Origin of the sequence: Mycobacterium kyorinense (genome assembly GCF_002101735.1) — a bacterium.
Classification (GTDB): domain Bacteria; phylum Actinomycetota; class Actinomycetes; order Mycobacteriales; family Mycobacteriaceae; genus Mycobacterium; species Mycobacterium kyorinense.
Genome location: NZ_LQPE01000178.1, coordinates 1 through 48,276 on the forward strand (window position 1 = coordinate 1; position 48,276 = coordinate 48,276).

General features: G+C 67.5%; 52 protein-coding genes and 2 pseudogenes. 41 read left to right on the forward strand and 13 right to left on the reverse strand.

Translation table 11 applies throughout. The annotated features are described in order from the left end of the window. A pseudogene (locus AWC14_RS28485) lies at positions 1-111 on the forward strand (IS982 family transposase); the annotation flags it as partial. A 74-nt stretch (positions 112-185) separates the two neighbouring features. Here the strand turns inward: AWC14_RS28485 and AWC14_RS27485 are convergent. Next, on the reverse strand, positions 186-620 hold the full coding sequence (locus AWC14_RS27485; RefSeq protein ID WP_045375751.1) for a ferritin-like domain-containing protein: 435 nt from the start codon (positions 618-620) through the stop codon (positions 186-188). After that, positions 617-1,165, reverse strand: a complete 549-nt coding sequence (locus AWC14_RS27490; protein WP_081968033.1) for a hypothetical protein — start codon at positions 1,163-1,165, stop codon at positions 617-619. Before AWC14_RS27490 ends, AWC14_RS27485 begins: the two co-directional genes overlap by 4 nt. 113 nt (positions 1,166-1,278) lie before the next feature. Between AWC14_RS27490 and rimP the strand changes: the two genes are divergently transcribed. From rimP to AWC14_RS27530, 8 genes are all read left to right on the forward strand, one after another. Further along, complete coding sequence (rimP, locus tag AWC14_RS27495; RefSeq protein WP_045375749.1) at positions 1,279-1,815, forward strand: ribosome maturation factor RimP; 537 nt, start codon at positions 1,279-1,281, stop codon at positions 1,813-1,815. Beyond that, a complete protein-coding gene (nusA, locus tag AWC14_RS27500; RefSeq protein WP_045375747.1) occupies positions 1,815-2,858 on the forward strand; it encodes a transcription termination factor NusA in 1,044 nt (347 codons plus the stop codon). Before rimP ends, nusA begins: the two co-directional genes overlap by 1 nt. Positions 2,859-2,923: 65 nt before the next feature. Further along, positions 2,924-3,286 (forward strand): YlxR family protein, encoded by a 363-nt coding sequence (locus AWC14_RS27505; RefSeq protein ID WP_193393859.1) that lies wholly within the window; start codon positions 2,924-2,926, stop codon positions 3,284-3,286. Between the two features lie 66 nt (positions 3,287-3,352). Next, a complete protein-coding gene (gene infB, locus AWC14_RS27510) occupies positions 3,353-6,010 on the forward strand; it encodes a translation initiation factor IF-2 (RefSeq protein WP_057003446.1) in 2,658 nt (885 codons plus the stop codon). Positions 6,011-6,012: 2 nt separating this feature from the next. Then, on the forward strand, positions 6,013-6,495 hold the full coding sequence (gene rbfA / locus AWC14_RS27515) for a 30S ribosome-binding factor RbfA (RefSeq protein ID WP_057003445.1): 483 nt from the start codon (positions 6,013-6,015) through the stop codon (positions 6,493-6,495). Then, positions 6,470-7,465, forward strand: a complete 996-nt coding sequence (locus AWC14_RS27520) for a DHH family phosphoesterase (protein ID WP_045385469.1) — start codon at positions 6,470-6,472, stop codon at positions 7,463-7,465. The genes rbfA and AWC14_RS27520 overlap by 26 nt, the downstream gene beginning before the upstream one ends. Then, entirely contained in the window at positions 7,462-8,781 is a 1,320-nt protein-coding gene (locus AWC14_RS27525; RefSeq protein WP_057003444.1) for an MATE family efflux transporter, read from the forward strand. Before AWC14_RS27520 ends, AWC14_RS27525 begins: the two co-directional genes overlap by 4 nt. 6 nt (positions 8,782-8,787) lie before the next feature. Continuing rightward, entirely contained in the window at positions 8,788-9,357 is a 570-nt protein-coding gene (locus tag AWC14_RS27530) for a sugar O-acetyltransferase (RefSeq protein WP_045385466.1), read from the forward strand. 13 nt (positions 9,358-9,370) lie between these two features. Here the strand turns inward: AWC14_RS27530 and AWC14_RS27535 are convergent, their stop codons facing one another. After that, positions 9,371-9,697 carry a hypothetical protein gene (locus AWC14_RS27535; RefSeq protein WP_045385463.1) on the reverse strand — a complete coding sequence of 109 codons (327 nt, stop codon included), beginning with the start codon at positions 9,695-9,697 and terminating at the stop codon, positions 9,371-9,373. Positions 9,698-10,122: 425 nt separating this feature from the next. Between AWC14_RS27535 and AWC14_RS29310 the strand changes: the two genes are divergently transcribed. The 3 genes from AWC14_RS29310 to AWC14_RS27550 all read left to right on the forward strand — a co-directional run bounded on the left by AWC14_RS29310 (position 10,123) and on the right by AWC14_RS27550 (position 11,675). Further along, complete coding sequence (locus AWC14_RS29310) at positions 10,123-10,386, forward strand: hypothetical protein (protein ID WP_057003443.1); 264 nt, start codon at positions 10,123-10,125, stop codon at positions 10,384-10,386. A gap of 113 nt (positions 10,387-10,499) precedes the next feature. Next, entirely contained in the window at positions 10,500-11,228 is a 729-nt protein-coding gene (locus tag AWC14_RS27545; RefSeq protein WP_158089933.1) for a DUF5642 family protein, read from the forward strand. A gap of 87 nt (positions 11,229-11,315) precedes the next feature. Continuing rightward, positions 11,316-11,675 carry a hypothetical protein gene (locus AWC14_RS27550; protein ID WP_428839012.1) on the forward strand — a complete coding sequence of 120 codons (360 nt, stop codon included), beginning with the start codon at positions 11,316-11,318 and terminating at the stop codon, positions 11,673-11,675. Here the strand turns inward: AWC14_RS27550 and AWC14_RS27555 are convergent. Further along, on the reverse strand, positions 11,577-12,323 hold the full coding sequence (locus AWC14_RS27555) for an enoyl-CoA hydratase (protein ID WP_045383128.1): 747 nt from the start codon (positions 12,321-12,323) through the stop codon (positions 11,577-11,579). The two genes, AWC14_RS27550 and AWC14_RS27555, sit on opposite strands and share 99 nt — an antisense overlap. Before the next feature lie 36 nt (positions 12,324-12,359). Between AWC14_RS27555 and AWC14_RS27560 the strand changes: the two genes are divergently transcribed. Then, positions 12,360-12,608 carry a DUF2277 domain-containing protein gene (locus AWC14_RS27560; RefSeq protein WP_045383126.1) on the forward strand — a complete coding sequence of 83 codons (249 nt, stop codon included), beginning with the start codon at positions 12,360-12,362 and terminating at the stop codon, positions 12,606-12,608. Next, positions 12,605-13,165, forward strand: a complete 561-nt coding sequence (locus AWC14_RS27565) for a DUF1802 family protein (RefSeq protein WP_045383124.1) — start codon at positions 12,605-12,607, stop codon at positions 13,163-13,165. The genes AWC14_RS27560 and AWC14_RS27565 overlap by 4 nt, the downstream gene beginning before the upstream one ends. A 23-nt stretch (positions 13,166-13,188) precedes the next feature. Here the strand turns inward: AWC14_RS27565 and AWC14_RS27570 are convergent, their stop codons facing one another. Then, positions 13,189-14,835 (reverse strand): CocE/NonD family hydrolase, encoded by a 1,647-nt coding sequence (locus tag AWC14_RS27570; protein ID WP_045383122.1) that lies wholly within the window; start codon positions 14,833-14,835, stop codon positions 13,189-13,191. A 4-nt stretch (positions 14,836-14,839) separates the two neighbouring features. Continuing rightward, positions 14,840-15,433: a DUF3558 domain-containing protein gene (locus AWC14_RS27575; protein ID WP_045383120.1), complete on the reverse strand. Its 594-nt coding sequence runs from the start codon at positions 15,431-15,433 to the stop codon at positions 14,840-14,842. Positions 15,434-15,551: 118 nt separating this feature from the next. Between AWC14_RS27575 and AWC14_RS27580 the strand changes: the two genes are divergently transcribed. Genes AWC14_RS27580 through truB form a run of 3 tightly spaced genes read left to right on the forward strand, consistent with a single transcriptional unit; the run spans position 15,552 to position 18,060 of the window. Then, entirely contained in the window at positions 15,552-16,511 is a 960-nt protein-coding gene (locus AWC14_RS27580; protein ID WP_045383118.1) for a metallophosphoesterase family protein, read from the forward strand. Beyond that, the gene (gene pptT, locus AWC14_RS27585; protein WP_045383116.1) at positions 16,508-17,185 is read left to right on the forward strand and encodes a 4'-phosphopantetheinyl transferase PptT; all 678 of its coding nucleotides are present in this window, start codon (positions 16,508-16,510) and stop codon (positions 17,183-17,185) included. The genes AWC14_RS27580 and pptT overlap by 4 nt, the downstream gene beginning before the upstream one ends. Beyond that, positions 17,182-18,060: a tRNA pseudouridine(55) synthase TruB gene (gene truB, locus AWC14_RS27590; protein WP_081968271.1), complete on the forward strand. Its 879-nt coding sequence runs from the start codon at positions 17,182-17,184 to the stop codon at positions 18,058-18,060. The genes pptT and truB overlap by 4 nt, the downstream gene beginning before the upstream one ends. Here truB and AWC14_RS27595 read toward each other — a convergent pair. Next, complete coding sequence (locus tag AWC14_RS27595; RefSeq protein WP_045383114.1) at positions 18,038-19,573, reverse strand: flavin-containing monooxygenase; 1,536 nt, start codon at positions 19,571-19,573, stop codon at positions 18,038-18,040. The two genes, truB and AWC14_RS27595, sit on opposite strands and share 23 nt — an antisense overlap. Before the next feature lie 124 nt (positions 19,574-19,697). On the opposite strand from AWC14_RS27595, the gene AWC14_RS27600 reads away from it, so the two are divergent. From AWC14_RS27600 to AWC14_RS27615, 4 genes are all read left to right on the forward strand, one after another. Then, positions 19,698-20,357 (forward strand): TetR/AcrR family transcriptional regulator, encoded by a 660-nt coding sequence (locus AWC14_RS27600; RefSeq protein WP_045383112.1) that lies wholly within the window; start codon positions 19,698-19,700, stop codon positions 20,355-20,357. Beyond that, positions 20,354-21,544: a lipid-transfer protein gene (locus AWC14_RS27605; RefSeq protein WP_045383110.1), complete on the forward strand. Its 1,191-nt coding sequence runs from the start codon at positions 20,354-20,356 to the stop codon at positions 21,542-21,544. Before AWC14_RS27600 ends, AWC14_RS27605 begins: the two co-directional genes overlap by 4 nt. A gap of 120 nt (positions 21,545-21,664) precedes the next feature. Further along, positions 21,665-22,513: a short-chain dehydrogenase/reductase gene (locus tag AWC14_RS27610; protein ID WP_045383108.1), complete on the forward strand. Its 849-nt coding sequence runs from the start codon at positions 21,665-21,667 to the stop codon at positions 22,511-22,513. After that, complete coding sequence (locus AWC14_RS27615; protein ID WP_045383106.1) at positions 22,510-23,988, forward strand: flavin-containing monooxygenase; 1,479 nt, start codon at positions 22,510-22,512, stop codon at positions 23,986-23,988. The genes AWC14_RS27610 and AWC14_RS27615 overlap by 4 nt, the downstream gene beginning before the upstream one ends. On the opposite strand, the gene AWC14_RS27620 is transcribed toward AWC14_RS27615, so the two are convergent. After that, the gene (locus tag AWC14_RS27620; RefSeq protein ID WP_045383104.1) at positions 23,960-24,391 is read right to left on the reverse strand and encodes a type II toxin-antitoxin system Rv0910 family toxin; all 432 of its coding nucleotides are present in this window, start codon (positions 24,389-24,391) and stop codon (positions 23,960-23,962) included. The two genes, AWC14_RS27615 and AWC14_RS27620, sit on opposite strands and share 29 nt — an antisense overlap. A 74-nt stretch (positions 24,392-24,465) precedes the next feature. Here AWC14_RS27620 and AWC14_RS27625 point away from each other — a divergent pair, with 74 nt between their 5' ends. Next, positions 24,466-25,500: an AraC family transcriptional regulator gene (locus AWC14_RS27625; protein WP_069601539.1), complete on the forward strand. Its 1,035-nt coding sequence runs from the start codon at positions 24,466-24,468 to the stop codon at positions 25,498-25,500. On the opposite strand, the gene AWC14_RS27630 is transcribed toward AWC14_RS27625, so the two are convergent. Continuing rightward, positions 25,501-25,935, reverse strand: a complete 435-nt coding sequence (locus tag AWC14_RS27630) for a type II toxin-antitoxin system VapC family toxin (protein ID WP_045383102.1) — start codon at positions 25,933-25,935, stop codon at positions 25,501-25,503. It abuts the gene before it with no gap. Further along, positions 25,932-26,174, reverse strand: coding sequence for a ribbon-helix-helix protein, CopG family (locus AWC14_RS27635; protein WP_045383100.1), 243 nt, complete (start codon positions 26,172-26,174; stop codon positions 25,932-25,934). The genes AWC14_RS27630 and AWC14_RS27635 overlap by 4 nt, the downstream gene beginning before the upstream one ends. 169 nt (positions 26,175-26,343) lie before the next feature. Here AWC14_RS27635 and AWC14_RS27640 point away from each other — a divergent pair, with 169 nt between their 5' ends. The 9 genes from AWC14_RS27640 (at position 26,344) to AWC14_RS27680 (ending at position 35,061) form a co-directional block, all read left to right on the forward strand. Then, on the forward strand, positions 26,344-26,919 hold the full coding sequence (locus AWC14_RS27640) for a TetR/AcrR family transcriptional regulator (protein WP_081968273.1): 576 nt from the start codon (positions 26,344-26,346) through the stop codon (positions 26,917-26,919). A gap of 137 nt (positions 26,920-27,056) precedes the next feature. Further along, a complete protein-coding gene (locus AWC14_RS27645) occupies positions 27,057-28,262 on the forward strand; it encodes a lipid-transfer protein (protein ID WP_045383098.1) in 1,206 nt (401 codons plus the stop codon). A 27-nt stretch (positions 28,263-28,289) separates the two neighbouring features. Beyond that, positions 28,290-28,730: a type II toxin-antitoxin system Rv0910 family toxin gene (locus AWC14_RS27650; protein ID WP_045383096.1), complete on the forward strand. Its 441-nt coding sequence runs from the start codon at positions 28,290-28,292 to the stop codon at positions 28,728-28,730. A gap of 1 nt (position 28,731) precedes the next feature. Then, a complete protein-coding gene (locus AWC14_RS27655; protein WP_045383093.1) occupies positions 28,732-29,607 on the forward strand; it encodes a MaoC/PaaZ C-terminal domain-containing protein in 876 nt (291 codons plus the stop codon). Between the two features lie 19 nt (positions 29,608-29,626). Then, complete coding sequence (locus AWC14_RS27660) at positions 29,627-30,493, forward strand: SDR family oxidoreductase (protein ID WP_045383091.1); 867 nt, start codon at positions 29,627-29,629, stop codon at positions 30,491-30,493. Next, the gene (locus tag AWC14_RS27665; RefSeq protein ID WP_045383089.1) at positions 30,490-31,752 is read left to right on the forward strand and encodes an acyl-CoA dehydrogenase family protein; all 1,263 of its coding nucleotides are present in this window, start codon (positions 30,490-30,492) and stop codon (positions 31,750-31,752) included. The genes AWC14_RS27660 and AWC14_RS27665 overlap by 4 nt, the downstream gene beginning before the upstream one ends. Next, a complete protein-coding gene (locus tag AWC14_RS27670) occupies positions 31,749-32,603 on the forward strand; it encodes an alpha/beta fold hydrolase (RefSeq protein WP_045383087.1) in 855 nt (284 codons plus the stop codon). The genes AWC14_RS27665 and AWC14_RS27670 overlap by 4 nt, the downstream gene beginning before the upstream one ends. Beyond that, positions 32,600-34,216 carry an acyl-CoA synthetase gene (locus tag AWC14_RS27675; RefSeq protein WP_045383085.1) on the forward strand — a complete coding sequence of 539 codons (1,617 nt, stop codon included), beginning with the start codon at positions 32,600-32,602 and terminating at the stop codon, positions 34,214-34,216. The genes AWC14_RS27670 and AWC14_RS27675 overlap by 4 nt, the downstream gene beginning before the upstream one ends. Positions 34,217-34,221: 5 nt before the next feature. Beyond that, on the forward strand, positions 34,222-35,061 hold the full coding sequence (locus AWC14_RS27680) for an SDR family oxidoreductase (protein WP_045383083.1): 840 nt from the start codon (positions 34,222-34,224) through the stop codon (positions 35,059-35,061). Positions 35,062-35,311: 250 nt separating this feature from the next. Here the strand turns inward: AWC14_RS27680 and mntR are convergent, their stop codons facing one another. Continuing rightward, the gene (gene mntR / locus AWC14_RS27685) at positions 35,312-36,010 is read right to left on the reverse strand and encodes a manganese-binding transcriptional regulator MntR (RefSeq protein ID WP_045383081.1); all 699 of its coding nucleotides are present in this window, start codon (positions 36,008-36,010) and stop codon (positions 35,312-35,314) included. 39 nt (positions 36,011-36,049) lie between these two features. On the opposite strand from mntR, the gene AWC14_RS27690 reads away from it, so the two are divergent. The 6 genes from AWC14_RS27690 (at position 36,050) to AWC14_RS27715 (ending at position 42,788) form a co-directional block, all read left to right on the forward strand. Continuing rightward, positions 36,050-37,024, forward strand: a complete 975-nt coding sequence (locus AWC14_RS27690) for a bifunctional riboflavin kinase/FAD synthetase (protein WP_045383079.1) — start codon at positions 36,050-36,052, stop codon at positions 37,022-37,024. A gap of 94 nt (positions 37,025-37,118) precedes the next feature. Then, positions 37,119-37,388 carry a 30S ribosomal protein S15 gene (rpsO, locus tag AWC14_RS27695; protein ID WP_045383077.1) on the forward strand — a complete coding sequence of 90 codons (270 nt, stop codon included), beginning with the start codon at positions 37,119-37,121 and terminating at the stop codon, positions 37,386-37,388. Positions 37,389-37,401: 13 nt separating this feature from the next. Continuing rightward, a complete protein-coding gene (gene lppU / locus AWC14_RS27700; protein ID WP_045383075.1) occupies positions 37,402-37,908 on the forward strand; it encodes an LppU family putative lipoprotein in 507 nt (168 codons plus the stop codon). A gap of 273 nt (positions 37,909-38,181) precedes the next feature. Continuing rightward, positions 38,182-40,446, forward strand: a complete 2,265-nt coding sequence (locus tag AWC14_RS27705) for a polyribonucleotide nucleotidyltransferase (RefSeq protein ID WP_045383073.1) — start codon at positions 38,182-38,184, stop codon at positions 40,444-40,446. After that, positions 40,424-41,770 (forward strand): M16 family metallopeptidase, encoded by a 1,347-nt coding sequence (locus AWC14_RS27710; RefSeq protein ID WP_045383071.1) that lies wholly within the window; start codon positions 40,424-40,426, stop codon positions 41,768-41,770. The genes AWC14_RS27705 and AWC14_RS27710 overlap by 23 nt, the downstream gene beginning before the upstream one ends. A 4-nt stretch (positions 41,771-41,774) precedes the next feature. Beyond that, positions 41,775-42,788: a nitronate monooxygenase gene (locus AWC14_RS27715; protein ID WP_045383069.1), complete on the forward strand. Its 1,014-nt coding sequence runs from the start codon at positions 41,775-41,777 to the stop codon at positions 42,786-42,788. Here the strand turns inward: AWC14_RS27715 and ald are convergent. Continuing rightward, positions 42,777-43,895 carry an alanine dehydrogenase gene (ald, locus tag AWC14_RS27720; RefSeq protein WP_045383067.1) on the reverse strand — a complete coding sequence of 373 codons (1,119 nt, stop codon included), beginning with the start codon at positions 43,893-43,895 and terminating at the stop codon, positions 42,777-42,779. The two genes, AWC14_RS27715 and ald, sit on opposite strands and share 12 nt — an antisense overlap. Positions 43,896-43,975: 80 nt before the next feature. On the opposite strand from ald, the gene aldR reads away from it, so the two are divergent. The 4 genes from aldR to AWC14_RS27740 are packed head-to-tail and all read left to right on the forward strand — an operon-like array spanning position 43,976 to position 46,856. After that, positions 43,976-44,491 carry an HTH-type transcriptional regulator AldR gene (aldR, locus tag AWC14_RS27725; RefSeq protein ID WP_045383065.1) on the forward strand — a complete coding sequence of 172 codons (516 nt, stop codon included), beginning with the start codon at positions 43,976-43,978 and terminating at the stop codon, positions 44,489-44,491. Positions 44,492-44,496: 5 nt separating this feature from the next. Continuing rightward, positions 44,497-46,125: an AMP-binding protein gene (locus tag AWC14_RS27730; RefSeq protein ID WP_045383063.1), complete on the forward strand. Its 1,629-nt coding sequence runs from the start codon at positions 44,497-44,499 to the stop codon at positions 46,123-46,125. Beyond that, positions 46,118-46,597 (forward strand): SRPBCC family protein, encoded by a 480-nt coding sequence (locus tag AWC14_RS27735; RefSeq protein ID WP_045383061.1) that lies wholly within the window; start codon positions 46,118-46,120, stop codon positions 46,595-46,597. Before AWC14_RS27730 ends, AWC14_RS27735 begins: the two co-directional genes overlap by 8 nt. Before the next feature lie 40 nt (positions 46,598-46,637). Beyond that, entirely contained in the window at positions 46,638-46,856 is a 219-nt protein-coding gene (locus tag AWC14_RS27740) for a hypothetical protein (RefSeq protein ID WP_045383059.1), read from the forward strand. 249 nt (positions 46,857-47,105) lie between these two features. Here AWC14_RS27740 and AWC14_RS27750 read toward each other — a convergent pair. Then, a pseudogene (locus AWC14_RS27750) lies at positions 47,106-48,276 on the reverse strand (HNH endonuclease signature motif containing protein); the annotation flags it as partial.

The following is a 48,276-nucleotide window of genomic DNA, read 5'->3' on the forward strand; positions in this document are numbered from 1 at the left end:
GGTGTCTTCGCCCGCATCGCTCAACGCTTACTCGCACTGGCCGCCGTGATCTGGCACAACTGGAAAATCAACACCCCCACCAAACGATCACTGATCGCCTACGACCACTGACCGGGATAGGAATCACTCATCTAGCCGGCGTCGACCCGCTGCACTCGGCTTCGCCGAGCTTGCGATCGCCGCGCCTAGTCGGCGCCGCCCGGGAACGCCGTGGTGATCGGCCAGGCGCCCACCACCCGATTCCACCGCGCAGCCGTGACGGCGCTCTGGATCAGCGCGGTCACACCGAATTCGCGGTCCTGCGGGGCTTCGGCCTGCTCGACCACCGCACGCCAGGCCACCTCGGTGTCCGTCTCCATCCGCGCCGCGAGCCGGGCCGCGTCGACCTCGTTGTCCACCCGCATGGGCAGCTGATAGCCGGCGGCGGCAACGGGCGCGGTGACTTTGCGTGCGTCCAGCATCGCGATGACCTGGTCCCGACGTTCGCGGTGCTGGGTCATGGCGGCAGACACCAGGTCGTTCACGTCCGGGGCGCAACGGGCAGACACGATGCCGTAGCCGTAGATGACGGCGTGTTCGGTGGACAGCGCCGCGCACAGGGCGTCGTCGTAAGCGGTCACGGCGCGGTGTCTTTCAACACCAGCCCGACGGTGTACGCGGCGGTGCACGCGGCCGCGATCGAGCCCATCAGGCCGGCCCGGTATCCCGACTCGCTCATGGCCAGCTGACTTGCGCTGGCGGCCGACGCGCGCAGCGAGCCGACGACGTCGGACAGTGCCGGCGGCGGTCCGGGCGGGGCGCTGGTCGTGGTTGTCGTCGTCGAGCTGGACGTGCTGGAAGTGATCCCGGCGACCCGGTCGATCTCGGCCGACAGCGCGGTCGCGTGCTGCTCACGCTCGGAGGCGACCTGCTTCAGCGCGGCAGCCACCCGCGGCGACTCGGCGGTGGCAGCCGCCGTGGCCAGTTCGCTGTCGTGGCGGGCCAGCGCCAATTGCGCTTTCAGTGGGTCGACGGCGGGGGGCCGCTCCTGCCGCGAGCCGCACGCCGTCGCGGTGATCCCCAACGCGGCCAATGCGGCACCGCCGGCTAGCACGCGTCGCCTGGTCACGACCGGCACTGTCGGTGGCACAGCAACATCCTGCCATTGCGCGCCGGAGGCAAGCATGACGCGGTGAGCGGACGCTCGCGGTCCCCGGCTGACGGCGGATTCCTGGCGTATCGTTGGTTGCTGTTCCCAGGAACTTCGATGACCGGACAACTCAAGATGAGGAGCTCGCCGTGGCCACCGGGCTACCTTCGCAAACGCAGGTGATCGAGCTACTCGATGGCGAGTTCGCGCGCGCAGGCTACGAGATCGAAGACGTCGTCATCGACACCCGGACCCGTCCGCCGCGGATCACGGTGATCGCCGACGGCGACACCGCACTGGACCTGGACACCATCGCCGCGTTGTCGCGATCGGCATCGAGAGTGCTCGACGGCGTCAAAAGCATTCACGGCCACTACGTGCTCGAGGTCAGCTCGCCCGGTGTGGAGCGCCCGCTGACCAGCGAAAAGCATTTCCGCCGCGCCCGCGGCCGCAAGGTCGAAATGGCCTTGACCGACGGGTCCCAACTGACCGGCAGACTCGGCGAGGCCCGCGACAACACGGTGACGCTGGTCGTCCGCGACGGCCGCGACTTTGCGCTGCGTTCCATCCCGCTCGACGAGATCGACAAAGCCGTTGTGCAAGTTGAGTTTTCGTTGCCGGCCCAACGGGAGCTGGAGCTGGCCACGCAATCGGGTCGAGGTGCGGAAACGGAGGAGCGGCGCTGATGAACATCGACATGGCCGCGCTGCACGCGATCGAAGCGGACAAAGGCATTTCGGTGGATGTGGTGGTGGAAACCATCAAATCGGCATTGCTCACCGCTTACCGGCACACCGAAGGGCACCAACCGGACGCCCGTATCGACATCGACCGCAAGACCGGCGTCGTGCGGGTGATTGCCCGGGAGGTCGACGAACACGGCAACGTGCTCTCCGAATGGGACGACACCCCAGAAGGTTTCGGCCGGATTGCCGCCACCACCGCGCGGCAGGTGATCCTGCAGCGCCTTCGCGACGCCGAAAACGAGCGCAATTACGGCGAGTTCTCCACTCGCGAGGGCGAAATCGTCGCGGGGGTGATCCAACGCGACAGCCGCGCCAATGCACGCGGTCTCGTGGTCGTGCGGATGGGAAGTGAGACCAAGGGGTCCGAAGGGGTGATCCCGGCCGCCGAGCAGGTTCCCGGGGAAACCTACGAACACGGCGACCGGCTGCGCTGCTATGTGGTCGGCGTGACCCGCGGCGCCCGCGAGCCACTGATCACGCTGTCGCGCACCCACCCCAACTTGGTGCGCAAGCTGTTCTCGCTGGAGGTGCCGGAGATCGCCGACGGGTCGGTGGAGATCGTCGCCGTCGCGCGCGAAGCCGGGCACCGCTCCAAGATCGCGGTCAGGTCGAACGTTCCCGGATTGAACGCCAAGGGCGCCTGCATCGGCCCGATGGGTCAGCGAGTGCGAAACGTGATGAGCGAGCTGTCCGGGGAGAAGATCGACATCATCGACTACGACGAGGACCCGGCCCGCTTCGTCGCCAACGCGCTCTCGCCGGCCAAGGTGGTTTCGGTCACCGTCATCGACCAGTCGGCACGGGCCGCGCGGGTGGTCGTGCCCGACTTCCAGTTGTCGCTGGCCATCGGCAAGGAAGGCCAGAACGCACGTCTGGCGGCCCGGCTGACGGGTTGGCGCATCGACATCCGTGGCGATTCGCCTGAACACCCCGCCGGCCAACCGGACCACGGCGCCAGCCACGGCATGGCCCACGAGCGGTAGCAACGGGTCGCCACCGAACGGGCCAGCCGGTGCTGAGCGCCGGCCCGGTGCAGGTAAACTGAGCCGTGATCCAGCGCGAGACTTCGGCCTCGGCGCATCGACGCACCGAAGGACCGGTGCGGACATGCGTCGGCTGCCGGAAGCGAGAGTTGGCCGTCGAACTGCTTCGAGTGGTGGCGGTGTCGAGCGGGAACGGCAAATACGCCGTAATCGTCGACACAGCAGGTAACCTGCCGGGGCGGGGTGCGTGGCTGCATCCCTCACCGCAGTGCACGCGCGAGGCGATCCGGCGGCGAGCTTTCACCCGAGCGCTGCGCATCACCGGTTCACCGGACACATCCGCGGTGGTCGAGCATGTCGATTCGCTCGGCGCACCCGGCAACAGGACAGGTAGCAAAGAACATGAGCACACCGTGAAGTCCCGATGACCATGCGTCATAGCTAAACCCGAGGCGCGGCCCACCACCGCTGTCGCCTCATGGACAGGAGAAGTAGTGGCAGGCAAGGCCCGCGTACACGAGTTGGCCAAGGAACTCGGTGTTACCAGCAAGGAAGTTCTCGCCCGGCTGAGCGAACAGGGCGAATTCGTCAAATCGGCATCCTCGACGGTCGAGGCGCCCGTGGCGCGCCGGCTGCGCGAGTCGTTCGGCGGTGGCAAGCCCGCCGCGGAGAAGACCGCCGGCAACGGCGCACCCGCGAAGGCGGCCAAGGCCGGCGCCGCCCCGGCGCCGGAGAAACCGGAGAAAAAGGCACCGGCACCGGCCGCTGAGTCGCCCGCGCCGCCGGCCCCGCCCGTCGCGCAGCCTCAAGCCGCGCCGCCCCCCGCGCGCCCGGGCCCCACGCCCGGCCCGCGGCCCAGCGCGGCGCCCAAGCCGGCCGCCCGCACTCCGCGCGTCGGCAACAACCCGTTCTCGTCGGCGCAGCCCGTCGAGCGGCCCATTCCTCGTCCTCCCGCGCCGCGTCCCGGCGCCCCCAGGCCCGGCGCCCCGCGTCCCGGCATGTCGCCGGGCAGCATGCCGCCGCGGCCGGGCGGAGCCGCAGGTCAGGGCCGTCCGCCGCGCCCCGGCGCCCCGCGGCCCGGGCCCGGCGGCCGTCCTGGCGCGCCGGCTGGCGGGCGTCCCGGCGGCGGTGGCGGCGGCTACCGAGGCGGCGGAGGCGGAGTCGGTGCCCCGCCCGCGGGCGGTTTCCGCGGCCGCCCGGGTGGCGGCGGTGGTCGTCCCGGCCAGCGCGGCGGCGCGGCCGGCGCGTTCGGCCGTCCCGGCGGCGCCCCGAAACGCGGCCGCAAGTCCAAGCGGCAGAAGCGCCAGGAATACGACTCGATGCAGGCCCCGGTCGTCGGCGGCGTGCGGCTGCCGCACGGCAACGGCGAGACCATCCGGCTGGCCCGCGGCGCGTCGCTGTCCGACTTCGCCGAGAAGATCGACGCCAACCCCGCCGCGCTGGTGCAGGCGCTGTTCAACCTCGGCGAGATGGTGACCGCCACCCAGTCGGTCGGCGACGAGACCCTCGAGCTGCTCGGCAGCGAGATGAACTACAACGTGCAGGTCGTGTCGCCCGAGGACGAGGACCGCGAGCTGCTGGAGTCGTTTGACCTCTCCTACGGAGAAGACACAGGAGACGAAGGCGATTTACAGACCCGCCCGCCGGTGGTGACCGTGATGGGTCACGTCGACCACGGGAAGACCCGGCTGCTGGACACCATCCGCCAGGCCAACGTCCGCGAGGCCGAGGCCGGCGGCATCACCCAGCACATCGGCGCCTACCAGGTGCCGGTGGACCTCGACGGCGACCAACGGCTGATCACCTTCATCGACACCCCGGGGCACGAGGCGTTCACCGCGATGCGTGCCCGCGGTGCCAAGGCCACCGACATCGCGATCCTGGTGGTGGCCGCCGACGACGGTGTCATGCCGCAGACGGTGGAGGCCATCAACCACGCTCAGGCCGCCGACGTGCCGATCGTGGTGGCGGTCAACAAGATCGACAAGGAGGGCGCCGACCCGCAGAAGATCCGCGGGCAGCTCACCGAATACGGTTTGGTGCCAGAGGAATTCGGCGGCGACACGATGTTCGTCGACATCTCCGCCAAGCAGGGCACCAACATCGAGGCGCTGCTGGAGGCGGTGCTGCTGACCGCCGACGCCGCACTGGACCTGCGGGCCAACCCCGACATGGAAGCCCAGGGTGTGGCGATCGAGGCGCACCTGGACCGCGGTCGCGGCCCGGTGGCCACCGTGCTGGTGCAGCGCGGCACGCTGCACGTCGGCGACTCGGTGGTCGCGGGCGACGCCTACGGCCGGGTGCGGCGGATGGTCGACGAGTACGGCGAGGACGTCGAGGCGGCGCTGCCGTCGCGGCCGGTGCAGGTCATCGGCTTCACCTCGGTGCCCGGCGCCGGCGACAACTTCCTCGTCGTCGACGAGGACCGCATCGCCCGCCAGATCGCCGACCGGCGCAGCGCGCGCAAGCGCAACGCACTGGCGGCGCGGTCGCGCAAGCGGATCAGCCTGGAGGACCTGGACTCGGCGCTGAAGGAAACCAGCCAGCTCAACCTGATCCTCAAGGGCGACAACGCCGGTACCGTCGAGGCGCTGGAGGAAGCCCTGATGGGAATCCAGGTCGACGACGAGGTGGCGCTGCGCGTGATCGACCGCGGCGTCGGTGGCATCACCGAGACCAACGTCAACCTGGCCTCGGCGTCCGACGCGGTGATCATCGGGTTCAACGTGCGCGCCGAGGGCAAGGCCACCGAGCTGGCCAACCGCGAGGGCGTCGACATTCGCTACTACTCGGTGATCTACCAGGCGATCGACGAGATCGAGAAGGCCCTGCGCGGCATGCTCAAGCCGGTCTACGAGGAAAACCAGTTGGGCCGCGCCGAGATCCGCGCGCTGTTCCGCAGCAGCAAGGTCGGTGTCATCGCCGGATGTCTGGTCACCTCGGGTGTGATGCGCCGCAACGCCAAAGCGCGGCTGCTGCGCGACAACATCGTGGTCGCCGAGAACCTCACCGTGCAGTCTTTGCGACGGGAGAAGGACGACGTCACCGAGGTCCGCGACGGCTACGAGTGCGGTTTGACGCTGGGCTACAACGACATCAAGGAAGGCGACGTCATCGAGACCTATGAACTGGTCGAAAAGGAGCGTCACTAGGCATGGCTGATCCGGCCCGCGCACGCCGGCTCGCCAAGCGGATCTCGACGATCGTCGCGTCGGCGATCGAGTACGAGATCAAGGACCCGCGACTGGCCGGTGTCACGATCACCGACGCCAAGGTGACCGCCGACCTGCACGACGCGACCCTGTATTACACGGTGATCGGTCGCACCCTCGACGACGAGCCGGATTACGCCGGAGCGGCCGCGGCGCTGGAAAGTGCCAAGGGCGTATTGCGGAGCAAGGTCGGCGCGGGCACCGGGGTGCGGTTCACCCCCACGCTGACGTTCAGCAGGGACACGGTGCCCGACGCCGCGCACCGGATGGAGGAGCTGCTGGCGCGTGCCCGCGCCGCCGACGCCGACCTGGCCCGGGTCCGCGCGGGTGCCAAACCGGCCGGCGAAGCCGACCCCTACCGCGTGAGCCCGGCGGACGCCGGCGCAGAGGGAGACGCCGGTGACGACGATCGATCCGACGACTGAGCCGGCCGTGCAACGCGTCGACGCCGTCGGCGCCGCCGAGCTGCTGTCCGCGGCCGGGACCGTGGGCGTGGTCTGCCACGTGTATCCCGACGCCGACACGATCGGCGCCGGGCTGGCGCTGGGCTTGGTGCTCGACCAGTGTGGCAAGGACGTGCAAGTCAGCTTCGCCGCGCCTGCGACGCTTCCGGAGTCGCTGCAGTCACTGCCCGGCGGCCGGCTGCTGGTCGATCCGGATACTTTCCGTCGCGACGTCGACCTCGTTGTGACCGTGGATATTCCGAGTGTGAACCGGCTCGGCGGGCTGCAGGGTCTGGCGGCCGAAGGGCAGGAGTTGTTGGTCATCGACCACCACGCCTCCAACCAATTGTTCGGCACCGCCAACTTCGTCGACCCGTCGGCGGATTCCACCACGATGCTCGTCGCCGAATTGCTCGACGCGTGGGGGAAGCCGATCGATATCGAAGTCGCGCACTGCCTCTACGCCGGGCTGACCACCGATACCGGCTCGTTCCGGTGGGCCAGCGCACGCGCGCATCGGTTGGCGGCGCGGCTGGTCGAGCTCGGTGTGGACAACGCCGCGGTCAGCCGGGCCCTGCTGGACACCCATCCGTTTGCGTGGCTGATGATGCTGTCCCGGGTGCTGGGCTCGGCGCAGCTGGTGCCCGACGCGGTGGGCGGCCGCGGCCTGGTGTACGCGGTCGTGGACAACGGGGAGTGGATCGACTCGCGGCCGGAGGAAGTCGAAAGCATCGTCGACATTGTGCGCACCACCGCGCAGGCCGAGGTGGCCGCGGTGTTCAAAGAGGTTGCGCCGCAACAGTGGACGGTATCGATGCGGGCGAAGTCGGTGGTGGATCTGGCCGCGGTCGCCTCGACGTTCGGCGGCGGGGGTCATCGGCTGGCCGCCGGCTATTCGATCGCCGGTTCGGTCGACGACGTGGTGGCCAGACTGCGCGCCGCCCTCGGGTGACCGAGACGGGTCGACCCGCTGCCGGCGGCCGCCAGATCGCCGGTTTGGCGTTACCCGCGCTGGGCGTGCTCGCGGCCGAACCTCTCTATCTGCTGTTCGACACCGCGGTGGTCGGCCGGCTGGGCGCGCTGAGCCTGGCGGGGTTGGCCGTCGGCGCGCTGATCCTCGGGCTGGTTGGCTCCGATTCGACGTTCCTGTCATATGGCACGACGGCCCGCTCGGCCCGCTATTTCGGTGCGGGGGACCGGGTTTCGGCGGTTGGTGAAGGCGTGCAGGCGACCTGGCTGGCGCTGGGTCTGGGTGCGCTGGTCGTCGTCGTGGTGCAGGCCGCGGCGGTGCCGTTGGCGTCGGTAATCGCGTCCGGCGGCGACATCTCCACGGCGGCGTTGTCGTGGCTGCGGATCGCAATCCTGGGCGCGCCTGCCATTTTGGTGTCAATGGCCGGCAACGGATGGCTGCGCGGGGTGCAGGACACCGTGCGGCCGCTGCGCTATGTGGTTGCCGGCTTCGGGTTGTCGGCACTGCTGTGTCCACTGTTGGTGTACGGCTGGCTCGGGCTCCCGCGCATGGAGCTGGCCGGTTCGGCGGTGGCCAACCTGGTGGGACAGTGGTTGGCCGCGTTGCTGTTCGGGCGGGCGCTGTTGGCCGAGCGGGTGCCACTGCGGCTCAATCGCGCTGTGCTGCGGGCCCAGATCGTGATGGGCCGTGACCTGATGCTGCGAACGCTTGCCTTTCAGGCCTGCTTCGTGTCGGCGGCCGCGGTGGCGGCCCGGTTCGGCGCCGCCGCGCTGGGCGCACACCAGGTGGTGCTGCAGTTATGGGAATTCCTTGCGCTGGTGCTGGATTCGCTGGCAATTGCGGCGCAAGCCCTGGTGGGTGCGTCGCTGGGCGCCGGCAGCATCGAACACGCCAAGTCGGTGGCGCGACGAGTCACGGTGTTCTCGGCGCTCGCCGCGACACTGCTTGCCGTAATGTTCGCCGCAGGCGCCGCAGTGCTGCCCGAGTTGTTCACCGACGACCGGTCGGTGTTGGCCGTGATCGGGGTGCCGTGGTGGTATTTGGTGGCCCAATTGCCTGTTGCCGGAATCGTTTTCGCCCTCGACGGGGTGTTGCTGGGCGCCGGCGATGCCGCGTTCATGCGCACCGCGACGGTGATCAGCGCGCTGGTCGGGTTCCTGCCCCTGACGTGGCTGTCGCTGGTGTTCGGGTGGGGCCTCGCAGGAATCTGGGCCGGCCTGACCAGCTTCGTCGTGCTACGGCTGTGCTTCGTCGGTGCCCGCACCCTTTCGGGCCGCTGGGCGGTGATCGGAACGTGAGGACGCATGGCTAGTCAACGGGAGCGAATGCTCAGCGGCGCCCTCTACCAGGCGAGCGACCCCGACCTCGTCGAGAGCAGGAGGGCATGTCAGCGCTTGCTCGATGCGTTCAACGCGACCTCGGCCGACGAGGACGAGCGCAGACAGCAGGTGCTGCACGAGCTGCTGGGATCGCTGGGCGACGGTTCGGTGATACTGCCGCGATTCCAATGCGATTACGGGACCTACATCAGCGTGGGCGCGAACAGTTTTGTCAACTACGACGCGATCCTGCTGGACTGCGCACCGATCAGCATCGGCGACGACGTGTCGATCGGTCCCCGTGTCCAGCTGCTCACGGCGCAGCACCCGGTCGACGACTACCAGACCCGCCGGGAGGCCTGGGAATCCGCGTCGCCCATCGCGATTGGCGACAATGTATGGCTCGGAGGCGGGGTCATCGTCTGTCCCGGGGTATCGATCGGTGACAACTCGGTTGTCGGCGCCGGCAGTGTCGTCACCAGGGATGTGCCGGCGGGCGTGCTGGCGGCCGGTAACCCGTGCCGGGTGATCAGGGAAATAACCGGCCGGCGCTAGTCGCGCGGGTGGTTCAGCGCCGCCCCGCTTGGATGGCGCGCTGGATCCGGGCGGAAAGTTCGCGATCCGTCAGCAGCTGGTCGATCAGCGCGGTCAGCACCTCCTGTCCGGTCACGCGGGCGAGACCGAGGCGATCGGCGGCGTCTCGCTGCCAGATATCGAGGGCTCGGTGCTGGGCCGGCGTGAGATCGACGGTGCGCCGGGTCCGCCGTCCGCGTGTCTGGCCGACCGCGATGCGTTCGGTCGCCGCCGCCGAGCCCGGGAACGTGGGTGGGGCGGCTCTGCCGGGTGTGCGGGACCGGTCGGCGTCGGCCTCGAAGCGATCGGCGGCAGCGCTCATTCGGATGCGAACCTTCCGTCGGCGGACTGGACATTAGCGGCACGAGCTGGCGAGTCAGCATATCAGTATGGCGTTCTGACGGAAGTCGGCGACCCATAGCGTGGGCGAATGAGTCGGCGATATTAGCGTTGCTGTCTGGGTGAATTTCGTCACTGCGGTAATCGGCGTCTAATTCACGTTTCATTGGATACGGAAATACGAAGCGCTCAGAGTCAGTAAGCACGTATAAGGCGTTCACCTGGGCATACGCGAGGAGGAGTTACTGAAATAGTATCTACTGAACTCCTGTAATGCCTCTCCATAATGCGGCGGTGTATCGCTAGTTGGGAAATTGCTGAAAACCCCGGCCGCGAAGTTGCTAGTAATCAATTAGCTGCGTTAAGTTAGTAATCGAACCAGCAAGGAAATGTTTCAAGGAGGTTGTTATGTCGAGTTGGGCGGGTTCGGCACGCCGGGTGGTAGTCGGTGCGATCGGCGCCGGTGCGCTCAGCGGCGCGATGCTCTTTGGCGCCCTCCCGTCGGCGCAGGCCACCCCGGCCGTGGCATCCACCACAGCCACGCCGGCGGCGGTGGGCACTCCGTCCGACCTCAACAACATCGCCGCCGCGGGTTGGCACGACACCCCCATGCCGCAGCACTGGTGGCGTCATCACCACCGGTGGTGGCATCACTGGTGGTGGTGGTGGTGACCCGCGCAGCATCGCCCAAGCGAACACCCGGCCCCAAGGGGTCGGGTGTTCGCCCGTGGGACGCAGCGGCTTCGAAGACCTTCGACACGGACCGAACCTTTAAGGATCATGCAATGACTTCCCCATCGCCCACCATCCGTCAAATCGCTTGCCTGCTCGCAGCACTCGGCACCAGTGTGGCCATCTCGGCATGTAGCGATTCCACCGAACAGTCGCCGGCCGCCCCGTCGTCGGCGTCGCACGCGCCGTCGGCAACCAATGCGCCGGCCGCGGCAGCACCCGCGGCCTACGACATCGGCCGCGTCGAAAACGTGAAGAACGACTTTCCGGCCGGGTTCGCGCCGCAGGCCGAACCGCCGAAGACGTTGGCGCAGCACGATATCGAGAGCTCCGGGATCACCGCGTTCACCAAAGCGCAGATCGACCCGCCGCAATGCCGCGCGATGGTCATCCCGCCGAACGTCGAACCCTCCGTCGGCGCCCAGGCAGCCGGTGTCCGCGGCGAGGGCGACCAGGGCAACATCTACGTCGTCGCGCTCCGGTTGCCTCAGCCGGTGCCGGCCGGGCAAGCCGCGGCGGGCTGCGATCGGGTCACGCTGTCCGGCGACCCGCAGGCGACCGGAACGGCCGAGCGCGTCCCCGCCCCGCACATCGACGGCCTCACCACCACCGGGGTCAAGCTGAGCGCCGACGCCTCGGACGACCCCGACTACATCTACACGGCGGCGCTCGACGACCAGACCTCCGTGGTGGTGATGGGCAGCACCGACACCCAACTCAACCCGCCGCAGCTGCTGTCGGACCTACTGCTCAAGGCCGCCTCGGCGGTCCGAGGCCAGTAGCGGCGCAGCCGGATTGGGGTAGCGGACTACTCGCGACGACGGCTCGTGGTGGGGACAGATTGGTCATAGCCACGAAGGAGATCTTCAGTGTCATCGCACCGCTTCATCCACCGCACCAAGCTCGAAGCGGCCGTCTACCAGTTGACGGATCGTCTGCATAACGGGCGCACTGCGCACGTATCAGGCGAGGACATCGTGACGACGTTGTCGACCTGGCTGGCCGAGTTGGGCGCTAGCACACCGATGGTCGACGAGCTGGCCACGGCGGTGCTTGCCGGCGACTGGCCGAAGGCGCATGCTCTTGCCGACTATTTGTCGGTGGAAGTGACGGTGATTGCACCCGCGCACCTACCGCACTTGCGCTCGGCCGCGCTGCAACACGGCTTCCCGGTTGGCGGCAATGTCGTCGCCGGTGGTTCGGTATTGCCTGGCCGCGCTCGCCTCTAGCCATAGCCCCGCGCTGGTCTGCGACTCGTCGATGCGGTGGTAGGACGCCAGCAGCGCGCGCACCGCGTTCTGGTTGTTGCCGACGATCGAGGCGGCCACTTTCCGGGCGGCGGGCAGCAGCTGCTCGTGCGGCACCACTTCGGTGACCAGCCCGGCTCGCAGTGCGTCCCGGGCGGAAAGGTAGTCGCCGGTCAGGCTCATCCGGCGGGCCAGGCCGCCCCCGACCTTCTGCGGCAGCCGCACGCTGAGCCCCCACGTCGGCAGCAGTCCCACCCGCGCATGCGTGTCGGCGAACCGGGCTTGCTCCGAGGCGATCAGGATGTCGCAGTAGAGCGCCAGCTCCAGCCCGCCGGTGACGGCTGCGCCGTTGATGGCGCCGATCACCGGCTTGGTCATCGCCGGCCAGCGCGGCGAGATGTCCGGCAGCGCCGATTGCCCGCCCAGCTCCTTGAGGTCCAGTCCCGCGCAGAACACCGGGTCGGCGCCGGTGAGGATTACGACGTCGACGTCGTCGTCCTCCTCGGCCTGCGCCAGCGCGGCGAAAAACCGGTCCCGCAGCGCGGCAGACAGCGCATTGCGGGACTCGGGGCGGTTCAGGGTCAGGGTGCGGATGCGCTCGTCGGTGTCGGTCAGCAGAATGTCGCTCATCGCATCACCGTAACCAGGCCCACCTATGGTTGATGCATGTGCCGGAACATCACCGAATTGCGCGGCCTCGAGCCGCCGGCGACGGCCGGGGAGATCGAGGCGGCGGCGCGCCAATACGTGCACAAGGTCAGCGGTGTCACGCGCCCTTCGGCGGCCAACGCCGAAGCCTTCGAGGCCGCCGTCGTCCAAGTCACCGAAGCGACGACGCAGTTGCTGGCCGCCTTGCCGGCGCGGCGTCAACCCCCGAAAACCATGCCGCCGCTGCGGCGGCTCGCGACAACGTGACGCAAACCGCGACCGTGCCCGCGCTCAAGGAGTGGAGCGCGGTCGTGCATGCGCTGCTTGACGGCCGCCAGACGGTGTTGCTGCGCAAAGGCGGGATTCACGAAAAGCGTTTCGATGTCGCCGCGCGAGAGTTCGTGTTGTTTCCGACGGTGGCGCACAGCCACGTCGAGCGGGTCCGGGCTGAGCATCGCGATCTGCTCGCCGCGGCAGCCGCCGACAGCACCGACGGCCGGCTGATTGTCCGCGCAGCAGCCAAAGTTGTTGCAGCACTTCCGGTTAACCGTCCCGAACACCTCGAGGCGATCGAGGACTTGCATATCTGGACCACCGAATCGGTCCGCAAGGACCGGCTGGATTTCCGGCCCAGGCATCGGCTGGCCGTGCTGGTCGTGCAGGCCATCCCGTTGGCCGAACCGGTAACGCTGGCACGGACCCCGGACTACGCCGGGTGCACCAGTTGGGTGCAGGTTCCCCTCACGCCGACGCTGGCGGCACCCGTGCACGACGAGGCCGCGCTAGCGCGGATCGCCGCCCGGGTCCGCGACGCCGTCGGCTGACGTCCGATCGAGATCTCCGTCGCTCATCCGACCGGCAGCAGCAGCCGCGACGTGCCGAAGTGCACGGTGTGGGTGGTCGGGGTCATTCGGCTGGCGCTCACCACCGGCTCGCCCGTGCCGAGGTTGCGCGCATAGCGGGGATGCCAGCCGCCGGCGACCAGCACGCGGATGCGGGAGCCGGCGCGGAATCGGTGTGCGACGGCGTCGAGTTCGAGCCGCACGCGGTCCACGGGCTCGGCCAGCCGCCGGTAGCCGTCGCTGACGTTACGGGAGCGGCCCCGCGCGTCGACCTCGCTGACCCGGACGAACACGTCGACGTGTGGATTGTCCGAGGTGTGTGCCAACTCGACGACCGGGTTGCCGTGCACGCAGAGGTCCTCGGCGAGCGCGTCGCCGGTGAACACGAGCACGTCGTCGCGGCGGGCGAGCCGGCTGTCGTTGCGGTATCCGCTGTTCGGCGACAGCAGCGCGCCGCCGATCGTCGGCGTCGGGTCGGCGGGGTCGAAGCGGAACGACGCCGGCGGGGCAGGGGCGGGCGGCGTGCCGGCCAGCCCGCCGCCGGGTTGCAGATACAGCGACTGGGTGGACGTCGCCGGCGGCCAATCCGCCGCCTCGCGCCAGCCTTCGCCCGTGACGAAGACACGCACCGGGCTGGGCCGCGACCTGCCCGCCACGCCGCCCACATGGGTGTCCAGCCAGGCCAGGGATTCGCGGCTGATCGTGCCCAGGCCCGCGGTGAGCAGCTGGGTATGTGTCCACGGTCCGACGGTCAGCGCCACGTCGACGGAACGGTCACGCAGACGCCGGTACTGCTCGAGCGTCTGCCGCAGGAACAGGTCCTGCCAGCCGCCGAACAGCAGCACCGGGACCTGCACCTTGTCCAGCGCGGCGGTGAGCCGCATCGGCTCCCAGAACGGGTCGTCGCGGTCCTGGTGTTCCAGCCAGGACTCGTACCACGGCGCGCCCTCACCCAGCAGCGCCCGGCCGGCCGTACCCAGCGGCAACCCGCCGGCCGCGCGGGCCACCCGGCGGCGGGCGAGCAGCTGGCGGATGCCGGCCCGGATCCGGGGCTCTTCCTGGTGGGCGATCAGGTCGCTCCAGCCCAGGAAGTCGTTGAGCCCGAACGAGCCGGTTCCCCACGACGACGCGCAGAAGTCGTGCGGCCCTGCGGTGATCACGGCCGCCGCCAGTTCCGGCGGAGGGTCGGCCAGGATCGCCCACTGGGTGAACCCCAGATACGACAGTCCGACGGTGCCGAACCGGCCGGTGAACCAGGGCTGCTGGCGCAGCCAGGCCACGGTGTCGGCGCCGTCGTCGGCCTCGCGGATCATCGGCTCGAACACGCCCGCCGAGCCGAACGTCCCCCGAACGCTTTGCAGCACAACGTGATAGCCGCGGGCGGCGTACAGCGCGCCGAATATCAGCGAGAACGGAAACCCGCGGCCGTAGGGCCCGCGGACCAACAGCGTGCCGACGGGCTCGGCGCCCGTCGGCGCGTAGTGGTCCGCGGCCAATTCGACGCCGTCGCGCATCGGGATCCCTACCCGGCTCACCGTGTAGCGCGTGGTTTCCGCCGGCAGGCGCAGCAGCGGGCGCAGGATGCGGCCGCCGGCGCGCCGGGTGAGCGTGCGCAACGTCGACTCGGGGGACCGGGTGGATGCCGTCGTCACCGCATCAGAACACGTAGTAGGGGGAAAGCTCGTTGGCCCGCTGCAGATTGGTGGCCGGGCAGTCGACGTCGGGGTTGGAGTAGACCGTCGAGTAGAACAGCGCCTGCTGGATCAGCCCGTAGCTGGTCTTGAACGCCACCATGCAGGACACGTACCAGTAGCTGTTGTGGTAGGTCGGCTTGAGCACCCAGTACTGCGCGACGCGGTGACCGTTGACCGTGGTCTCAAGGGCGTCGGCGGGCAACGTCTGCTCGTAGCTGCGCCAGATGATCGGCTCGACGGCCAGCTGGTAGTTGCCCGCGTCGTAGTGGCAGCGCAGCCCCTCCTCGTGCTCGGGCGGGGTGTACGACAGGCCGAGCCGGCTGATGACGTCGAACGGGATGTCCTCGCAGGGGTCAAACGGCCGGGGATCGGTGGTGGCCACGATCGGGCTTTTCATCGTGGTGGCCGGGTCCAGCGGTGCGCCGGTGGCGCGCAACTGAACGGCCGTGCCGCCGCTGCCGGCCGGCGGGGCACTCTGCCAGACCACGACAACCGCCATCAGCAGCGCCGCCAGTGCCGTGATCAGACGCAATTTGACGAGCCACTTTCCGGCCATGGCGGGGAGTCTAACGAGAACCTGTTCCAGTTCGCACCCGGTTGGCGCTGGCTCCACGCGTGGCGACCCGCTGCGCCCGGCTCCGCCGCGCTGGCGATCGCCACTACGCTGAGGAGTCGTGGCGGCAGAAAACACGAGGCACGAGCCGACGCTGTGGGCGGTCTCCGACCTGCACACCGGTCACCTCGGCAACAAGCCCGTCACCGAATCGCTGCATCCGTCGTCGCCGGACGATTGGCTGATCGTCGCCGGTGACGTCGCCGAACGCACCGACGACATCCGCTGGTCGCTGGATCTGCTGCGACGACGGTTCGCCAAGGTCATCTGGGTGCCCGGCAACCACGAATTGTGGACCACCGGCAAGGACCCGATGCAGGTCTTCGGCCGCGCCCGCTACGACTACCTGGTTCACATGTGCGACGAGATGGGCATCGTCACCCCGGAGCATCCGTTCCCGGTGTGGACCGAGCGGGGTGGCCCGGCCACGATCGTGCCGATGTTTCTGCTCTACGACTACACGTTCCTGCCGGAGGGGGCGACCAGCAAGGCCGAAGGACTGGCGATCGCGCGCGAGCGCAACGTGGTGGCCACCGACGAATTCCTGTTGTCGCCCGAGCCGTACGGCACCCGCGAGGCCTGGTGCCGGGATCGGTTGGCGGCCACCCGCAAGCGCCTGGAAGACCTCGACTGGATGACGCCGACGGTGCTGGTCAACCATTTCCCGCTGGTGCGCGAGCCCTGCGACGCGCTGTTCTACCCGGAGTTCTCGCTGTGGTGCGGCACCACCGAGACCGCCGACTGGCACACCCGCTACAACGCGACCTGCTCGGTCTACGGGCACCTGCACATTCCCCGCACCACCTGGTACGACGGGGTGCGCTTCGAGGAGGTGTCCGTGGGCTACCCGCGAGAGTGGCGGCGCCGCAAGCCATTCAGCTGGCTGCGCCAGGTGCTTCCCGATCCGCAGTATGCGCCGGGGTACCTCAACGATTTCGGCGGCCACTTCGTCATCACACCCGAGATGCGTAAGCAGGCCGAGCAGTTCCGGGAACGGTTGCGGCAGCGGCAGTCCCGATGACCGACGCGACGCTGCTGTCGTCGGTGCTGCCCGACGAGAGTCACGATCTGGCTTTTGCCGAGCTGTATTCCGACCCACCCGGGCTGGCGCCGCTGCCCGAGGAAGAGCCGCTAATCGCCCGTTCGGTGGCCAAACGGCGCAACGAGTTCATCACCGCCAGGCACTGCGCCCGGATCGCGTTGGGTGAACTCGGGTTACCGCCGGTGCCGATTCTCAAGGGCGACAAGGGCGAACCGTGCTGGCCCGACGGAGTCGTCGGCAGCCTCACCCACTGCACCGGCTACCGCGGCGCGGTGGTGGGCCGCAGCAGTGCGGTGCGTTCGGTGGGCATCGACGCCGAACCGCACGACGTGTTGCCCGACGGGGTGCTGGACGCGATCACGTTGCCGGAGGAGCGCCATGAAATCGGCGCGTTGCCTGAGCGTCTGCACTGGGATCGAATCCTGTTCTGCGCCAAGGAGGCAACGTACAAGGCGTGGTTCCCGTTGACGCGCCGGTGGCTCGGTTTCGAGGACGCCCACATCGTGTTCGACGTGGACCCGGACGACTCCACCGGTGAGTTCGTCTCCAAGATCCTGATCGACGGCGCCGCGCTGTCGGGCCCGCCGCTGACCGCGCTGCGCGGACGGTGGTCGGTGCGAAACGACTTGGTGCTGACGGCGATCGTGCTGTGAACGCCGGCCTGGTCATCGTCGACAAGCCCGCCGGTATGACGAGCCACGACGTGGTGGGGCGGTGCCGGCGGATCTTCGGCACCCGTCGCGTGGGTCACGCGGGAACGCTGGACCCGATGGCCACCGGCGTGCTGGTCATCGGAGTCGAGCGGGCGACCAAGATCCTCGGACTGCTGACCGGCGCATCGAAGTCCTATGCGGCCACCATCCGCCTCGGCCAGTCGACATCCACCGAGGACGCCGAAGGTGAAGTGCTGCAAGAGGTTTCCGCTGAGCACCTGACCGACGACGCGATCAGCACAGCCATCGCGGCGCTGCGCGGCGACATCGCCCAGGTGCCGTCGGCGGTCAGCGCGGTCAAAATCGGCGGCCGGCGAGCGTATCGGCTTGCGCGGGAAGGGCAGGCGGTCGAACTCGCGCCAAGGCCGGTGCGCATCGACCGGTTCGAGCTGCTGGCAGTGCGTCGGCACGGTCGGCTCGTCGACCTCGACGTCGAGGTCGACTGCTCGTCGGGAACCTACATCCGCGCGCTGGCACGCGATCTCGGTGACATGCTCGGCGTCGGCGGGCACTTGACCGCGCTGCGGCGCACGTGCGTCGGGCGCTTCGGGCTGGATCAAGCGCGCACGCTCGACGAGCTGGCCGAGCAGCCGCGGCTGAGCCTGAACCTCGACGAAGCGTGTCTGCAGCTGTTTGCGCGCCGGCAGCTCAGCGCCGACGAGGCCGAGGCCGTCGCGAATGGCCGGCCGCTGTCAGCGGCCGGCATCGACGGCGTCTACGCCGCCTGTGCGCCCGATGACCGGGTGATCGCGCTGCTGCGCGACGACGGCCCGCGCACGAAATCGGTGGTCGTCATCCGCCCCGCCACGTTGTAGCGCGAGCAGGCGCGACGCCGAATCGGTAGTCGTGAATGTTGAATCGCCTGCTGCGCCAAGCGGATTCCAGCGTGGTGGTCGGGCGCAGCGGGACGTCACCGTTCTTGTCGAAGTAGTAGCTGTTGGCCGACGCGCAGCTGTCTTGCCAGAAGATCTGCCGCCGTCGACGCCGCATCATCTCGGCAAAGTATCGGTCGTTGGCCTCCTGCGTGACCTCGACATACCGGGCGTTGCGCGCCCGGGCATGTTTGAGGCAGCGGATGATGTGCGTCGACTGCGCCTCGATGAGTGCGAAATACGACGACCCGTTGTAGCCGTAGGGACCCATGATCGAAAAGTGGTTCGGGAATCCCGGTAGGCTGACGCCCTCGTAGGCCTGCAGGCGGTGGGTGTCCCAGTACGCGCGCTGGTCGACTCCGCCCACCCCGATCAGTTCGTAGGTCGGCATGTTGTCGGGGTCCATCACTTTGAACCCGGTGGCGAGAATGAGAACGTCGATCGGATGCTCGCTGCCGTCTAAGACGCGAACGCTGTGCCGGTCGATCCCCACAATCGGCTCGGTCTCCAGATAGACGTTGTCGCGGTTGTAGGTGGCCAAATACTCGTTGTGGAAGGCCGGCCGTTTGCAGCCCAGGCCGTAGCGCGGTGTCAGTCTGTCGCGAACCACCGGGTCGTGCACTTGGCTGCGCAGATACATGCGGGCCAATCGCATTGCCATCGGCGACATCCCGGGTATGGCGCCGTGGTAGTGCGCCGGGATCGGGAACGTCGCCTCGACGAAGATCTGGCTGGCGAGTCTGGTGAGCACCTGTCCGCCGGGCAGCCCGGTCAGCAGCCGCGGCACCGTACCGCGCAGCGACAGGTCGGGTTTGGGCAGGCACCAGATCGGCGTACGTTGGAACACGGTCAGGTGAGCGACTTTTGGCGCGATCGCCGGAATCACCTGCACGGCCGATGCGCCGGTCCCGATGATCCCGACCCGCTTGTCGGTCAGATCCTGAGTGTGGTCCCAGCGCGCGGTGTGCATGGTGATGCCGGCGAAGTCGTCGATGCCGGGAATCTCCGGACGCACCGGGCGTGTCAGCACGCCGCACGCATTGATGACGAAGCGGGCCGTGAGCCGCTCACCCGCGGAGGTGGTCAGCCGCCACAGGCAGTCCGATTCGTCGAACTCTGCCCTGACAACCGTGGTGTCGAACCGAATCTTCGGACCTAGCCCGTACTTCTGTACGCAGTGCTCGGCGTAAGCCTTCAGTTCGTGGCCCCGCGCATAGCTGCGTGACCAATTCCGTCGCTTCTCGAACGAGTACTGGTAGCTGAACGAGGGGATGTCCACGGCGATGCCCGGATACGTGTTCCAGTGCCATGTTCCGCCGACGCCGTCGGCCTCGTCGACGATGACGAAATCCTCGAAACCGGCGCGGCGCAACTTGATCGCGGTCCCGATGCCGGAAAACCCCGCACCGATGATGACGATCGCATGGTCGGGGACCGATCCGATGTCGGTCGACATCGTTGTCTCCCTTCCCGCGAAGGTGGGCCAGATCTAGGTGCACCGAGTAATCTGGTATCGCCTGAGACCAGTTTTGGCCGCGGGAGCCGTTTCGTCAAGATCGACGATTTGCGAGGATCGGGAAATGGGCCGCAGATCGAGCCTCTACGGCGGTCGGACCGCCGAGCAGCGCCGCAAGGAACGGCGCAAGCGGCTGATCGGCGTGGCCCGTGAGATCTGGCGTGAAGCGGGCTGGGCCGCCGTCACGATGCGCCAGGTGTGCGCGCGGGCGGCGCTGAACTCACGGTATTTCTACGACGACTTCTCCGACCGCGACGAACTGCTCGTCGCGGTGTGGGACGGAGTGCGCAAGGAGCTGCTGGGCCAGCTCGCCGACGTTTTCGTCGCGGACCCCGAGCGGCCGCCGCTGGACACGATGCGGCAGGCGGCCACGGTCGTGGTGAAGTGGGTGGCCGAGGACTTCCCCCGGGCCCAAATCCTGCTGGGTATCCATTCGGGATGCCGTGCACTGGAGATGCGCAGGCAAGAGTCGATGCGCGAGATCGTCGAGATGGTCAATCTCGTGGCACAGAGCTATGTGCGCGACGACGCGGACACCGCCGCATTGCACGTCGACATCGTCATCGGCCTCAACGGCTTCGTCGGGCTCATCAGCGAGTGGCATGCCGGCACCATCGACCTAGACGAAGACGCGCTCATCGAGCAGGTCACCCGGCTTGGCACGACGATTGCCCGCCAGCACCTGAGCCTCGACGACACAACGAGCCGTACGCTGAGCCAATGACAAACAAGGTTTACGTCGTCGGCGTCGGCATGACGAAGTTCGAGAAGCCGGGCCGCCGGGAAAACTGGGACTACCCCGACATGGCGCGGGAGTCCGGCACCAAGGCGCTCGAAGACGCGGGCATTGACTACCGCGAGGTCGAGCAGGGCTACGTCGGCTATGTCGCCGGCGATTCGACGTCCGGGCAGCGGGCGCTCTACGAGCTGGGCATGACCGGGATTCCGATCGTCAACGTCAACAACAACTGCTCCACCGGCTCGACGGCGCTTTTCCTTGCGGCGCAGGCGATTCGCGGCGGTCTCGCCGATTGCACGATCGCGCTGGGCTTCGAGAAGATGCAACCCGGCTCGCTGGGCGGTGGCGCGCAGGACCGCGAATCGCCGATGGCCCGGCACGTCAAGGCGATGGCCGAGATCGACGAGTTCGCGATGCCCGTCGCACCGTGGATGTTCGGTGCCGCGGGACGCGAGCACATGCGCCAATACGGCAGCACTGCAGAGCATTTCGCCAAGATCGGCTACAAGAACCACAAGCACTCTGTGAACAACCCGTTCGCGCAGTTCCAGGAGTCCTACACCCTCGACGACATCCTGGCGGCGCGGATGATCTCCGATCCGCTGACCAAGCTGCAGTGTTCGCCCACCTCGGACGGTTCGGGCGCGGCGATCCTGGCCAGCGAGAAGTTCGTCGACAAGCACGGGCTGGCCGGCCAGGCGACCGAGATCGTCGGCCAGGCGATGACGACCGATTTCGCTTCGACCTTCGATGGCACCGCCAAGAACCTGATCGGCTACGACATGAACGTGCAAGCCGCACAACAGGTTTACCAGCAGTCTGGCCTCGGCCCGGAGGACTTCCAGGTGATCGAGTTGCACGACTGCTTCTCCGCCAACGAGCTGCTGCTCTACGAGGCACTCGGGCTATGCGGCGAGGGTGAGGCGCCCAAGCTGATCGACAACGGCGACACCACCTACGGCGGCCGTTGGGTGGTCAACCCGTCCGGCGGTCTGATCTCCAAGGGTCACCCGCTGGGTGCGACGGGTCTTGCGCAGTGCGCCGAGCTGACCTGGCAGCTGCGCGGTACCGCCGACAAGCGTCAGGTCGACAACGTGAACGCCGCGCTGCAGCACAACATCGGCCTCGGCGGCGCGGCCGTCGTCACCGCGTACCAACGCGCCGAGCGGTAGCTCAACCGGCAACACCCACTCGATGAGCTGAACGAGCAGCCCGGAGTGTGTCCGGAAATATCAAATTACTGTCCGGCTTGCTCATTCCGACGACCGACCGTCGGTCCTAGCGTCGGTGGCATGTTTCGCTCATCGGCCACACACCTGGCCGACAAAGGAGTCCTGATCACGGGCGGCGCCCACGGGATCGGGGCACACGTCGCCCGCCGGATCGCCGCGGTCGGCGCCCGGGTCGCAGTGCTGGACCGCGATGTCGACGCCGCGCGGCGACTGGCTGCCGAACTCGGCAGTGCCGCAGCGGTATTCGAAGCAGACGTGACTTCCGCCGAGTCGATGGCGGCAGCGTGCAGTGCGGTGGCGCAGGGATTCGGCGGTATCGACGTGGTGGTAGCCAATGCGGGCATTGCGGGGCCAGGAGCGACCGTCGCTGCGGTGGATCCCGCCGCGTGGCGCAACGTCATCGACGTCAACCTGCTGGGCGTGCTCCACACCGTTCAGGCGGCGACACCGTATATCCGGCAACGCCGCGGATACATCGTCGCGGTCGCGTCGATCGCCGCGGCGATTCCGGGACCGACCGTCAGTGGGTATGTGGTGTCGAAAGCCGGGGTTGAATCGCTGATGCGGTCGGTGCGCATCGAGCTTGCCGCCGACGGGGTCGATGTCGGAATCGCCTACTTCGGATTGGTCGACACCGGATTGGCGCAGCAGGTGCTGACAAACTCGGGCTTGAGCGCCGTCATGGCGGCGCTGCCCGCCGCGGTCAGCAAACCGATCCCGGTGGACGCGGCGGCCAGGGCGATCGCCGCGGGGATCGAGCGCCGCGCGCGCCGAATCTACGCACCTCGTTGGGTTCCGCTGCTACTCGATCTGCGGCCTCTGCTCTTCCTCGCTGACCGCGTGCTGGCCAGGTCGCCGCGCATGCGGCGCGTCATCCGCGCCGCCGAGGGCATGGAAGTATCCGCATGACGCAACGACAAGCTTCGGTGGGGATCGTCGGCGCCGGAATGTCCGGGCTCTGCCAGGCAATCCTGCTGCGTGAGGCCGGCATCGCAGATGTCACGATCTACGAGAAATCGCACGACGTCGGCGGAACCTGGCGCGACAACACCTATCCCGGCTTGTCTTGCGACGTGCCGTCACGGTTCTATCAATTCACCTTCGCGACCCACCCGGACTGGACGAAGCTCTTCTCGCCGGGCTCCGAGATCTTCGATTACTTCCGTTGGGTGACAGAGGAATACGCGCTCCGCGATGCTATCCGGTTCGGTGTCGAGATCGTTGACGCCCGATTCCAGGACGGTCGCTGGGTCCTCACCACCGATGCGGGGGAGTCGGTGTCGCACGACTTCCTGATTTCGGCCGCCGGTATTCTGCGCGAGCCGCGAATACCGACCATCGAAGGGCTGGCCGAATTCCGCGGCCCCGTCATGCATTCGGCCCGCTGGGACCACACCGAGGATCTGACCGGCAAGCGGGTGGCCGTGATCGGGACCGGGTCCACCGGCGTCCAGATCGTCTGTGGGCTGGCGGGTTCCGTCGGGCGTCTCGATCTGTTTCAGCGCAGCGCACAGTGGGTGCTGCCGTTGCCCAATCCGAGCTACCGCCGCTGGTCGGGTCCACTGCATCGCAAGCTGCCGATTCTCGACCACCTCGCTTACCACGGATACAACCGGGCCTTCGAGTGGTTCGCCCACGCGCTGGTCGAACCGGGATGGCGCCGCCGTTTCCTCGGCGCCCTGTGCCGGGCCAACCTCGCCACGGTCAGTGACCGCGAGTTGCGTCGCCGACTCACGCCCGACTATCAGCCGATGTGCCGGAGGCTGGTCATCTCGGCGGGCTTCTACCGCGCGATGCAGCGCAACAACGTCAACCTGGTCGACACCGCAATCGACCACGTCGAAGGGCGCGGCATCGTCACCGTGGACGGCACCCTGCACGAGCTCGACGCCATCGTGCTGGCCACCGGTTTCGACGCCCACGCATTCATGCGTCCGATGACGCTTGTCGGCCGCGACGGCCTCACCGTCGAACAGCTGTGGGAACACGGGCCTAAAGCCCACCTCGGCGTGGCATTGCCCGGCTTCCCCAACTTTTTCATGCTGATGGGCCCGCACAGCCCGGTCGGCAACTACTCGTTGACCGCGATCGCCGAAGCCCAGGGCGCGCACATCCTGCGCTGGATTCAGCGCTGGCGCGACAACGAGTTCGACACCGTCGCACCCACGTTGCGTGCGACGGACGAATTCAACGCGAGCATGCATCGCGCGATGCCCGGTACCGTCTGGGCAACCGGCTGCACCAGTTGGTATTTGGGCGCCGACGGCCTGCCCGAGCTGTGGCCGTGGACGCCGAATGCCTATCGGCGCCGGCTCGCCGCAGCGCCCGACGTTCGCGACTATGACATCTCCAGCGCTAGGCGTACAACGTCTCAAATTGCTTGATCGAGCGCTCGATATCTCCCTTGACGGCTCGGGCCGCGGCCGCGCCGATCGGCCCGAACAGCGGCTTGCCGCCCATGTCGATCCGAAGCGCGAACTTGCAGCCCGATGCCGTCGGGGTGACGGTCAATTTCAGCCCGTACTTGGTGCCGCCCACGCCGTCGCCGCTAATCTCGAGCAGCCTCGGCGGGTCGAGTTTCTGTACCGTCCACGTGACGCGGTTGCGCATGCCCTTGGCGCCGGCCACCCCGACCAACGTCGTACCAACCGCGAGCTCGGCCGGCACGTCTGACCGCCAGCCTTGATGCATGGCCAGCCAGTCGCCGAGTTCGGCCAGATTCGATGCGTGGGCCCACGCTTGGTCACAAGGCAACGACAGATCGCGGGCAAGCTCGACTTTGGCCATCCGTCGATCCTAAGTGAGCTGGTGCAATGCGCCGGAACCATCCGTACGCGACGCCAATTGATATGTTCGGACACATGCGGGTCGACAGCTCGGACGTGGAATGGGACGTTCCCCGGCCGGCCGCGACCTGCCGGCACCTGCTGGAAGCGGCGCGGCTGCACGGCATCGCCGCCGTCGAATGCCTCACGGGCACTGGCTTGACGGTTGCCGACATCGCGGACAACACAATCGAAGTGCAGGCGGGCCAAGAGCTTACGATGATTCGTAATGCCCTTGCCCGCGTCGGCGATTCGCGTGAGTTCGCTCGTGATGTCGGATTACAGTACAACTTTGCGAACATGGGCGTACTCGGCTACGCGTTGCTGGCCAGTCCGACGATCGGTGATGCGGTCAACGTGGCTTGCCGCTATGCGACGTTGTCGTCGACCTTTCTTCGTCTGACCCGCCACGACACGCATGCCGGCGCTGTCCTCGAGTTCGACACCAGCCACGTTCCGGCCGATGTGCGGCAGTTCATGCTCGAACGTGACATGTTCGCCCTCACCAATCTGGCACCGCTGCTGGTCGGACAACTGGAATCACCCGTGGCGCCGAAGGTCGAGTCGGCGGGCATCGACTTGCCGGTGGACCGGTTCGAGATTCCCGGGCTGACAATCGAGTTCGATACGTCGTCGACCCGCACCGCGATCACCATACCGACGGAGCTGCTGCAGCTCGCAATGCCGGCGGCCGATGCCGCCACCGCGGCGGTGTGTGTAGAACAATGCGAAGACCTGTTAGCGCAGCGCCGCCAGCGCCGGGGTATGGCTGCGTTGGTGCGCACCCGGCTCATCCGCGATCCCGGTGAGCTGCCGTCGATGGCCGCAGTCGCCGAGGAGTTCTGCATCACCGAACGCACGTTGCATCGTCGTCTCGCGGCCGAACGCACGAGTTATCGCGCACTCGTCGACGAGGTCCGCGTGACTCTCGCGTCGGTGTTGCTTGAATCGGGCCTCACCGTCGAGGAAACAGCGCGGCAACTCGGGTATTCGGAGACGGCCGCGTTCACCCGCGCCTTCATCCGCATGCGCGGCAAACCGCCCAGCAAGCATCGCCGACGTGCGTCGTGACTACCTGTCGTCGGGCAGCAGTCGGAACGCTTGTGCGCCCGTCAGGGGAGTGACGGCACGGAAATCTCGCCGGTCAAATGTGAGCACCGCGTCGGTTTCGTACTGCTCGGCCAGCACGACGGAGACCGCGTCGGTGAGGTCGAGACGCAAAGCGTCGTAACGGTTTTGGATACTTCGCGCGGTCCGCAGGGTGGGCGCCGAAACGGCCGGGACCGCAACGCGGCCGGTGCGCTCCTGCGCGAGCAGCCAATCGTTGGTCGCGAGTGCCTCCCGCCGACCGACATTTCGGGTGATGACGTGTTCGATCTCGAGGAAAACCAGCGGGGAGATCACGGTGAGTGCCGCCTCGATCAGAACCTTCCGTGCCGCCATGTGTTCCGGGTCAGCGGAGTTGAAGGCAACCACAAGCCCGGACGTGTCCCCCACAACGATCATTCCGCGCTGTCTGCAACAGCGTCGGCGACCACCTGATGGATCTCCTCAGCAGTCACCGGATGCCCAAAATCCAGCGTGGGAATGTCCCACTTGTCGGGCCAGCGACGAGCCTTCAGTGCGGCGAGGTGGAAGGCTTCGCGAAAGTACTCCGATTCGGGCCGCCCCTCACGCGCGGCCGCTTCCTTGATCACCGCAAGGTCGTTCTCGTCGACCATCACCGTCGTCTTCTTGAGTGCCATAAGGTTATGGTACCAGCGCCATAATGCAGATGCGGAATCGAACTTACATGCAACGGTGCATGTATTATGGCTGCTGACGCCGAAGGAAAGTCCGAGAGGCGGGTCAGCGGTGGCGGCGAACGGTGACGGTGTGGCAGCGCGGCGCACGCAGGCGGAGCGCAGCGCGGCGATGCGCACCCGTCTGCTGGATGCGACGGTCGAGTGCCTGGTCACCCACGGTTACGCCGGAACGACGACACCACGGATCGCCGAGATGGCCGGAGTCACCCGCGGAGCCCAGGTCCACCACTTCCGGTCAAAAGAAGATCTGGTGGTAGCGGCCATTGAGCACCTGGCACAACAGCGCGCGCAAGCCGCGATCCGTGAACTCGGCCGGCTGCACGACAGCCCGGACCCTGTTGCGGCGGTGCTGGACTTCCTGTGGGAGGTCCACCAGGGGCCGTTATTCGTTGCGTCGATGGAACTTTGGATTGCCGCGCGCACCGACCGCGTGCTCGCGCGACAGATCGAGCGAGTGGAACCGGTCGTCGACAGTGCGCTGGTCGCGGCGATTTCCCAAGTGCTACCAGAACACCCGGCCCCGAAGGAACTCGCAAACATCGTCTACACCGCAATGGATGCGCTGCGCGGGATCCTGGTCGCGAGCTTCGTCGACCAGGACACCGAACGTGCCCGGCGGCGCTGGGGGCGTGCCTGCACCCATTTGCGCGAAATCGCTGCTGCGGTTTTGCCGGCGTTGGATTGAGCAGCCGCGCACGTTCGTTCGTGACCTCGTACGGACCTATCGATCCGCCGTGACCAGCGCATACACACTTGCTTGCAAAGATACAAGCAAGTGTGTATGTTTTTGTGCCAGGCAACCGGCCCGCTGAAGGGAGCGTGATGTCCAACAAGGTCTACGTCGTGGGCGTCGGCATGACGAAGTTCGAGAAGCCGGGCCGGCGGCGGGGTGACGATGGGTCGGCGTGGGATTACCCGGACATGGCCCGCGAATCGGGCACCAAGGCGCTTGCGGATGCGGGCATCAGCTACGACCTGGTGGAGCAGGGCTACGTCGGCTACGTCTACGGCGAGTCGACCTCGGGTCAGCGGGCACTCTACGAGTTGGGCATGACCGGCATCCCGGTGGTCAACGTCAACAACAACTGCTCCACCGGCTCGACGGCGCTTTACCTTGCCGCGCAGGCGATTCGCGGCGGACTGGCGGACTGCACGATCGCGTTGGGTTTCGAGAAGATGAAACCCGGCTCGCTGGAAGCGTCCTACGACGACCGCGCTCAGCCGATGGACAAGCACATCTTGGCGATGGCGGAGATCTCCGAGGTGCTGTTTCCGCCGGCGCCGTGGATGTTCGGCGCGGCCGGTCGTGAGCACATGAAGCAATACGGTTCCACCGCCGAGCATTTCGCAAAGATCGGCTACAAGAACCACAAGCATTCGGTGAACAACCCGTACGCGCAGTTCCAGGAGGAGTATTCGCTCGACGACATCCTGGCCGCCCGGATGATCTACGAACCGCTGACCAAGTTGCAGTGTTCGCCGACCTCGGACGGATCCGGTGCGGCGATCCTGGCGTCCGAGACCTTCGTCGACGAGCACGGTCTCGCGTCGCAGGCGGTGGAGATCGTCGGGCAGGCGATGACCACGGATTTCGCGAACACCTTCGACGGCACGTGCAAGGCACTGATCGGCTACCACATGAACGTGGCTGCCGCACAACGGGTGTACGAACAATCCGGTTTGGGTCCGCAGGATTTCCAAGTCATCGAACTGCATGACTGCTTCTCGGCCAACGAGCTGCTGTTGTATGAGGCACTCGGGCTGTGCGGTGAGGGCGAGGCCCCCAAGTTGATCGACAACGGCGACACCACCTACGGCGGACGCTGGGTGGTCAACCCGTCCGGCGGGCTGATCTCCAAGGGACACCCTTTGGGGGCAACGGGTTTGGCGCAGTGCGCCGAGCTGACCTGGCAGCTGCGGGGCGCCGCCGATCAACGCCAGGTCGACGGCGTCGCCGCGGCGCTGCAACACAACATCGGTCTCGGCGGCGCCGCCGTCGTCACCGCCTACCAACGCGCCGAGCGCTGAAAATCCGACCATCAAGGAGCAAACACCATGGGACACATCGAAGCCACCAAGAAACTGTCGGCCAGCCCCGAAGCGCTGTGGGCGATCGTGTCCGACGTCGCCAACTGGGACAAATGGTTAACCGTCCACGAAAAGTGGCTGTGCGACGTGCCGGAGACGATCACTGTCGGAACCACGCTCACCGCCAAGATCGTCATGCTCGGCATGGCCAACAAGATCGAATGGAAGATCGAGAAGCTGGACGCGCCGACCACGTTCGCGCTTTCGGGGACCGGAATGGCCGGTGTCACGGCTTTCTTCGAGTTCACGGTGACACCGTCCGGTGACGGCTCGGAGTTCAGCGTGGCCGGTGATTTCGAGGGCGCCCTGGTCAAAGGGGCGCTGGCCAAGGCGGTCGAGAAGGACGGCGCCAAGCAACTCGACAAGTCGTTGGAGCAGCTCGACGCGCTGGCCTCCGCGGAGGTCTGAGGTGGCCGACGACGAATTAGCCTTTGACGACGACGGTTTGAACACGTGGACCGATGAGGACCGGTTCGAAGTCACGCGGGAGCGGCTCGTCGAGTACGCGAAGGCGACCAACGACCCGATCCCGGCGCACCTGGCCGGTGACGTCGCGCCGCCGGTGTTCGCCATCGTGCCGGTGTTCGAGTCACTGCTTACCCCGACCGTGGACGTCGCACCGGTCGAGCTGATCCCGCGGGTGGTGCACGGCGAGCAGGACTTCCATTTCCACCGGCCGATCCGGCCCGGCGACAAGCTGGTCTCCCGGGGCAAAATGATCGGCTACGAGGGGTTGGAGAAGGGCACCCGCGCAGCGGTCTACCTCGAATGCCGCACCGAGGACGGCGAATTGGTCAACGAGCAGTACGTGACGTGCTTCTTCCGCGGCCACAACGCCGGTAAGAAGGTGGGCGAGCTCAGCCCGAGCCACAAGTTCGACGACGCGTTGCACGATCTGCCGCCGCTGGCCAAGATCGTCCAACACGTCGACGCCGACCAGACGTTCCGGTATTCGCCGGCCGCGGGTGATCCGATGCCGATCCACCTCGACGAGGAGGTGGCCCGCGACGCCGGGCTGCCGGGCATCATCGCCCACGGCTTGTGCACCATGGCGTTCACCTCATGGGCGGTGCTCACCGAGGTCGGCGGATCAGACGTCAACCGCCTCAAGAGGTTTGCGGTGCGGTTCTCCAAGATGGTCTTCCCCGGGGATGATTTGGAAACCCGGATCTGGCAGGCGGGCCGTGCCGGCGGCGCGACGACGTACGCGTTCGAGACCGCACGCAATGGGGATGCCGGCGAGGAGTTCGCCATCACCGACGGCCTGGCCGTCATCGCCGACTAATTCGACGGGAGTACACAACGTGGGAGTTTTGGACGGACGGATCGCCGTCATCACCGGCGCCGGCCGCGGCATCGGCCGCGAGCACGCGCTGCTGTTCGCGGCCGAGGGCGCCAGCGTGGTCGTCAACGACCTGGGCGGCAGCAACACCGGCGAGGGCGCCGATGCGGGACCGGCGCGCGACGTCGTCGACGAGATCCTTGCCGCGGGCGGCATCGCCGTCGCCAACACCGACAACATCGCCACCTGGGACGGCGCGCAAAGCGTTGTGCAACAGGCCATCGACGAGTTCGGTGGGTTGGACGTGCTGGTCAACAACGCCGGAATTCTGCGGGACAGCTTCATCGCCGGGTTGGAGGAATCCCAATGGGACGCCGTTATCGCCGTGCACCTCAAGGGCCACGTCGCGATGCTGCACCACGCTGCGGCCTACTGGAAGGCGCAGAGCAAGGCCGGTAACCAGCCCAACGCCGCCGTCGTCAACACCGCGTCGGGATCGGGTTTGACGGTCGCGAACGCTGGACAGGTGAACTACGGGGCGGCGAAGGCGGGCATTGCCGCGATGACGTTGATCGCGGCGGAGGAGTTGGACCGATACGGGGTGCGGGTCAACGCGATCGCGCCGATCGCCCGTACCCGGCTCACCCTGGCCACGCCGGGCATGGGGGAGCTGATGGGTGAACCGGAAGAGGGAGAGGTGGACCTGTTCAGCCCGGCCAACATCTCGCCGCTGGTGGCCTACCTGGCGTCGGAGAAGTGTTCGCTCACCGGGAAGGTGTTTGCGGTGCAGGGCGGCGCGATCTCCGAGCTGGCCGGTTGGCACGACGTGAAAACCATTGAAACCGACGGCCTCTGGCTGATCGACGACATCGCGGCGAGGTTGGCATGATCGAATGGTCGGAATCCGACGAGCTCATTCGCGAGAGCGTCCGCGAGTTCATCGACAAAGAGATCCAGCCGCACCGCGACGGGCTGGAAAGCGGTGAGCTGTCGCCGTATCCGATTGCGCGCAAGCTGTTCAGCGAGTTCGGCCTGGACGTGATCGCCGCCGAGGCCATCAAGACCATCCTGGACAAGGAGCGCGCCAAAGCGGCCGCGATCGCCGCGGGCGAAACTCGACCGGAGAAGCGCGAGGGATCGTCCGGTTTGGGGGACATCGGTGCGCAGGCCTCGATGGCCGCGGTGCTGGTGTCCGAGCTGGCCGGGGTCAGCATCGGGCTGCTGAGCACCATCGGGGTCAGCATCGGCCTGGGGGCGGCCACCATCATGAGCCGCGGCACGCTGGCGCAAAAGGAGCGGTGGCTACCCGAGCTGGTGACGCTGGAGAAGATCGCTGCCTGGGCCATCACCGAACCCGACGCCGGCTCGGATGCGTTCGGCGGCATGAAAACTCACGTCGAGCGTGACGGCGACGACTACATCCTCAACGGGCAGAAAACATTCATCACCAACGGCCCGCACGCCGACGTGCTGATCGTCTACGCCAAACTCGACGACGGCTCGTCGGTCGACCGGCGCAACCGCCCGGTGCTCACCTTTGTGCTCGATTCGGGAATGCCGGGGCTGACCCAGGGCAAGGCGTTCAAGAAGATGGGCATGATGTCCTCGCCCACCGGCGAATTGTTCTTCGACAACGTGCGGCTGACCCCGGACCGTCTGCTCGGTGAGACCGAAGCGCACAGCTCTGGGGACGGCCGCGAAAGCGCCCGCGCGAACTTCGCGGCCGAACGGGTGGGCGTCGCGCTGATGGCGCTCGGGATCATCAACGAATGTCACCGGCTCTGCGTCGATTACGCCAAAACCCGCACCCTGTGGGGGCAGAACATCGGGCAGTTCCAGCTGATCCAGCTCAAGCTGGCCAAGATGGAGGTGGCGCGGATCAACGTGCAGAACATGGTATTTGCGACGCTGGAGAAGCTACAGGCCGGCAAGATGCCGTCGCTGGCCGAGGCATCGGCGATCAAGCTGTACTCCTCGGAGGCGGCCACCGACGTCGCGATGGACGCCGTGCAGCTGTTCGGCGGCAACGGCTACATGGCCGAATACCGGGTCGAACAACTGGCCCGCGACGCCAAGTCGCTCATGATCTACGCCGGCAGCAACGAAGTTCAGGTCACCCACATCGCCAAGGGCCTGCTGGCCGGATGATCACCGAGACCCGGGCGAGCTACAACGGGGTCGGCACCCGGGTGCTGTCGGTGCCCGGCAGTGGGACGCCGATCGTGTTGCTGCACGGGTTCGCCGACAGCGCCGACACCTGGCGGCCGGTGCTCACCAGGCTGGCGGCGGCCGGGCATCGTGGGATCGCAGTCGACCTGCCCGGCTTCGGCCAGGCCGACGCACGGTTGCCCGGGCCGATGGTGCCGCAGTTCGACGCGTTCGTCGACGCACTCCTCGCCGAGACCGGTCCGGTTGTCCTGGCAGGCAATTCGCTTGGTGCGGCGACCGCGGTCCGCGCCGCCGGCCGCAATAGGTCGGTGAAAGCGCTGCTTGCGGCTGCTGATCCACTCAACGCCCGGCACTGGTTGGCCCGTCGGGCCCGCGCCCGTGAAATGCCCGAGGCGTTCTGGACACGTGTGAGCCGGTTCCCGATACCCATGCGGACGCTGCGCTGGGCGACCCGCCACGCCGCGCCGAAGGTGCTCTACGGGCCTGGAAGCAAAGCGGATCCCGACGTCGTGGCGTATTGGACACAGCTGGTGTCGCGGCCATCCGATGTCGCGGCGCTGGGACGCGACGCCTTCCGGTACGCCTTTGAATCCGCTGACGCACACCGCGGCGTGCGGGTCAGCTGCCCGACCGTCGTCGTGCACGGCGCGCGGGATCGCATCATCCCGGTGCATTCGAGTCGCACTCTGCACCAACAGATCCCGGGCAGCGAGTTGGTGATCCTGCCGCGGTCCGGACACTGCCCGCAGCTGGACAACCCGGACGAGGTCACCCGGCTCATCCTGGAGCTGTGTGGCCGCGCCGCAAAGCCCACGGAGTCGGCCGGATGAACAACCGCGTGACTGTCGAGAAGCTGCGGGAATACGCCAAGAGTGCGCGTGTGTTGCTGCGCAGCGGCATCGTCGAGCCGCGGCGACCCGATCACATCGCGCGGTCGCTTTTCAGCTTCCACCGCTACGGTCCGTTCGCCGGCGTGGTGAACCATGCCGCCGCGCGGTACGGCGATGCGCCGGCGATCCTCGATGAGCAGGGCACGCTGAGTTTCCGGCAGCTCGACGAGCGGTCCAACGCGCTGGCGCGCGGGCTGCGCCACCTCGGAGTCGGCGCGGGCGACGTGGTCGCGGCACTGTGCCGCGACCACCGCGGGCTGGCCCTGACCGTCATCGCGGCCAACAAGGTCGGCGCGCGACTTGTCCTGATGAACACCGGCTTTGCCAAACCGCAATTCGCCGATGTCGCCGCCCGCGAAGGCGTGAGCATCGTATTGATGGACAATGAGTTCGCGGGCCTGCTTGACGCGATACCGTCCGAGATACCACGCATCCTGACTTGGATTGACGACGCAGCCAACGGTTCCACGACAATCGAGAACCTCATCGAAGGCCAACCGGTGACGCCGGTGGCCGCACCGCCGAATCCCGGCGGCATCGTGCTGTTGACCAGCGGAACCACTGGCACACCCAAGGGCGCACCGCGGGACCGCATCGATCCTCTGCAATCGGCGCAGCTGCTGGACCGCATACCCTGGCCCTCGCGCGAAACATATTGCGTCGCAGCACCGTTGTTCCACGCCACCGGATTGGCCGTCTTCACGCTCGGCCTCGCGCTGGGCAACCGGGTCGTGCTGCGGCGGCGCTTCGATCCGGAAAGAACCCTGCAGCTCATTGCCGAACATCGGGCAAGCACCGTGGTCCTGGTGCCGACGATGCTGCACCGCATCGTGGAACTGGGGCCCGACGTGCACGCGAAATACGACACGTCGTCGGTAAAGATCATCTTCGCCGCGGGATCCTCGCTCTCGCCCGACCTCTGCAAGCGCACCGCGGCGATCTTCGGTGACGTGCTCTACAACCTGTACGGTTCGACCGAGGTTTCCATCGCCACGGTGGCCACGCCGCAAGAACTGCGCGAAGCCCCGGGGACGGTGGGCCGGCCGCCGGTGGGGTGCCGCGTGAGGCTCTACGACCAAGAGCGCCAACGTATTACCGAACCGGGGGTCACCGGAACGATTTTCGTCTCCAGCGGGCTGAGCTTCAAAGGCTATACCGGCGGGGGGCACAAGGAGATCGTCGACGGCCTGCTGTCGAGCGGGGACGTCGGGCATTTCGACGAAAACGGCTTGTGGTTTGTCGACGGTCGCGACGACGACATGATCGTCTCGGGTGGCGAGAACGTCTTCCCGCTGGAAGTCGAGAACCTGCTGGCCGATCGAGACGACGTCCGCGAGGCCGCGGTCATCGGGGTGGACGATCCCGAGTTCGGGAAACGGTTGCGCGCCTTCATCGTGCCGGCACCGTCCTGCAATCGCGACGCCGACGAGATCAAGGCTTACGTGAAAGCGAATCTTGCCCGGCACAAGGTGCCTCGCGATGTGCTGTTCGTCGACGAGTTGCCTCATAACGCGACCGGCAAACTGCTGCGGAACCAGCTGGCCGGGGGGTAGCGGCGATGGCCCGATCAGATCCCAAGGTTGTCGCGATCACCGGTGCTGCCCGCGGAATCGGGCTCGCGACCGCGAAAGCCTTCGCGGCCCGAGGCGCGAGCGTCGCGATCGGCGACCTCGACCTCGACCTGGCGAAGGAGTCGGCGGCCACCGTGGCGGGTGCGGCGATCGCGCTGCCGCTCGATGTGACCGCCCCGGACTCGTTCGCCGCATTCCTCGCTGACGCCGAGGCCGAACTCGGACCCGTCGACATCCTGGTGAACAACGCCGGCGTGATGCTCACCGGCGACTTCCTTGACGAGCAGCGGACGACCACCGACAAAATGATCGCAATCAACCTCGGCGGCGTCATCACCGGCGCGCAACTGGCGGCCAAAACGTTCGTCAAACGGGGCAGCGGCCACATCGTGAACGTCGCATCGATGGCAGGCGCCGCGGGGTTCCCCGGCGTCGCCACCTACTGCGGCACCAAGTTCGGCGTCGTCGGGTTCACCCTCGCTTTGCGAGAAGAGCTGGCGCCCATCGGGATCCGGGTTTCGGCGGTGCTACCGGGGATCGTCCACACCGAACTGTCGGCGGGATTACAGCTCCCGGCCGTCGTCGAGAAATTTGGATCGGTGGAGCCGGACGACATCGCACACGCGGTCGTACACGCCGTCCAACGCAACAAAGCGCTGACGTACGCGCCCGGGCGCCTCGGGCGTGTTCTGCGCGCGTCGAACGCGATTCCCGAACGGCCGCGTCGCGCCCTGCACCGGTGGATGCACACCGACCGGCTCTACTTGAACGTGGACCAAGCCACCCGCGACGCCTACCATGCCCGGGCGAACACCACCCCGCCGTGAGCATCATCGAGGAACTCAGGAGCCATGCGCCGCCAGGCCGCGGTGAGATATGCGAGCTGACGGCACCGTTCACCGGCGGGGCGCTGGCGCGGATCCCGCAGTGCGGCATACCGAGCCGCAAACCGTTGCGGTGCAACGACTTACGTCACCTGACAACCGAATGGGGCTCCCCCGTGGGATTCACGGGAGGCTGATGGGTGCAGCAATAAGCGGGCTGACGCAGCTACCGCGTTGATCGCGGGAGGGAAGCTCAGCTGCAGTCCACTACCCAGATCGCGCACGCGGCGGGACTGCCCAGATCGACGGTGGTGGGCTCGCCGTCGCGGGATTCGACCGCCACCGAGATCATCCCGGCGAACTCGCGGCGGGCCAGCACCCGCAGCCGTGAGTCGAGGCTGATACCGATGCTGTCGAAGTAGCGCAGCATCTCCGGATCGGCGTCCGAGATCCGCGCCACGGTGCCCGCGTCGCCGTCGCGGCATGCCCAAAGCTGATGTGCCGGCGGGGTCGGCACCTGGCCGTCGGAGCCCGGAATCGGGTCGCCGTGAGGATCGCGCTGGGGATATCCCAGCTTGGCCTCGATGCGGGCGATCAGCCGGTCGGACACCGCGTGCTCGAGCACTTCGGCCTCGTCGTGCACCTCGTCCCAGCTGTAGCCGAGCTCGTTGACCAGAAAGGTCTCCAGCAGCCGGTGCCGGCGCACCATCGCCAGTGCCGCGCGGCGCCCGGACTCGGTCAGGGTCACCGCGCCGTACTTCTCGTGGTCGACCAAGCCCTGCTCGGCGAGCTTGCGAATGGACTCCGACGCGGTGCTGGCCGACACCCCGATCCGGTCGGCCAGCATCTTGGTGCTGACCTTGTCCGGCGACCACTCCTGGGCGTTCCAGATGACCTTCAGGTAGTCCTGGGCAACGGGGGTGAGCTCGCCAGGCTCGTCATCGGGACGCACAAACCGAAGTTTAAGCCTTCGCGCCGTAGGCTTGCGGTTGTGCAACGGTGGCGGGGCCAGGACGAGATACCCACTGACTGGGGCAGATGCGTGCTCACCATCGGGGTGTTCGACGGGCTGCATCGGGGCCACGCGGAGCTGATCGCGCATGCGGTGAAATCGGGCCGGGCGCGCGGCGTGCCGACCGTGCTGATGACGTTCGATCCGCATCCGATGGAGGTGGTGTTCCCTGGCAGCCATCCGGCGCAGCTGACCACGCTGACCCGGCGCGCCGAGCTGGCCGAGGAGTTCGGCATCGACGTGTTCCTGGTGATGCCGTTCACCACGGACTTCATGAAGCTGACGCCGGAGCGCTACATCCACGAGCTGCTGGTGGAGCACCTGCACGTGGTGGAGGTGGTCGTCGGCGAGAACTTCACGTTCGGCAAGAAAGCTGCGGGCACGGTCGAGACGTTGCGCCGGGCCGGTGAGCGGTTCGGGTTCGCGGTCGAGTCGATGTCGCTGGTGTCCGAGCACCACGACAGCGAGACGGTCACGTTCTCGTCGACCTACATCCGGTCCTGCGTCGACGCCGGCGACGTGGTGGCCGCAGCCGAGGCGCTGGGCCGCCCGCACCGGGTGGAGGGCGTGGTCGTGCGCGGCGACGGACGGGGCAAGAAGCTGGGCTTTCCCACCGCCAACGTGGCCCCGCCGATGTATTCGGCCATCCCGGCCGACGGGGTGTATGCCGCCTGGTTCACCGTGCTCGGCCATGGACCGGTGACCGGCACCGTGGTACCCGGCGAGCGCTACCAGGCCGCCGTGTCCGTGGGCACCAACCCGACGTTCTCCGGCCGCACCCGCACGGTCGAGGCGTTCGTGCTCGACACCACCGCCGACCTGTACGGCCAGCATGTGGCGCTGGACTTCGTCGCCCGGATCCGCGGCCAGGAGAAGTTCGAATCGGCCGACGACCTCATCGCCGCGATGGGCGCCGACACCGAACGGGCGCGCGCCCTGCTGACCGCCAGTTGACCGCTGCTAAACTGCCCGACGACACGGCGCGTGCTGCAGTTCGCGGCGGCCGCGCCGAATTCAAGGATCGCGGACCGATTGATGGAGATATTTCGTGGCGCTGACAGCCGAGCAGAAAAAAGAAATCCTGGGCCAATACGGCCTGCATGAGACCGACACCGGATCGCCGGAGGCGCAGGTCGCGCTGCTGACCAGGCGGATCGCGGACCTGACCGAGCACCTCAAGGTGCACAAGCATGACCACCACTCGCGGCGGGGGCTGCTGCTGTTGGTGGGCCGGCGCCGCCGCCTGCTCAAGTACGTGGCCCAGATCGATGTGGAGCGGTACCGCTCGCTCATCGAGCGGCTGGGTCTGCGTCGCTGACCCAATCGCCGCCATGCGCGCGTGGCCCGCGGCCATCATCACCGCACTCGCAATCTTCGGGGGGCTGACGGGCTGTACGGCGTCGGCGGCCAACGCCGCGGACCTCAAGGTCGGCGATTGTCTGCGGCTGGGTGGCACCGCCGACCGGCCGGAGGCAGCCAAGGTGGCGTGCGGCAGCCGGATGTCGAACTTCAAGGTCGCGGCCAGAGTTGCCGACCGCGAACAGTGCCCGGCCGACGTGGACTCGTCATATTCGATGCGCAACACGTTCAGCGACTCCAACAACACCGCCTGCCTGGACATCGACTGGGTGGTCGGCGGCTGCATGAGCGTCGACCCGCAGCACAACGCCGACCCGGTCCGCGTCGACTGCAACGACACATCGGCGCCGCACCGCCAGCGCGCCACCCAGATCCTCCGCAATCTCGACGACCCGGTCAGCGTCGACCAGTGCGCCAGCGGCGTCGGCTACGCCTACTCCGAGCGGCGGTTCGCGGTCTGTGTGGAGGACATGGCCTAGGAATGACCAGGTCGGCGTGTAGAGTGAGGACGTTCTGGGCCGGATCGGCCCGAGCAGGTGCGGTTCGCGCGACCCGCGCGCACCGTCCCAGCAATGTCACGACGGGACCCGAAAAGGAAAGCCACGTCTGTATCGGGCGGTCTTCGGTAGTGGCGGCCGGGATTCTTCCGGCCGCTTCGATCGACGGCCGTAGCCGTATCCAGGCCAGGCTCTGCGGGCTGTGCGTGACCACGCAAAACAGCTGAATCAACCCAGAGAGGCCGCACGGACGTCATGTCTGTAGCTGAAATTGAACAAGGCGTGTTCGAGTCGACCGCCGTCATCGACAATGGGAGCTTCGGCACCCGCACCGTTCGCTTCGAAACCGGCCGGCTGGCCCAGCAAGCCGCCGGCTCCGTCGTCGCCTACCTCGACGAGGAGAACATGCTGCTGTCGGCGACCACCGCCAGCAAGAGCCCCAAGGAGCACTTTGACTTCTTCCCGCTGACGGTCGACGTCGAGGAGCGCATGTACGCCGCCGGGCGCATCCCCGGGTCGTTCTTCCGCCGCGAGGGCCGGCCGTCCACCGACGCGATTCTGACCTGCCGGCTCATTGACCGCCCGCTGCGCCCGTCGTTCGTCGACGGCCTGCGCAACGAGATCCAGATCGTGGTGACCATCCTGAGCCTGGATCCCAACGACCTCTACGACGTGCTGGCGATCAACGCCGCGTCGGCCTCCACCCAGCTGGCCGGCCTGCCGTTCTCCGGTCCCGTCGGCGGGGTGCGGGTCGCGCTGATCGACGGCACCTGGGTGGCCTTCCCGACCGTCGAGCAGACCGAGCGTGCGGTGTTCGACATGGTGGTGGCCGGCCGAGTGCTCGACGATGGCGACGTCGCGATCATGATGGTCGAGGCCGAGGCCACCGAGAACGTCGTCGAACTGATCGACGGCGGCGCACAGGCGCCGACGGAAACCGTTGTGGCGCAAGGCCTGGAGGCCGCCAAGCCGTTCATCGCCGCGTTGTGCGCCGCCCAGCAGGAACTCGCCGACGCTGCCGCCAAGCCGACCGCCGAGTACCCGGTGTTCCCCGACTACGGCGACGACGTGTACTACTCGGTGTCCTCGGTGGCCACCGACGAGCTGGCCAAGGCGCTCACCATCTCCGGCAAGACCGAGCGCAACAACCGCACCGAGGAGATCAAGGCCGAGGTGCTCGAGCGGCTCGCCGACACCTACGCCGGACGGGAGAAAGAGGTCGCCGCGGCCTTCCGCGCGCTGACCAAAAAGCTGGTGCGCCAACGCATCCTGACCGACCACTTCCGCATCGACGGCCGCGGCATCACCGACATCCGCGCTCTTTCAGCCGAAGTCGCGGTGGTTCCGCGGGCACATGGCAGTGCTTTGTTCGAGCGCGGCGAGACCCAAATCCTGGGCATCACCACGCTGGACATGATGAAGATGGCCCAGCAGATCGATTCGCTGGGGCCCGAAACCACCAAGCGCTACATGCACCACTACAACTTCCCGCCGTATTCGACCGGTGAAACCGGCCGGGTCGGCTCGCCCAAGCGCCGCGAGATCGGGCACGGCGCGCTGGCCGAGCGGGCGCTGGTGCCGGTGCTGCCCAGCGTCGAGGAATTCCCGTACGCGATCCGCCAGGTCTCGGAAGCGTTGGGCTCCAACGGTTCGACGTCGATGGGCTCGGTGTGCGCGTCGACGCTCGCGTTGCTCAACGCCGGGGTTCCGCTCAAGGCGCCGGTGGCCGGCATCGCGATGGGCCTGGTTTCCGACGACGTCGAGATCGAAGGCGGCGGTACTGAGCGCCGGTTCGTCACGCTGACCGACATCCTGGGCGCCGAAGATGCGTTCGGCGACATGGACTTCAAGGTCGCCGGCACCAAGGACTTCGTCACCGCGCTGCAGCTGGACACCAAGCTCGACGGGATTCCGTCGCAGGTGCTGGCCGGTGCACTGTCGCAGGCCCGCGACGCCCGGCTGACCATCCTGGAGGTGATGGCCGAGGCCATCGACCGTCCCGATGAGATGAGCCCGTACGCGCCGCGGGTCACCACGATCAAGGTTCCGGTCGACAAGATCGGCGAGGTGATCGGACCCAAGGGCAAGATCATCAACGCGATCACCGAGGAAACCGGCGCGCAGATCTCCATCGAGGACGACGGCACCGTGTTCGTCGGCGCCACCGACGGCCCGTCGGCGCAGGCCGCGATCGACAAGATCAACGCGATCGCCAACCCGCAGCTGCCCAAGGTGGGCGAGCGGTTCCTCGGAACCGTGGTCAAGACAACCGATTTCGGCGCGTTCGTGTCGCTGCTGCCGGGCCGGGACGGGTTGGTGCACATCTCCAAGCTCGGCAAGGGCAAGCGCATCGCCCAGGTCGAGGACGTCGTCAACGTCGGCGACAAGCTGCGCGTGGAGATCGCCGACATCGACAAGCGCGGCAAGATCTCGCTGATCTTGGTCGCCGACGACGCCGCCTCCGAGGGCTCAGCCGATTCGGGGGCCGCGCCGGCCGATGCCGCGACCACCGGCAGCTAAGACCGGCGGGTTGCGCCGCGGCAGGACCGGCGCCGAGCCGTCGGCCGCGGTGCGTCGCACCACCTTGCCGGGCGGTCTGCGCGTGGTCACCGAATACCTGCCCGCGGTGCGATCCGCGTCGGTGGGTGTCTGGGTGGGCGTCGGCTCGCGCGACGAGGGCGCCACCGTCGCCGGCGCAGCGCACTTCCTGGAACACCTGCTGTTCAAGGCCACCCCGACGCGCACCGCGGTCGACATCGCGCAGGCGGTGGACGCCGTCGGCGGCGAGCTCAACGCGTTCACCGCCAAGGAGCACACCTGCTACTACGCGCACGTGCTCGACAGCGACCTGGAGCTGGCCGTCGACCTGGTCGCCGACGTGGTGCTCAACGGGCGCTGCGCGGCCGAGGACGTCGAGCTGGAACGCGACGTCGTGCTCGAGGAGATCGCGATGCGCGACGACGACCCCGAGGACGCGCTGGCCGACCTGTTCCTGGCCGCGTTGTTCGGCGATCATCCGGTGGGCCGCCCGGTGATCGGCAGCGTCGCGTCGGTGTCGGCGATGACGCGCACTCAGCTGCATTCGTTTCACCTGCGCCGCTACACCCCCGAGCGGATGGTGGTCGCGGTGGCCGGCAACGTCGACCACGACGAGGTGGTGGCGTTGGTCCGCGAACACTTCGGGGCGCGGCTGGTGCGCGGGCGGCGGCCGGTGGCGCCGCGCAAGGGCACCGGACGGGTGACCGGGCGACCTCGGCTGGCGGTGGCGAACCGGGACGCCGAGCAGACCCATCTGTCGTTGGGGGTGCGCACGCCGGGCCGGCATTGGGAGCATCGCTGGGCGATGTCGGTGCTGCACACCGCGCTCGGCGGCGGCTTGAGTTCCCGCTTGTTCCAACAGGTTCGCGAGTTGCGCGGCCTGGCCTACTCGGTCTACTCGTCGCTGGACGTCTTCGCCGACAGCGGCGCGCTGTCGGTGTACGCCGCTTGCCTGCCCGAGCGGTTCGACGAGGTGGTGCGCGTGACGTGCGACGTGCTGGAGTCGGTGGCCCGCGACGGTATCACCGAATCCGAGTGCCGGATCGCCAAGGGGTCGCTGCGCGGCGGGCTGGTGCTCGGGCTGGAGGACTCCAGTTCGAGGATGAACCGGATCGGCCGCAGCGAACTGAATTACGGCGAGCACCGCAGCATCGAGCAGACTCTGCGCGAGCTCGACCAGGTCACCGTCGACGAGGTCAACGCGGTGGCCCGGCGACTGCTGACCAAGCCCTACGGTGTGGCCGTCGTCGGTCCGCACCACTCGAAACGATCACTGCCGCAACGGCTTCGGGCGATAGTACAGTAGCTCCATGGTCTTGGGTTTCTGGGATCTCGCGGTGCCGGTGGTCGGGGCGCCGATGGCCGGCGGCCCCGGGACGCCGGAGCTGGCCGCGGCGGTGTCGAATGCCGGCGGCATGGGCTTCGTCGCCGGCGGCTACGTGTCCGCCGAGAAATTCGCCGACGACATCGAGGCCGCGCGGGCCGCGACCAACGGGCCGATCGGCGCGAACCTGTTTGTGCCGCAACCCAGTGCGGCCGACTACGTCCAGTTGGACCACTACGCCGAGGCGCTCGACGAGCTCGCCGAGCACTACGAGGTCGAGGTGGGCCGGCCCCGGTTCAGCGACGACGACTGGCAGCGCAAGCTCGAGGTCATCGCCGATGTGCGCCCCGAGGTGGTGTCGTTCACGTTCGGCGCGCCGCCACCGGATGTCTTGCGCTGGTTCGGGGCGCTGGGGATCGTGCTGCTGATCACGGTCACGTCTGCGTACGAAGCGGGCATTGCGGTGGCCGCGGGCGCCGACGGGCTGGTGGTGCAGGGGCCGGGCGCCGGCGGGCATCGCGGAACGTTTGCGCCTGATATGCCGCCCGGTGAGGAACCGCTGAGCGAACTGCTGGACCGGATCGGCGCCGCGCACAAGGTTCCGCTGATCGCCGCCGGTGGCCTGGGCACCGCCGAAGACGTCGACCGAGTCTTGCGCAGGGGAGCAGTGGCCGCCCAAGTCGGCACGGCGCTGCTGCTGTCCGACGAGGCCGGGACGAACTTCGCGCACCGAACCGCCCTGCAGAACCCGCAGTTCGGCAAGACGACGGTCACCCGGGCCTTCTCGGGACGGTATGCGCGCGGCTTGGAGAACGACTTCACGCGCCTGCTCGACGACATCGCGCCACTGGGCTACCCCGAGGTCAACCAGATGACGTCGCCGATCCGTCGGGCCGCGGTCGAGGCCGACGACCCGCATGGCACAAACCTCTGGGCCGGAACGGCATTCGCCTCCGCCCGGAGCGGACCTGCCGCGGACATCGTCGCCTCACTCGTCTAGCACACCGGCCGGATCGGTGAACCCCAAACCCAGGTCCGCGGCCACCCGTTCGGAAAGCAGCGCGCCGTCGTGCGTCGAAAGGCCCTTGGCCAGTGCGGGATCCGACCCGCACGCGGCGCGCCAACCACGGTCGGCCAGCGCGAGCACATAGGGCATGGTGGCGTTGGTCAACGCCTGCGTCGAGGTCTTGGGCACGGAGGCGGGCATGTTCGTCACGCAGTAGAACAAGGTGTCGTGGACGACGAACGTCGGGTGGTCGTGGGTGGTCGGGCTCGAATCCTCGAAGCAGCCGCCCTGGTCGATCGCGATGTCCACCAGCACCGCACCCGGCTTCATCTGCGCGACAAGCGAATTCGTCACCACGGTGGGAGCTTTGCCGCCCGGCACCAGCACCGCTCCAATGACCAGGTCGGCATGCCGCACGGCATCCTCGAGTTCGTAGGCCGACGAGTAGCGGGTGTGCACCCGGCCGCGGAATTCGGCGTCCAGGGCGCGCAACTTGTCGATGTTGACGTCGAGAACGGCGACGGTGGCGCCCATCCCGCTGGCCACCCGGGCGGCGTTGTGGCCGGCGGTGCCGCCGCCGATCACCACCACATTGGCCGGCTCGACGCCCGGCACGCCGCCCATCAGCACACCGCGGCCGCCGCGGGTGCGCATCAGGTGGTAGGCGCCGACTTGGGCGGACAGTCGCCCGGCAACCTCGCTCATCGGTGCGAGCAGGGGCAGCGCGCCGTCGGCGGTCTGGACCGTTTCGTAGGCGATCGACGTGGTGCCCGAAGCCAGCAGCGCATCGGTGCAGGCTCGGGACGCGGCGAGGTGCAGGAAAGTGAACAACGTCTGCCCGCGCCGCAGGAGGGAGTACTCGGCCGGGGTGGGCTCCTTGACTTTGAGCAACAGGTCGGCGTCGGCCCACACCTGCTCGGCGGTGCTGATCAGTTGCGCGCCCGCCGCCTTGAAGTCGCCGTCGCTGATTGCCGAGCCCTCGCCGGCGCCCGCTTGAACGAGCACGTCGTGGCCGCGGCGGCTCAGTTCGGCCACCCCCGCGGGGGTGATCGCCACCCGGAACTCGTTGTTCTTGGTCTCGCTGGGAATGCCGACTCGCATGATGGCTCCTTCTTCCTTAATTGTGAAGAAAGTTCGACAAGCCGACAAACCCGGCGATGATAATTCTGTAGAGTCGGGATATGCCGGCGCAGACAACGGATCCGGCGGGCGGGGTTGGTAGCTCACCGAAGAATATTCGGCCGGTCGACCTGGACGAGGTCGATCGCAAGATCCTGAGCCTGCTGCACGCCGACGCGCGGATGACCAACAGCGCTTTGGCCGAGAAGATCGGGCTGGCTCCGTCGACCTGCCACGGTCGGCTGCGGCGGTTGCTGGACCTGGGCGTTATCCGCGGCTTCTACACCGACGTCGACCCGGTGGCGGTCGGATTGCCCTTGCAGGCAATGATTTCGGTCAACCTGCAGTCCACCGCCCGCGGCAAGATCCGCAGCTTCATTGCACAGATCCGGCGCAAACCGCAGGTGATGGACGTCTATTTCCTGGCCGGGCCCGACGACTTCCTGCTGCACGTCGCCGCCCGCGACACCGAGGACCTGCGCGCGTTCGTCGTCGAAAATCTCAACGCCGACGCCGACGTCGCCGGCACGCAGACGTCATTGATCTTCGAGCATCTGCGTGGGGCGGCACCGATCTGACGCCGATGAAGTCGTACGACGCCGGCCCGACCGACCCGCCGATCCTCGAGGAGACGATCGGGGCGAATTTCGAGCGCACGGTGGCGGCGGATCCGGCCGCCGAAGCGCTGGTCGAGGTGGCCCGGCAGCGTCGGTGGACCTACGGCGAGCTCAATGCCGAGGTCGACCTGATCGCCCGGGGGCTGATCGCGCTCGGCGTGCAACGCGGTGAGCGGGTTGGCATTTGGGCGCCCAACTGCGCCGAGTGGCTCATCGTGCAGTACGGCACTGCCAAGATCGGCGCCATCTTGGTCAACATCAATCCCGCGTACCGCACCCACGAATTGGCCTACGCGCTCAACCAATCCGGTGTCAGGACGCTGATTTCGGCAACCGCGTTCAAGACGTCGGACTACGCCCGCATGGTCGACGAGGTGCGGCGCGGGTGCGGCAGCCTCACTGACGTCGTCTTCCTCGATACCGACGACTGGGACGCCCTGCGCGAGCGCGGATTAAGCGTCCCCGTCGACGAACTACGCAGCCGCAGCGCGTCTTTGAACAACCGCGATCCGATCAACATCCAGTACACGTCGGGCACCACCGGGTTCCCGAAGGGCGCGACGCTGTCGCATCGCAACATCCTCAACAACGGCTTTTTCACCACCGAGCTGATCGGCTTGGGGCCTGCCGATCGGCTCTGCATACCGGTGCCGTTCTACCACTGCTTCGGAATGGTGCTGGCCAACCTCGGGTGCACCACGCACGGCGCCACCATGGTGATACCTGCGCCGGTGTTCGACGCGGGGGCCACCCTGGCGGCGATCGACGCCGAACGGTGCACGGGCGTCTACGGCGTGCCGACGATGTTCATCGCGATGCTGGGTCATCCTGACTTTTCCGCGTTCGACCTGTCGTCGCTGCGCACCGGAATCATGGCGGGGTCGGTCTGTCCGGTGGAAGTGATGAAACGCTGTGTGGCCGAGATGAATATGACCGAGGTGGCCATCGCTTACGGCATGACGGAAACCTCGCCGGTGTCGTGCCAAACACTCATCGACGACGACCTCGAGCGGCGCACGGCGACCGTCGGCCGGGCGCACCCGCATGTGGAGATCAAGGTCGTCGATCCGGATACCGGCGAGGTTCTCGAGCGCGGGCAGCCGGGGGAGTTCTGCGCTCGCGGCTACTCGGTAATGCTGGGCTACTGGCGCGACGACGCCCACACCCGCGACGTGATCGACGGCGACGGGTGGATGCACAGCGGCGACCTTGCTGTGATGCGAGAAGACGGATACTGCAACATCGTTGGGCGCCTCAAGGACGTGGTGATCCGCGGCGGGGAGAACGTGTACCCGCGGGAGATCGAGGAGTTTCTGCTGACTCATCCCGACATCGACGAGGCGCAGGTGGTCGGCGTGCCCGACGAGCGCTACGGCGAGGAGAGCTGCGCGTGGATCCGGATGAAGGCCGGGCGGCCGCCGCTCGACGCCGAGGCGGTGCGCGCCTTCGCGACGGGCGAGCTGGCGCGCTACAAGATTCCCCGCTACGTGCTCGTCGTCGACGCATTTCCGATGACGGTCACCGGCAAAATCCGCAAGGTCGACATGCGCGAGGAGAGCATCCGATTGCTGGGCTTATCATCACCCGATGACTGAAGCCGAATCGCCGTCCGCCACGGCCACCGTGCAGATCAACGCCAGCTCCGAGGCGGTGTACGAGCTGGTCACCGACCTGCCGACGCTGGCGTCGATCGCCGAGGAGACCGTCGCGATGCAATGGCGCAAGGGTGATGCCGCCCGCCCAGGGGCGGTGTTCACTGGCGCCAACCGCAACGGTGGCCGGCGCTGGAGCACGACGTGCACGGTCACCGACGCCGAGCCCGGCCGGGTATTCGCCTTCGAGGTGCGCTCCGGGGTGATCCCGGTGGCGCGTTGGCAATACGACTTCGTCGCCGTCGACGGCGGGTGCCGCGTCACGGAGAGCACCTGGGACCACAGATGGCGCTGGATCCGCCGGGTCACGCCGTTGACTACCGGTGTCCGCGACCGGACCGCCGCCAACGCCGAGCACATCCGCCTCACCTTGCAGCGATTGAAGGAACGTGCCGAGGTCGGACGGTCGAACTGAATCCGCGACGATCGAGGAGAATGGCCGTTAACATAGCGGCGTGCTCACCGCGATCGAACGGTTGCTGAGCTTTCAGCTGACCATCGTCGAAATCCTCTGCATCGGTGTGGTGTTGGGCCTTCCGTACCTGGCTATGGGCATCGTCTGGACCAGTACCCACGCCGCTCACCTCGATCAGCTGCAGGGCGTGGACCTGATGATGTCGTTACTTTTCTCGATCCTGCTGTGGCCCGCGCTGGGATTAGCGGGGTGTACCTGATGCTGTCCACCATCGTGCGCAAGGTGCTGAACTATCCCGTCACCATCGGCGCGCTCGTCGAAATTGCGCTGCTGGCGGCCATTCCCTACCTGATCGTCGGCGCCGTCGTGTCGGGTGCGTACGGCGAGGGACTGCATCAAGTACAGGTCGAGCAGGGCAACGAGGCGTTGGTGAGGCTGATGGCGTCAATCGTCTCGTGGCCGGCGCTGCTGTTCTCCCACTCGTGCGGTTGTTGATCCGGCCGGGGCAGCGCTCGGGGTGGTGGTAGTTGTTGGCGCGGGGCTGGCCGTGGTCGAGATGTGGCGGGGGGATCCATTGGGTTTGACCGTCGGCTGATTGTATTGTCAGCCAACCGTTTTCGGCGATCTCGTTGTCGGGTTTGCAGGCCAGAGCCAGGTTGGTGATGTCAGTGGTGCCGCCGCGGGCCCAGCTGTTCACGTGGTGGGCTTCCGACCAGTACGCGGGCACGTCGCAGTTCGGGCGGGTGCAGCCGCGGTCCCGGGCGTAGAGCACCAGGCGTTGGTCGGGTGAGGCAATCCGTCTGGTGCGACCCAGATACAGCGGGCGGTTTTGGTGCTGGTCGAAGACCGCCAGGTAATGGTAGGCGTGGCTGGCCATGCGGATCAGATCGCGCATCGGCAGCAAGGTACCGCCGGCGGTGACTGCGTGTCCGCTGGCCGCGGTGAGCTCGTGCAGTGTGGTGGAGACGATGACGGTGACGGGCAATCCCTTGTGCACGCCGAGCTTGGGGTCACCGAGTTGGCCGCGGATCAGGGCATTGAGCGCGTCGTGTTGGCGTTGGGCGTGCCCGCGCGCATCGGTGCGAGCCAGCTCGTCGGGCGGCTCGCCGGCGGTGCAGGGTTGGGGGTCGTCGGGGTTGCACATGCCGGGGGCGGCGAAGCGGGCGAACCAGGCTTCGAGGTTGGCGCGCAGTTCGGGAGTGGCGGTCAGCTTGGCGATGCTCATGCCGTCGCGGCGTTGCGGGCTCCAGCTAAAGCCGCGGCGGCGGGAGCGATCCTCGTCGGAGAAATTGCCGTCGGGGTTGATGGCGATGGCGTAGCGGTCGGCGACCTTGGCCAGCTGGTCGGGGCGCAGTTCGATGGCCTGCTCGGCCAGAAACGCTTCGGCCTCTTTGACGATGGCCGGTGGGGTGTCGGCGGGCAGGTCGCGCATGAAGCTTTGGATGACGCGCAAGTGGTGGGTGTCGAGCTGCCCGTCGCGCCACACAGTGGCGGTGGCCGGCAGGTCAGGCGGCAGTACCTCGCCGGTCAGGGTGGTGCGCGGGGCCAGTTGGGCGGCGTCGCGCACGCGGCGGCGGGCCTCGGCGCAGCTGATTCGCAGCCTGAGGTTCCCCCGCTTTTCTGGAGGCTTCTGATCTTGGTCCACTGGATCAGGGAAGGAGTCGATGATGTCACGGCCG

Excerpts from the sequence above, each read along its gene's own strand:
- ald (WP_045383067.1), bottom strand. The coding sequence starts at position 43,895 with ATGCGAGTCGGCATTCCCAGCGAGACCAAGAACAACGAGTTCCGGGTG.
- AWC14_RS27715 (WP_045383069.1), top strand. The coding sequence starts at position 41,775 with ATGGTCTTGGGTTTCTGGGATCTCGCGGTGCCGGTGGTCGGGGCGCCG.
- AWC14_RS27610 (WP_045383108.1), top strand. The coding sequence starts at position 21,665 with ATGTTTCGCTCATCGGCCACACACCTGGCCGACAAAGGAGTCCTGATC.
- AWC14_RS27645 (WP_045383098.1), top strand. The coding sequence starts at position 27,057 with ATGTCCAACAAGGTCTACGTCGTGGGCGTCGGCATGACGAAGTTCGAG.
- AWC14_RS27600 (WP_045383112.1), top strand. The coding sequence starts at position 19,698 with ATGGGCCGCAGATCGAGCCTCTACGGCGGTCGGACCGCCGAGCAGCGC.
- pptT (WP_045383116.1), top strand. The coding sequence starts at position 16,508 with ATGACCGACGCGACGCTGCTGTCGTCGGTGCTGCCCGACGAGAGTCAC.
- AWC14_RS27680 (WP_045383083.1), top strand. The coding sequence starts at position 34,222 with ATGGCCCGATCAGATCCCAAGGTTGTCGCGATCACCGGTGCTGCCCGC.
- AWC14_RS27605 (WP_045383110.1), top strand. The coding sequence starts at position 20,354 with ATGACAAACAAGGTTTACGTCGTCGGCGTCGGCATGACGAAGTTCGAG.
- AWC14_RS27730 (WP_045383063.1), top strand. The coding sequence starts at position 44,497 with ATGAAGTCGTACGACGCCGGCCCGACCGACCCGCCGATCCTCGAGGAG.
- AWC14_RS27675 (WP_045383085.1), top strand. The coding sequence starts at position 32,600 with ATGAACAACCGCGTGACTGTCGAGAAGCTGCGGGAATACGCCAAGAGT.
- AWC14_RS27545 (WP_158089933.1), top strand. The coding sequence starts at position 10,500 with ATGACTTCCCCATCGCCCACCATCCGTCAAATCGCTTGCCTGCTCGCA.
- AWC14_RS27665 (WP_045383089.1), top strand. The coding sequence starts at position 30,490 with ATGATCGAATGGTCGGAATCCGACGAGCTCATTCGCGAGAGCGTCCGC.
- AWC14_RS27575 (WP_045383120.1), bottom strand. The coding sequence starts at position 15,433 with ATGGCCGGAAAGTGGCTCGTCAAATTGCGTCTGATCACGGCACTGGCG.
- AWC14_RS27625 (WP_069601539.1), top strand. The coding sequence starts at position 24,466 with ATGCGGGTCGACAGCTCGGACGTGGAATGGGACGTTCCCCGGCCGGCC.
- AWC14_RS27650 (WP_045383096.1), top strand. The coding sequence starts at position 28,290 with ATGGGACACATCGAAGCCACCAAGAAACTGTCGGCCAGCCCCGAAGCG.
- AWC14_RS27490 (WP_081968033.1), bottom strand. The coding sequence starts at position 1,165 with ATGCTTGCCTCCGGCGCGCAATGGCAGGATGTTGCTGTGCCACCGACA.
- AWC14_RS27595 (WP_045383114.1), bottom strand. The coding sequence starts at position 19,573 with ATGTCGACCGACATCGGATCGGTCCCCGACCATGCGATCGTCATCATC.
- rbfA (WP_057003445.1), top strand. The coding sequence starts at position 6,013 with ATGGCTGATCCGGCCCGCGCACGCCGGCTCGCCAAGCGGATCTCGACG.
- aldR (WP_045383065.1), top strand. The coding sequence starts at position 43,976 with ATGCCGGCGCAGACAACGGATCCGGCGGGCGGGGTTGGTAGCTCACCG.
- nusA (WP_045375747.1), top strand. The coding sequence starts at position 1,815 with ATGAACATCGACATGGCCGCGCTGCACGCGATCGAAGCGGACAAAGGC.
- AWC14_RS27530 (WP_045385466.1), top strand. The coding sequence starts at position 8,788 with ATGGCTAGTCAACGGGAGCGAATGCTCAGCGGCGCCCTCTACCAGGCG.
- AWC14_RS27630 (WP_045383102.1), bottom strand. The coding sequence starts at position 25,935 with ATGATCGTTGTGGGGGACACGTCCGGGCTTGTGGTTGCCTTCAACTCC.
- lppU (WP_045383075.1), top strand. The coding sequence starts at position 37,402 with ATGCGCGCGTGGCCCGCGGCCATCATCACCGCACTCGCAATCTTCGGG.
- AWC14_RS27635 (WP_045383100.1), bottom strand. The coding sequence starts at position 26,174 with ATGGCACTCAAGAAGACGACGGTGATGGTCGACGAGAACGACCTTGCG.
- AWC14_RS27535 (WP_045385463.1), bottom strand. The coding sequence starts at position 9,697 with ATGAGCGCTGCCGCCGATCGCTTCGAGGCCGACGCCGACCGGTCCCGC.
- AWC14_RS27560 (WP_045383126.1), top strand. The coding sequence starts at position 12,360 with ATGTGCCGGAACATCACCGAATTGCGCGGCCTCGAGCCGCCGGCGACG.
- AWC14_RS27640 (WP_081968273.1), top strand. The coding sequence starts at position 26,344 with ATGCGCACCCGTCTGCTGGATGCGACGGTCGAGTGCCTGGTCACCCAC.
- AWC14_RS27705 (WP_045383073.1), top strand. The coding sequence starts at position 38,182 with ATGTCTGTAGCTGAAATTGAACAAGGCGTGTTCGAGTCGACCGCCGTC.
- AWC14_RS27735 (WP_045383061.1), top strand. The coding sequence starts at position 46,118 with ATGACTGAAGCCGAATCGCCGTCCGCCACGGCCACCGTGCAGATCAAC.
- AWC14_RS27670 (WP_045383087.1), top strand. The coding sequence starts at position 31,749 with ATGATCACCGAGACCCGGGCGAGCTACAACGGGGTCGGCACCCGGGTG.
- AWC14_RS27555 (WP_045383128.1), bottom strand. The coding sequence starts at position 12,323 with ATGAGCGACATTCTGCTGACCGACACCGACGAGCGCATCCGCACCCTG.
- AWC14_RS27710 (WP_045383071.1), top strand. The coding sequence starts at position 40,424 with ATGCCGCGACCACCGGCAGCTAAGACCGGCGGGTTGCGCCGCGGCAGG.
- AWC14_RS27615 (WP_045383106.1), top strand. The coding sequence starts at position 22,510 with ATGACGCAACGACAAGCTTCGGTGGGGATCGTCGGCGCCGGAATGTCC.
- AWC14_RS29310 (WP_057003443.1), top strand. The coding sequence starts at position 10,123 with ATGTCGAGTTGGGCGGGTTCGGCACGCCGGGTGGTAGTCGGTGCGATC.
- AWC14_RS27620 (WP_045383104.1), bottom strand. The coding sequence starts at position 24,391 with ATGGCCAAAGTCGAGCTTGCCCGCGATCTGTCGTTGCCTTGTGACCAA.